Source organism: Marinobacterium halophilum, assembly GCF_003014615.1.
Lineage (GTDB): Bacteria > Pseudomonadota > Gammaproteobacteria > Pseudomonadales > Balneatricaceae > Marinobacterium > Marinobacterium halophilum.
Genome location: NZ_PYGI01000003.1, coordinates 56,209 through 113,879, shown reverse-complemented (window position 1 = coordinate 113,879; position 57,671 = coordinate 56,209). Strand labels below are relative to the sequence as shown.

Annotated in this window: 51 protein-coding genes and 1 pseudogene (2 of these 52 only partly in view); 42 read left to right on the top strand and 10 right to left on the bottom strand. The window is 54.7% G+C overall.

All coding sequences use genetic code 11. The annotated features are described in order from the left end of the window. Positions 1 to 348, bottom strand: the 5' portion of a protein-coding gene (locus tag CLV44_RS03110; protein WP_106590650.1) for a YecA/YgfB family protein. 231 nt of this gene lie to the left of the window's left edge; 348 of the gene's 579 nt are visible here — the first part of the coding sequence; it begins with the start codon at positions 346 to 348; its stop codon lies off the left edge, out of view. 107 nt (positions 349 to 455) lie between these two features. Between CLV44_RS03110 and recQ the strand changes: the two genes are divergently transcribed. The 5 genes from recQ to CLV44_RS03085 all read left to right on the top strand — a co-directional run bounded on the left by recQ (position 456) and on the right by CLV44_RS03085 (position 6,668). Continuing rightward, positions 456 to 2,594: a DNA helicase RecQ gene (gene recQ / locus CLV44_RS03105; protein ID WP_106590730.1), complete on the top strand. Its 2,139-nt coding sequence runs from the start codon at positions 456 to 458 to the stop codon at positions 2,592 to 2,594. Continuing rightward, positions 2,591 to 3,016, top strand: a complete 426-nt coding sequence (locus CLV44_RS03100) for a YqaA family protein (RefSeq protein WP_106590649.1) — start codon at positions 2,591 to 2,593, stop codon at positions 3,014 to 3,016. Before recQ ends, CLV44_RS03100 begins: the two co-directional genes overlap by 4 nt. Before the next feature lie 6 nt (positions 3,017 to 3,022). Beyond that, positions 3,023 to 3,817: a hypothetical protein gene (locus CLV44_RS03095; RefSeq protein WP_106590648.1), complete on the top strand. Its 795-nt coding sequence runs from the start codon at positions 3,023 to 3,025 to the stop codon at positions 3,815 to 3,817. Between the two features lie 94 nt (positions 3,818 to 3,911). Beyond that, positions 3,912 to 4,493, top strand: a complete 582-nt coding sequence (locus CLV44_RS03090; protein WP_106590647.1) for a PhnA domain-containing protein — start codon at positions 3,912 to 3,914, stop codon at positions 4,491 to 4,493. Positions 4,494 to 4,673: 180 nt separating this feature from the next. Next, positions 4,674 to 6,668, top strand: coding sequence for a methyl-accepting chemotaxis protein (locus tag CLV44_RS03085; RefSeq protein WP_106590646.1), 1,995 nt, complete (start codon positions 4,674 to 4,676; stop codon positions 6,666 to 6,668). 57 nt (positions 6,669 to 6,725) lie between these two features. Here CLV44_RS03085 and CLV44_RS03080 read toward each other — a convergent pair whose 3' ends face one another. Beyond that, positions 6,726 to 8,306 carry a methyl-accepting chemotaxis protein gene (locus CLV44_RS03080; RefSeq protein ID WP_170069247.1) on the bottom strand — a complete coding sequence of 527 codons (1,581 nt, stop codon included), beginning with the start codon at positions 8,304 to 8,306 and terminating at the stop codon, positions 6,726 to 6,728. Positions 8,307 to 8,449: 143 nt separating this feature from the next. Further along, positions 8,450 to 10,705: an arginine/lysine/ornithine decarboxylase gene (locus CLV44_RS03075; protein WP_106590644.1), complete on the bottom strand. Its 2,256-nt coding sequence runs from the start codon at positions 10,703 to 10,705 to the stop codon at positions 8,450 to 8,452. Positions 10,706 to 10,954: 249 nt separating this feature from the next. Between CLV44_RS03075 and CLV44_RS03070 the strand changes: the two genes are divergently transcribed. The 8 genes from CLV44_RS03070 (at position 10,955) to CLV44_RS03035 (ending at position 20,036) form a co-directional block, all read left to right on the top strand. After that, positions 10,955 to 11,677, top strand: coding sequence for a UTRA domain-containing protein (locus tag CLV44_RS03070; RefSeq protein ID WP_106590643.1), 723 nt, complete (start codon positions 10,955 to 10,957; stop codon positions 11,675 to 11,677). 87 nt (positions 11,678 to 11,764) lie between these two features. Next, entirely contained in the window at positions 11,765 to 12,997 is a 1,233-nt protein-coding gene (locus tag CLV44_RS03065) for an NAD(P)/FAD-dependent oxidoreductase (RefSeq protein WP_106590642.1), read from the top strand. Between the two features lie 115 nt (positions 12,998 to 13,112). After that, positions 13,113 to 14,135 carry a putative 2-aminoethylphosphonate ABC transporter substrate-binding protein gene (locus tag CLV44_RS03060; RefSeq protein ID WP_106590641.1) on the top strand — a complete coding sequence of 341 codons (1,023 nt, stop codon included), beginning with the start codon at positions 13,113 to 13,115 and terminating at the stop codon, positions 14,133 to 14,135. 65 nt (positions 14,136 to 14,200) lie between these two features. Further along, positions 14,201 to 15,370, top strand: a complete 1,170-nt coding sequence (locus CLV44_RS03055; protein ID WP_106590640.1) for a putative 2-aminoethylphosphonate ABC transporter ATP-binding protein — start codon at positions 14,201 to 14,203, stop codon at positions 15,368 to 15,370. Beyond that, positions 15,370 to 17,064 carry a putative 2-aminoethylphosphonate ABC transporter permease subunit gene (locus CLV44_RS03050; RefSeq protein WP_106590639.1) on the top strand — a complete coding sequence of 565 codons (1,695 nt, stop codon included), beginning with the start codon at positions 15,370 to 15,372 and terminating at the stop codon, positions 17,062 to 17,064. Before CLV44_RS03055 ends, CLV44_RS03050 begins: the two co-directional genes overlap by 1 nt. A 54-nt stretch (positions 17,065 to 17,118) precedes the next feature. Continuing rightward, complete coding sequence (locus CLV44_RS03045; RefSeq protein WP_106590638.1) at positions 17,119 to 18,264, top strand: 2-aminoethylphosphonate--pyruvate transaminase; 1,146 nt, start codon at positions 17,119 to 17,121, stop codon at positions 18,262 to 18,264. A gap of 45 nt (positions 18,265 to 18,309) precedes the next feature. After that, complete coding sequence (gene phnX / locus CLV44_RS03040; protein ID WP_106590637.1) at positions 18,310 to 19,155, top strand: phosphonoacetaldehyde hydrolase; 846 nt, start codon at positions 18,310 to 18,312, stop codon at positions 19,153 to 19,155. Then, positions 19,152 to 20,036, top strand: coding sequence for an EamA family transporter (locus CLV44_RS03035; RefSeq protein WP_106590636.1), 885 nt, complete (start codon positions 19,152 to 19,154; stop codon positions 20,034 to 20,036). Before phnX (CLV44_RS03040) ends, CLV44_RS03035 begins: the two co-directional genes overlap by 4 nt. A 20-nt stretch (positions 20,037 to 20,056) precedes the next feature. On the opposite strand, the gene CLV44_RS03030 is transcribed toward CLV44_RS03035, so the two are convergent. From CLV44_RS03030 to CLV44_RS03020, 3 genes are read right to left on the bottom strand one after another with little or no spacing between them, the layout of a single operon-like run. After that, a complete protein-coding gene (locus CLV44_RS03030) occupies positions 20,057 to 20,725 on the bottom strand; it encodes a glutathione S-transferase family protein (RefSeq protein WP_106590635.1) in 669 nt (222 codons plus the stop codon). Positions 20,726 to 20,727: 2 nt separating this feature from the next. After that, positions 20,728 to 21,342 carry a glutathione S-transferase gene (locus CLV44_RS03025; protein WP_106590634.1) on the bottom strand — a complete coding sequence of 205 codons (615 nt, stop codon included), beginning with the start codon at positions 21,340 to 21,342 and terminating at the stop codon, positions 20,728 to 20,730. A 50-nt stretch (positions 21,343 to 21,392) separates the two neighbouring features. After that, positions 21,393 to 21,608 (bottom strand): DUF2798 domain-containing protein, encoded by a 216-nt coding sequence (locus tag CLV44_RS03020; RefSeq protein ID WP_106590633.1) that lies wholly within the window; start codon positions 21,606 to 21,608, stop codon positions 21,393 to 21,395. A 95-nt stretch (positions 21,609 to 21,703) separates the two neighbouring features. Between CLV44_RS03020 and CLV44_RS03015 the strand changes: the two genes are divergently transcribed. The 7 genes from CLV44_RS03015 (at position 21,704) to phnX (CLV44_RS02985) (ending at position 28,251) form a co-directional block, all read left to right on the top strand. Continuing rightward, complete coding sequence (locus CLV44_RS03015; RefSeq protein ID WP_106590632.1) at positions 21,704 to 22,615, top strand: LysR family transcriptional regulator; 912 nt, start codon at positions 21,704 to 21,706, stop codon at positions 22,613 to 22,615. A gap of 192 nt (positions 22,616 to 22,807) precedes the next feature. Further along, positions 22,808 to 23,941 carry an iron-containing alcohol dehydrogenase PsrA gene (gene psrA / locus CLV44_RS03010; RefSeq protein ID WP_170069246.1) on the top strand — a complete coding sequence of 378 codons (1,134 nt, stop codon included), beginning with the start codon at positions 22,808 to 22,810 and terminating at the stop codon, positions 23,939 to 23,941. Between the two features lie 19 nt (positions 23,942 to 23,960). After that, on the top strand, positions 23,961 to 24,893 hold the full coding sequence (locus CLV44_RS03005; protein ID WP_106590631.1) for a phosphate/phosphite/phosphonate ABC transporter substrate-binding protein: 933 nt from the start codon (positions 23,961 to 23,963) through the stop codon (positions 24,891 to 24,893). Between the two features lie 65 nt (positions 24,894 to 24,958). Continuing rightward, a complete protein-coding gene (gene phnC, locus CLV44_RS03000) occupies positions 24,959 to 25,711 on the top strand; it encodes a phosphonate ABC transporter ATP-binding protein (protein WP_106590630.1) in 753 nt (250 codons plus the stop codon). A 7-nt stretch (positions 25,712 to 25,718) separates the two neighbouring features. After that, a complete protein-coding gene (gene phnE / locus CLV44_RS02995; protein ID WP_106590629.1) occupies positions 25,719 to 26,531 on the top strand; it encodes a phosphonate ABC transporter, permease protein PhnE in 813 nt (270 codons plus the stop codon). Between the two features lie 9 nt (positions 26,532 to 26,540). Beyond that, positions 26,541 to 27,416, top strand: coding sequence for a phosphonate ABC transporter, permease protein PhnE (gene phnE, locus CLV44_RS02990; protein WP_106590628.1), 876 nt, complete (start codon positions 26,541 to 26,543; stop codon positions 27,414 to 27,416). 25 nt (positions 27,417 to 27,441) lie between these two features. Further along, a complete protein-coding gene (phnX, locus tag CLV44_RS02985; protein ID WP_106590627.1) occupies positions 27,442 to 28,251 on the top strand; it encodes a phosphonoacetaldehyde hydrolase in 810 nt (269 codons plus the stop codon). Between the two features lie 34 nt (positions 28,252 to 28,285). Here the strand turns inward: phnX (CLV44_RS02985) and CLV44_RS02980 are convergent, their stop codons facing one another. Together CLV44_RS02980 and rfaH are read right to left on the bottom strand one after the other, a co-directional pair. Further along, complete coding sequence (locus CLV44_RS02980) at positions 28,286 to 29,170, bottom strand: LysR substrate-binding domain-containing protein (protein ID WP_106590626.1); 885 nt, start codon at positions 29,168 to 29,170, stop codon at positions 28,286 to 28,288. A 63-nt stretch (positions 29,171 to 29,233) separates the two neighbouring features. After that, positions 29,234 to 29,725 carry a transcription/translation regulatory transformer protein RfaH gene (rfaH, locus tag CLV44_RS02975; RefSeq protein WP_106590625.1) on the bottom strand — a complete coding sequence of 164 codons (492 nt, stop codon included), beginning with the start codon at positions 29,723 to 29,725 and terminating at the stop codon, positions 29,234 to 29,236. Between the two features lie 355 nt (positions 29,726 to 30,080). Here rfaH and CLV44_RS02970 point away from each other — a divergent pair, with 355 nt between their 5' ends. The 16 genes and pseudogenes from CLV44_RS02970 (at position 30,081) to CLV44_RS02895 (ending at position 48,258) form a co-directional block, all read left to right on the top strand. Continuing rightward, positions 30,081 to 31,466, top strand: coding sequence for an undecaprenyl-phosphate glucose phosphotransferase (locus CLV44_RS02970; protein WP_106590624.1), 1,386 nt, complete (start codon positions 30,081 to 30,083; stop codon positions 31,464 to 31,466). Positions 31,467 to 31,583: 117 nt separating this feature from the next. After that, positions 31,584 to 33,056 carry an MBL fold metallo-hydrolase RNA specificity domain-containing protein gene (locus CLV44_RS02965; protein ID WP_106590623.1) on the top strand — a complete coding sequence of 491 codons (1,473 nt, stop codon included), beginning with the start codon at positions 31,584 to 31,586 and terminating at the stop codon, positions 33,054 to 33,056. A 146-nt stretch (positions 33,057 to 33,202) separates the two neighbouring features. Beyond that, the gene (wecB, locus tag CLV44_RS02960; protein WP_106590622.1) at positions 33,203 to 34,321 is read left to right on the top strand and encodes a non-hydrolyzing UDP-N-acetylglucosamine 2-epimerase; all 1,119 of its coding nucleotides are present in this window, start codon (positions 33,203 to 33,205) and stop codon (positions 34,319 to 34,321) included. Positions 34,322 to 34,395: 74 nt separating this feature from the next. Next, positions 34,396 to 35,733: a UDP-N-acetyl-D-mannosamine dehydrogenase gene (wecC, locus tag CLV44_RS02955; RefSeq protein ID WP_106590621.1), complete on the top strand. Its 1,338-nt coding sequence runs from the start codon at positions 34,396 to 34,398 to the stop codon at positions 35,731 to 35,733. A gap of 59 nt (positions 35,734 to 35,792) precedes the next feature. Further along, a complete protein-coding gene (locus CLV44_RS02950; RefSeq protein ID WP_106590620.1) occupies positions 35,793 to 37,076 on the top strand; it encodes a polysaccharide pyruvyl transferase family protein in 1,284 nt (427 codons plus the stop codon). A 47-nt stretch (positions 37,077 to 37,123) separates the two neighbouring features. Beyond that, positions 37,124 to 38,431 carry an oligosaccharide flippase family protein gene (locus tag CLV44_RS02945; protein ID WP_106590619.1) on the top strand — a complete coding sequence of 436 codons (1,308 nt, stop codon included), beginning with the start codon at positions 37,124 to 37,126 and terminating at the stop codon, positions 38,429 to 38,431. After that, the gene (locus CLV44_RS02940; RefSeq protein WP_106590618.1) at positions 38,428 to 39,831 is read left to right on the top strand and encodes a Coenzyme F420 hydrogenase/dehydrogenase, beta subunit C-terminal domain; all 1,404 of its coding nucleotides are present in this window, start codon (positions 38,428 to 38,430) and stop codon (positions 39,829 to 39,831) included. Before CLV44_RS02945 ends, CLV44_RS02940 begins: the two co-directional genes overlap by 4 nt. 37 nt (positions 39,832 to 39,868) lie before the next feature. Further along, positions 39,869 to 41,059 carry a hypothetical protein gene (locus tag CLV44_RS02935; RefSeq protein ID WP_106590617.1) on the top strand — a complete coding sequence of 397 codons (1,191 nt, stop codon included), beginning with the start codon at positions 39,869 to 39,871 and terminating at the stop codon, positions 41,057 to 41,059. Then, a complete protein-coding gene (locus tag CLV44_RS02930) occupies positions 41,056 to 42,144 on the top strand; it encodes a glycosyltransferase family 4 protein (RefSeq protein ID WP_106590616.1) in 1,089 nt (362 codons plus the stop codon). Before CLV44_RS02935 ends, CLV44_RS02930 begins: the two co-directional genes overlap by 4 nt. 359 nt (positions 42,145 to 42,503) lie before the next feature. Then, positions 42,504 to 42,665 (top strand): annotated as a pseudogene (locus CLV44_RS17690) (DapH/DapD/GlmU-related protein); the annotation flags it as partial. A gap of 11 nt (positions 42,666 to 42,676) precedes the next feature. Beyond that, positions 42,677 to 43,780 (top strand): hypothetical protein, encoded by a 1,104-nt coding sequence (locus tag CLV44_RS02920; protein WP_106590615.1) that lies wholly within the window; start codon positions 42,677 to 42,679, stop codon positions 43,778 to 43,780. Then, positions 43,780 to 45,630 carry an asparagine synthase (glutamine-hydrolyzing) gene (gene asnB / locus CLV44_RS02915; RefSeq protein WP_106590614.1) on the top strand — a complete coding sequence of 617 codons (1,851 nt, stop codon included), beginning with the start codon at positions 43,780 to 43,782 and terminating at the stop codon, positions 45,628 to 45,630. Before CLV44_RS02920 ends, asnB begins: the two co-directional genes overlap by 1 nt. 11 nt (positions 45,631 to 45,641) lie before the next feature. Then, positions 45,642 to 46,385: a WecB/TagA/CpsF family glycosyltransferase gene (locus tag CLV44_RS02910; protein WP_106590613.1), complete on the top strand. Its 744-nt coding sequence runs from the start codon at positions 45,642 to 45,644 to the stop codon at positions 46,383 to 46,385. 197 nt (positions 46,386 to 46,582) lie between these two features. Next, the gene (locus tag CLV44_RS02905; RefSeq protein WP_106590612.1) at positions 46,583 to 46,810 is read left to right on the top strand and encodes a hypothetical protein; all 228 of its coding nucleotides are present in this window, start codon (positions 46,583 to 46,585) and stop codon (positions 46,808 to 46,810) included. Positions 46,811 to 46,982: 172 nt separating this feature from the next. After that, complete coding sequence (locus CLV44_RS02900) at positions 46,983 to 47,372, top strand: VanZ family protein (protein WP_106590611.1); 390 nt, start codon at positions 46,983 to 46,985, stop codon at positions 47,370 to 47,372. Between the two features lie 10 nt (positions 47,373 to 47,382). Further along, positions 47,383 to 48,258: an SPOR domain-containing protein gene (locus CLV44_RS02895; RefSeq protein ID WP_106590610.1), complete on the top strand. Its 876-nt coding sequence runs from the start codon at positions 47,383 to 47,385 to the stop codon at positions 48,256 to 48,258. 9 nt (positions 48,259 to 48,267) lie between these two features. On the opposite strand, the gene CLV44_RS02890 is transcribed toward CLV44_RS02895, so the two are convergent. Further along, complete coding sequence (locus CLV44_RS02890; RefSeq protein WP_106590609.1) at positions 48,268 to 49,614, bottom strand: O-antigen ligase family protein; 1,347 nt, start codon at positions 49,612 to 49,614, stop codon at positions 48,268 to 48,270. Positions 49,615 to 49,903: 289 nt separating this feature from the next. Between CLV44_RS02890 and CLV44_RS02885 the strand changes: the two genes are divergently transcribed. From CLV44_RS02885 to CLV44_RS02860, 6 genes are all read left to right on the top strand, one after another. Next, complete coding sequence (locus CLV44_RS02885) at positions 49,904 to 50,383, top strand: hypothetical protein (RefSeq protein ID WP_106590608.1); 480 nt, start codon at positions 49,904 to 49,906, stop codon at positions 50,381 to 50,383. 78 nt (positions 50,384 to 50,461) lie between these two features. After that, positions 50,462 to 51,622: an outer membrane beta-barrel protein gene (locus tag CLV44_RS02880; RefSeq protein ID WP_211298067.1), complete on the top strand. Its 1,161-nt coding sequence runs from the start codon at positions 50,462 to 50,464 to the stop codon at positions 51,620 to 51,622. Between the two features lie 80 nt (positions 51,623 to 51,702). Continuing rightward, positions 51,703 to 52,245: a polysaccharide biosynthesis/export family protein gene (locus tag CLV44_RS02875; protein WP_106590607.1), complete on the top strand. Its 543-nt coding sequence runs from the start codon at positions 51,703 to 51,705 to the stop codon at positions 52,243 to 52,245. A gap of 38 nt (positions 52,246 to 52,283) precedes the next feature. Continuing rightward, positions 52,284 to 54,482, top strand: coding sequence for a GumC family protein (locus CLV44_RS02870; protein ID WP_245912585.1), 2,199 nt, complete (start codon positions 52,284 to 52,286; stop codon positions 54,480 to 54,482). A gap of 5 nt (positions 54,483 to 54,487) precedes the next feature. Further along, positions 54,488 to 55,219: a tyrosine-protein phosphatase gene (locus tag CLV44_RS02865; protein ID WP_245912584.1), complete on the top strand. Its 732-nt coding sequence runs from the start codon at positions 54,488 to 54,490 to the stop codon at positions 55,217 to 55,219. Then, positions 55,216 to 55,935 carry a hypothetical protein gene (locus CLV44_RS02860; protein ID WP_106590605.1) on the top strand — a complete coding sequence of 240 codons (720 nt, stop codon included), beginning with the start codon at positions 55,216 to 55,218 and terminating at the stop codon, positions 55,933 to 55,935. Before CLV44_RS02865 ends, CLV44_RS02860 begins: the two co-directional genes overlap by 4 nt. Before the next feature lie 130 nt (positions 55,936 to 56,065). Here CLV44_RS02860 and gcvP read toward each other — a convergent pair whose 3' ends face one another. Further along, positions 56,066 to 57,671 carry the 3' portion of an aminomethyl-transferring glycine dehydrogenase gene (gene gcvP / locus CLV44_RS02855; protein WP_106590604.1) on the bottom strand. 1,337 nt of this gene lie beyond the right edge of the window, so the window shows 1,606 of its 2,943 coding nt (coding positions 1,338-2,943); the start codon falls outside the window, past its right edge; the stop codon is at positions 56,066 to 56,068.

Here is a 57,671-nt window from a genome sequence, read left to right as displayed (position 1 = left end):
GGTGGTCAGTTCGGTGAGCTCTTCGTCTTCTTCCGGCTCCAGGCTCAGCTCGCAGGGCAGCAGGATTTCCTGATCGTTGTAGAGATCGTTACCGATAGTGCGGTAAAGCTTGCGCAGCAGCTCAAGGATCTCGTTCTTCTCGGTGTCAGATGCCCACTTGGGCTCGCCATCAAACAACTGCTCCAGCCACTCGGCTTCAGCAACCGGCTTGGGGCTGATGTTCAGGGCGCACATGAAACCATGGGCACCGATCAGGTCCAGGGCTTCATCAGAAACCGCCGGCGAGAACAGAAACTCTTCCAGGCGATCCAGTTCGTCTTCAGTGATCAGGGCAATATTCATAGTCATGGTCAGTGTATCCGCAACAAAATGGCAGCCATGATTCTACCCCGAAGCGCAGGTAAGGGATATGGTTGCAGGATGACTTCATGCGGGCGATCACGGATAATGCGCGCATGATTGAACACGCCCGACAAATACTGGCCGATGTATTCGGCTTCGAGTCCTTCCGCTATCCTCAAGACGAGGTTGTGGCCACCCTTATCGGCGGGCAAGATGCGCTGGTGGTGATGCCGACCGGCGGTGGCAAATCGCTCTGTTATCAGCTGCCCGCACTGGTGCGTGAAGGCTGCGGCATTGTGGTATCGCCGCTGATCGCCTTGATGCAGGATCAGGTTAGCGCACTGTCGCAGCTGGGCATTCGTGCCGGTTGTCTGAACTCATCGCTGACGCTGGATGAGCTGCAGGACACTGAACGTCGCCTGCGGGCTGGCGAGCTGGATCTGCTGTATGTGGCGCCTGAGCGATTGCAGCAGCCTCGTACTCAGCAGCTGTTGAACCAGTGCAAGCTGGCGCTGTTCGCCATTGATGAGGCCCATTGCGTATCCCAGTGGGGGCATGATTTCCGGCCCGAGTACATGCAGCTCAACCAGTTGCGCCACCTGTACCCCGGTGTGCCCCGTATCGCCCTGACCGCAACGGCGGATGAACGCACCCGGCAGGAGATTCTTGATCGGCTGGAGCTGGTTGATGCCCGTGCATTTATATGCGGCTTCGATCGGCCCAATATCCGCTACCGCATCGGCCAGAAGAACCGTGCACGCGAGCAGCTGTTGCGCTTTATCCGTGAAGAACACGCGCAGGATGTTGGCGTAGTGTACTGCCTGTCACGCAAACGGGTGGAAGAGACGGCGGCCTGGCTGTGCGAACGCGGCTTTAATGCCTTGCCCTACCATGCCGGTCTGGATTCAGCTTTACGTACGCATCATCAACACCGTTTCCTGACCGAAGAGTCGATCATCATGGTGGCGACGGTGGCGTTCGGCATGGGGATCGACAAGCCCAACGTGCGCTTCGTGGCCCACCTGGACCTGCCGCGCTCCATTGAAGCCTATTATCAGGAAACCGGCCGTGCCGGTCGTGATGGTCAGGCGGCTGATGCCTGGATGGTATATGGCCTGCAGGATGTGATCTTTCTGCGGCAGATGCTGGAAGGGTCGCAAGCGGAAGACGCGCAGAAACAGATCGAGCGGCAGAAGCTGGAAGCGATGCTGGGGTTGTGTGAAATCACCAGTTGTCGCCGTCAGGCCTTGCTGGAGTACTTCGGCGAGCCCGAGCATGCGCCCTGTGGCAATTGTGATACCTGCCTGGAACCGGTACCGGTATGGGACGGGACCGATGCAGCACGCAAGGCGTTGTCGACGGTGTACCGCAGCGGCCAGCAGTACGGGGTCAATTACGTCATCGACATTCTGCGTGGGCAGTCCAATGACAAGACCCGCGAGCGCGGCCATGAGCAACTGTCTACCTGGGGCATCGGCAAGGATCTGGATGCCCAGCAGTGGCGTTCGGTATTCCGCCAGCTGGTTGCACGCGGTTACCTCAGCGTCGACCCTCAGGGGTTTGGTGTGTTGCATCTGAGTGAACGCTGCCGACCGTTGCTCAAGGGGGAGGAGACCCTGCAGCTGCGTCGTGACCAGCGTCCGCAGTCCAAGGGCGGTGGCAGTGCCGGCAAGAGCCGTAACTCGGCCGCACAGCAGCGTCTGGATGCGGATGAAAACCGCCTGTGGGAAGCGCTCAGAGCCCTGCGCAAACAGCTGGCGCAGGATCAGGATGTACCTCCCTATGTCATCTTCCACGATGCCACGTTGATGGAAATGGTGTTGTACCGGCCGTTGACCGCCGAACAGCTGCGTCGTCTCAGCGGTGTCGGCGAACGCAAGCTGGAGCAGTATGGCCAGCCGTTCCTGGACCTGATTGCCGAACATGACACCACCGCAGCCGCTGATGTCAGTGATCAGGCCGAGCAGACCGTCCTGCTTTACCGTTCCGGCATGAGTGTGGAACAAGTGGGCCGTCAACAACGCCTGTCGGCCAATGTGATCTATGGTCATCTGGCACAGGCGATCGGGCAGGGGCAGATCAGCGTGGACGAGGTGGTTGAGTTGCCGGCCGCCGAGCGTGAAGAGATCGAGAAAACCATCCATTTCTGTCGCCAGCAGTTTGGCGACTCACTCAAGTCGGTGCATGAAACGTTGTCCGGTCGCTACGAGTACGGCTTGCTGCGCTGTATCCGTCAGGGAATGGATATGTGAGTACGCTGCTGCAGGGGCCGGTGGGGCTGTTTTTCAGCGCGTTGATCTCGTCCACACTGCTGCCCGGTGGCTCAGAAGCATTACTCGCCTGGCTGGTGGCGCAGGCGTCGCACCCTTTGTGGCTGCTGTGGCTCAGTGCTACGGCCGGTAATGTGCTGGGCAGTGTGCTGACCTGGGGACTGGGTTATTGGCTGGCGCGGCGCTATCCGTTGCAGGCGTTGGATAAACCGCAACATCAGCGCGCCAAACGCTGGCTCGAACGGTATGGCCCGGCAGGGCTTTTGCTGGCCTGGTTGCCACTGATCGGTGATCCTTTATGTCTGATGGCCGGATGGCTGCGGCTGGGGTTTATGGCCAGCCTGGTGGCAATTACGCTGGGCAAGGCACTGCGCTATGCTGTAGTGATCGGTGTCTTCGGTTGAGGCGGCATGACCAGGCTTATTCTACTCAGAACCATTCAATTTCTGCTGCTGATCATTCTGATCCTGCTATTGGCGAATCGCTGGTTTGGTCGTGCCAATGAAGTCTGGTGGCAGCAGCCTGTGCAGCTGGCGATCTATCCGGTCAACGCCGACGGGCAAGCGCTGACGCAGGCGTATATTGAGCAGCTGCAACCGGAGCACTTTACCGATATCGAGGCCTTTTTCCGTCGCGAGGCCGCCCGCTATCGCATGGCATTGGAGCAACCGGTCGTCGTCCATCTGGCCCCGCAGGTAGATGCCGTACCGCCTCAGGTACCGGATGATCCCAGTATCGTGGATGCGGTCTGGTGGTCGCTGAAAATGCGTATCTGGGTCTGGCGTCATGATCGCTACAGTGGTGACGCCGATGCTCGTATCTTCATGAATTACCACTTGCCGAACAGTCCGGTGGCGATGCCGACGCATTCACTGGGGCTGCAGCGCGGTCAGATCGGCCTGGTCAACGGCTATGCCGGTGTCGACTATCAGGGACAGAATAACCTGATTGCCGTGCATGAATTTCTGCATACGCTGGGTGCCAGTGACAAATATGATCGTGCGACCAACCAGCCGCTGTGGCCCGACGGCTTTGCCGAGCCAACCCGAATCCCGCTGTATCCACAGACCCGTGCCGAAATTATGGGGGGACGGGTGCAGATCAGTCCGGCTTGGGCGCTGTTGCCTCCGGGGCTGGATCATGTGGTGATTGGTGCGGCGACCGCCATCGAAATCAACTGGCTGGCGGTTCCGCCTGACGCCTGAGTTCAAGGTCTGGTGACTCTGCCTATCGGAAAAGGCCACAAAAAGACCGAGGGTTCTGGCATAATGCGCGGCTTCATTCTAAGGAGGGTCGATCATGACTATCGAACAGGCTCTGCATACCCGCAGCGAATCAAAATGTGAACTCTGTGGCGCGACCGACGATCTGGCGGTGTTCCCGGTACCGCCGTCAGCGGATGACAGCGTTGATCAGTCGGTTCTGCTGTGTGGCAATTGCCGAACTCAGATCGACAACCCGGACCAGGTTGACCCCAATCACTGGCGCTGCCTGAATGACAGCATGTGGAGCCAGGTGCCTGCGGTACAGGTGCTGGCCTGGCGTATGCTCAACCGTCTGCGCGGCGAAGGCTGGCCGCAGGACCTGCTGGACATGATGTACCTGGACGACGAGACCCTGAGTTGGGCACAGGCGACCGGGGATCATTTGGCTGATGACGAAGTTGTGCGCCATCTGGACAGCAACGGCGTTGTGTTGGAAGCGGGCGATACAGTCACTCTGATCAAGGATCTTAACGTCAAGGGCTCCAGTCTGACGGCTAAGCGCGGCACGGCTGTGCGCAATATTTCACTGGTACTGGACAACCCGGAGCAGATTGAAGGGCGTGTCGAAGGGCAGCAGATCGTGATCCTGACCCAGTTCGTGAAAAAACAGAAGTAAGCCGATTGTTCACCGGCCGGGGATCGCTGCCCGGCCGGGTATCCCGTCCCTGTTCCCCTGCGTATTCAAACCTCATCCTGCAGCAGCAAACCCCATAAGAAGTATGGCTTTCAGGGAGCGCTGGCATTATGCTCCCAATTACATACACATTGTGCTTACTTCAACTGATCAGGATGCCTCATGTTCAAGTATTCGATGGACCGTGCGTCTATACGTTTTCGCATTGGCAACGCATTGGAACGGCTGCTGGAGCAGGTTGGGCTGCGTTCGCTGGATGCGCAGTTCATGTTCTCCTATGTTCTTATTTTCATTCTGACAGCCGTGATCGGTGCTTCCGTGTGGCTGGCGGACAGCAGTGATGCGACCGCGATCAATGTTGCTGGTAAGCAGCGGATGCTTAGCCAGCGTTTGGCCAAAGAGACCCTGTTGCAGCAACATGGTGTACTCGACGCGAATGTATCGCAAGCGACGATTCGCAGCTTTGAACAGGCGCATCGGGCATTGTTGAATGGTGATGACAGCATGGGTATCAAGGCCCGCACTGATGCCGCCATTCGTGCTCAGCTGGAGCAGGTCGGTACGTTGTGGCAGAGCTACAAACAAACCGTCCTGCAGGCTCAGCAATCCGATGCCGATCCCGCGCAACTGGCGCGGCTGCAGCAGCAGTCTCTGGATGTGCTCAAGTCGATGAATCAGGCGGTTGGCCTGATGGAACAACGGGCGCTGACCGAGCAGAAATGGCTGCTGAATCTGGCGTTGGGTGTCACGTTGCTGGTGTTGGTGCTGCTGGTCATGGGGCGCATGTTCGGCCTGACCGTGATGTTTAATCAGATCAAGAACCTGCGTGACCACCTGCGGGTGCTGGCCAAGGGGAATTTCTCGGTTCCGATTGAAATCGATAACCCCGAGAACGAAATCGGACAAAACTACACCGCGTATAACGGCATCATCAAGGAAGTGGGGGAATTGCTGCACAAGGTCACCCAAACGTCCAGCCGTATCAGTACCGGCATCGCTCAGGTCAATTCCGACCTGAATGACACCGACCGTGGTGTGTCTACGCAGCAGGCCCAGATCGAAATGGTGGCGGCTGCTGTTGCCGAGATGGCCGCTACCGTACAGGAAGTGGCGCAAAGTGCGGCCAATGCCGCTGTTGCTGCCGAGTCGGCCAATGATTCCGCCAAGGGCGGTCAGCAACTGGTGGCCGAAGTCAGTGACCAGATTGGTGCCGTTGCCGACCAGGTGCGTGAGTCTGGGAGTGTGGTGCATCAACTGGCGAAAGACAGTGAAGAGGTCAGCCAGATTCTGGATGTGATCACCGCCGTGGCCGACCAGACCAATCTGCTGGCCTTGAATGCCGCAATTGAAGCTGCACGTGCCGGTGATCAGGGCCGTGGTTTTGCCGTGGTCGCCGATGAAGTGCGAACACTGGCGCAACGAACCCGACAATCAGCGGAGAGCATCGCCCGTATCGTGGAGCGCCTGCAGCAACAATCGACCTCGGCCGTACGCTCCATCGGCACCAGTCAGCAGCTGGCCGAGGAAAGTGTTGCCAATGCCGAGGAAGCACGCAGCGTCATCCTGCGTATTGTTGATGCTGTTGGTGTCATCTCCGACATGAATACCCAGATCGCGACCGCATCTGAAGAGCAAAGCCAGGTGGCTCAGGACATGGATCGCCATATTACCGGTATTGCCGACGAGTCCAGACGGACGGCGGTGTACTCGCAGCAATCGGTTGCGGCGACTCAGGGCATCAGTGGATACATTGAGGAATTGATGCAGGAAGTGGCACGCTTTGAAACCAGTAATGAAGGCATCGACCTCAGTACCGCCAAAACGGCACACCTGTCATGGAAAACGCGCTTGCGCAGTTTTCTGGATGGTCAGTCGACGTTGAGCGAGAAGGAAGCGGTATCACATTTTGATTGTGCTTTTGGCAAGTGGTACTACGCGGAAGGCAAGCAGAACTATGGCCGTCTGTCGGAATTCAGCAGCATCGAGACACCACATGAGCAGTTGCATGCACTGGTGAAGGAAGCTATTAAACACAAGGCGGCGCGGGAACAAGACAAGGCGGAAGCCTGTTATGACCGGGTATCGGTTATCTCGACAGATATCGTTGCCAAGCTGACAGCACTTGAAGACCGGGTGCAGAGCCAGCTGACGCGTTAACCGTTTCAGGTGCGCCCGACCGGGGCGCCCTGCTGTTGTGTTTGATCCAATCCGTAATCAGGTTCGCAGTGACCAGAAATGGGTCGACAGCTGCTGCAGATTCAGAGAAAGCCCGGCCATCTGTGCGACCGATGCCTCGGTTTCACGGCCTTGCTCCAGATTGTTGCCCGCTACATCCTTGATCAATTCGACATTACGTTCTACTTCACTGCTTACGCTCAACTGCTGCTCGACAGCCGAGGCGATCTGGGTGTTCATGTCGCTGATCTGGGTGATGCCGGAGGCGATCTGCTGCAGCGCTTCTGCGGCTTCCAATGCCCGCCCCACCGTCGTTTCCGCTTTTGTTTGACTGGCACGCATGGCTGTCGTGGCTTGGCGTGATCCTTGATGCAGGGTATCCAGCAACTGCTGGATTTCACCGACCGAGGCCTGACTCTGCAGTGCCAGATTGCGCACCTCATCTGCCACCACTGCAAAGCCGCGGCCCTGCTCACCGGCACGTGCCGCTTCAATCGCTGCATTCAGGGCCAGCAGGTTGGTACGTTCGGAAATGGCCGTAATCACGTCGAGAATGCCATGAATATTGTCGCTACTCTCGGCCAGCCGATTAATCACACCGGTGGTTTCCTCAATGTCTTCGCTTAAAGCATTCAGGGCCTCGCGGGCGTCGCTCATCAGCGTATGGCCATCATGTGCCACCTGGCTGGAGCTTTCGGCACTGACGGCACTGGCCTGTGCGTGGCGGGCAACATCGCTGATGCTGGCAACCATTTCGGCCATGGCGGAGGCAATGGAGGTAGTTTCAGCCTGCTGGTGACGTAGTCCGTCACTGCTGCGCTGGGCTGCGTCGGCGAGGCGGGTGGCATTTTGGCTCAGCTGATCGGCAGAATCGTTGATGCGACCAGCGATCGCTTTTGCCTCTGACCTCAACTTGAACAGGGCGTACTCCAACTGACCGGCATCATCGTCGCGCCCGGTATAAATATGACGCGCGATGGGGTCGTTGGAGATCTGTTGACGGGTGCGTTCGATGATTTTGTGCACCGGATTGACAATCAGCATGCACAGAAGGCTGGTCAGCAGGGCGGTTACCAGTACCGGCAGCAGGGTGGCGGTGGCGAACAGGCCACTGTACGCAAGACCGGCGGCGATCATGCCGACCAATCCGCCTGTGGCCAGCAGTTTGGTTGGCAGCTTCACACGGGCAGCCAGTGCCGGTGAAAACGCCTTGCCGCTGTTCAAACGGGCATAAAGCTGTTCAGCCCGGGCAACCTGTTCCGGTTCCGGTCGGGTACGCACTGATTGATACTCGACTGTCGTCCCCTGTGCCTGAATCGGGGTGACATAGGCACTGACCCAGTAGTGGTCACCATTCTTGCAGCGATTCTTGACCAGTCCCATCCAGGACTGGCCCGTTTGGACGGTACTCCAGAGCGCCTTGAATGCGGGCGGTGGCATGTCGGGGTGACGCACCACATTGTGGTTATGATTGAGCAGTTCGCCTTCCTCAAAGCCCGAGATGTCGATAAATGAGCGGTTGATGTAGGTTATTTTGCCTTTCAAATCAGTGGTGGAAAGAATGTTGGTCGCGTCCGAAAAATCAACGGCGTGTCCCGTTACCGGCAGGTTCTTTTTCATGGGCATTTTTGTCCTTTTTGTCGCCATGGGAAAATAATCCTTGGCCCAATATAGACTACCCACAAAAAATGTGGAAATTATTACATGTATAAAAAAAGCGACTATCATAAGTCGCTTTTTTGTATGTTTGTCAGTTGTTGATATCAGTCTTTGACTACATCAACGAAGTACGCATCCTTGCCGTTGATTTTTTCGCGCACCAGACCATGAACATCGGTCTCGAAACCCGGGAATCGTGAGTTGAAGTCACGGGCAAACTGCAGGTAACGCACGATGGTCTTGTTGAAGCGTTCGCCCGGTACCAGCAGCGGGATGCCTGGCGGGTAAGGGGTAACCAGCATGGCGGTTACACGATCTTCCAGCGCATCAATGGATACACGCTCAACCTCGCGGTGCGCCATCTTGGCCCAGGCATCGGCCGGGGTCATTGCCGGTTCGATGTTGGACAGGTACATCTCGGTGGTGATGCGCGCCACATCATACTGCTTGTAGACGTTGTGGATCTCGGTACAGAGATCACGCAGGCCGGTGCGCTCGTACTGCGGATAGCGCTTGGCAAATTCCGGCATCACGCGCCACATCGGCAGGTTCTGGTCGTAGTCGTCCTTGAACTGCTGCAGTTCGGTCACCATCGAGTTCCAGCGGCCCTTGGTGATGCCGATGGTGAACATGATAAAGAACGAGTACAGCCCGCTCTTTTCGATGATGATGCCGTGTTCGGCGAGGTACTTGCTGACAATGGCCGCCGGAATGCCGACATCATCAAATTTGCCTTCCAGGTTGATCCCCGGGGTGATTATGGTGGACTTGATCGGGTCCAGCATGTTGAAGCCGGAGTCGATCTTGCCGAAGCCGTGCCATTCGTCATCTTCGTGGATGATCCAGTTGTCGCGGTCGCCCAGGCCTTCCTCGGCCTGTACGTCCGGTCCCCAGACCTTGAACCACCAGTCGTCATCGCCAAACTCCTTGTCGACCTTGAGCATGGCGCGACGGAAGTCGATCGCTTCCAGCAGCGACTCTTCGACCAGGGCCTTGCCGCCCGGCGGTTCCATCATGGCAGCGGCCACGTCGCAGGATGCGATGATCGCGTACTGCGGGCTGGTGGAGGAGTGCATCAGGTAGGACTCGTTGAAACGATGGGTGTCCAGTTTGCGGTTGGTGCCATCCTGTACCAGGATCTGTGACGCCTGCGACAGGCCTGCCAGCAGCTTGTGCGTTGACTGGGTGGCAAACACCAGCGTTTCGTCAGAGCGCGGGCGGTCGGCACCGATCGCATGCATGTTGTGATAGAACTCGTGGAACGAGGCATGCGGCAGCCAGGCTTCATCGAAGTGCAGGGTATCGATGGTGTTGCCCAGCATATCCTTGATGGTTTCGACGTTGTAGACGATGCCGTCGTAGGTGCTCTGAGTGATGGTCAGAATGCGTGGTTTCTTGTTCTTCGCTTCGCGGGCGAAGGGGTTGGCCTCGATCTTCTTGCGGATCGTTTCCGGGTCGAATTCGCTCTTCGGAATCGGGCCGATAATGCCGTAATGGTTACGTGTCGGCATCAGGAACACAGGAATGGCCCCGGTCATGATGATCGAGTGCAGGATCGACTTGTGGCAGTTGCGGTCGACTACAACAATATCGCCCGGTGCTACGGTTGAATGCCACACGACCTTGTTGGAGGTGGAGGTGCCATTAGTGACGAAGAACAGATGGTCGGCGTTGAAGATACGCGCCGCATTGGCTTCACTGGCCGAGACCGGTCCGGTATGGTCCAGCAGCTGGCCCAGTTCGTCTACGGCGTTGCAGACATCGGCACGCAGCATGTTTTCGCCGAAGAACTGGTGGAACATCTGGCCGACCGGGCTTTTCAGAAACGCCACGCCGCCGGAGTGGCCCGGGCAGTGCCATGAGTAGGAACTGTCGCTGGCGTAATCCATCAGTGCGCTGAAGAACGGCGGGGCCAGGCAATCCAGATACTTGGTTGCTTCGCGGATGATATGGCGAGCAACGAATTCCGGGGTATCCTCGAACATGTGGATGAAGCCGTGCAGCTCGCGCAGGATGTCATTGGAAATATGCCGCGAGGTGCGCGTTTCGCCGTACAGGAATATCGGGATGTCGGCGTTGCGTTTGCGCACTTCACCGATGAAGGCGCGAATCGATTCCAAAGCCTTGTCGACGTCTTCATCGGAACCGGAGCCGAACTCCTCGTCGTCAATCGACAGAATGAAACAGGACGCACGACTGGCTTGCTGTGCGAACGAGGTCAGATCACCGTAACTGGTGAAGCCGATGACCTCCATCCCTTCGCGGCTGATCGCCTCGGACAGGTCACGAATACCTGAGCCCGAGATGTTTTCGGAGCGAAAATCTTCGTCGATGACGACGATCGGAAAACGAAACTTCATTCACACATCCTGCAGTTGAGGGCGGATTACCAATGCTATAACCGTCCGCAATTGTAGCAGTGGCGGGGTGGGTGTAAAGCAGGAGTAGTGTCATGATGTCGTCATCAAGAAGGATTAGGATAGCGGGTGGGCTTTTCACCTCTCTGCGTCGGTGCATGTGCGTGCTTTCGTGGGCGCAGATTGCCTGTTTCAGAGTGTCCCTGCTGATATTCCTTCTCGACCGTCTGTATCCGTTTCAGAGTGAATTAGATGTCTCGCATTGATTACCCCGTCTATCTCCAGCTTCGTGACCGTCTCTGGACGTGGATCGAAGATGAGCAACTGGGCAGCCAGCAGCGCCTGCCCTCTGAACGTGAATTGTCCGAACGTTTTCATACCACGCGGGTGACCATTCGCCAGGCGCTGTCCCAGCTGGAAGCCGAGGGCCTTATTTTCCGCTCCAACCGTCGCGGCTGGTATATCACGCCGGAGCGGCTGCGCTATGACCCGAGCCGGGATGTGGGTTTCAATCGCTATGTTACCGAGCAGGGCTTTCGGCCACGCACTGAAACCCTGTCCAAGGTGCTGACGGAGACGCCGCCCTGGCTGAGTGAGATCACTGGACTGGCCATCGGCGCACCGATCTATCATGTGTTCCGCCGCCGTTATGTCGATGAGCGCGGGTTGCTGGTGGAGCACAACTACATCAACCCCGCGCACTGTCCGGGGCTGCTGAGTGAAAGCACCGACGTGTCGATCTGGCAGATGCTGCGTGACCAGTACGATCTGTGCCCCGAACACCGTGACATTGAAATTTACCCGTTGGCCCTTAAGGGGCTTGAAGCCGAAGCGCTGGGCGTGAATCAGGGCACGGCGGGGCTGTACATTCAGCGTCTGAGTTTCGATCAGCGTGGCGAATTTCTGGAGCTGGACCGCGAATACTGGCTGCATGATGCGCTCAAGATCTCCGTGCGGATCGGCGACCGTCACTAGTCCGAATATCCTGCTGCAATAATTTGGTCACCGCATTGTCATGTTTGGTTTTCATAATCTGGTCTATACCAGATTGGAGCACGGAACATGCAGTACCCCGCAACAGACTTTCTTATCATTGGCGGCGGCATTCTCGGTGCCGCCACGGCCTGGTCGCTGGCCCAGCGGGCACCGGTTGGCAGCCGCATCCGTGTGGTCGAGGCCGGCATGCTGGCGACCGCCACCACCAGTCAGGCCGCAGCCCTGTTGACTCGTGTCCGGCCCGATCCGGCCATGGCTGCGTTGGTGGCGGAGACTTTTCACGCCATCGATCAATTGAATCAGGTTTTGGACGAGCCGCTGCCGTTACGGCAGGTAGGCAGCCTGCATCTGGCGACTCGTGAGGCAGGCAAGGCCTATTTGCGCGATACGGCGGCCAGTGCACAGACGCTGGGTTTGCGGGCGGAATGGCTGGATGCCAGCGCCGTCAATGCGCATGCGCCTTGGTTGGTGTCGACGTCATCAGCGGAAGCTCTGTTTGTCGCGGACGATGGCTACATGGACCCGGTGCAGCTGGCGCAGGGGTATATCACCGCTGCCCGTCGCCTGGGTGTCGAAATTGTTCAGCAGTGCCGCGTTGAGGCACTGATTCAGGAACAGGGCCGCATTACCGGCGTTCAGACATCCAGGGGCGTGATGGCGGCGACCACGGTCATCTGTTGTGCGGGTCCCTGGTCTACCCGGTTACTGGCGGAACAGGGCGTGTCGCTGGCGATGGCACCGGTGCGCAGTCATTACTGGATCAGCGCTGACAATCACGACCTGTTTCCCGTTGATTCGCCCATGGTGATCCTGCCGGATGCCAACGCTTATGCACGTCCTGAAGTGGGCGGTCTGCTGTTCGGCCTGCGAGACCAGCAGCCGGTCTACGGTGATCCGGCAACATTGCCCGCCGATATTCACGGCTATCTGTTCAATTGCGACCCTGATGGCTGGGAATGTCTGGAGTCCGGTTACGCCGGGCTGGCCGAGGTTTTCCCGGCCATCGAACAGCTCGGCATTGCGCATTATTTGAGTGGGATATCCAGCTATACCCCCGACGGCAAGCCTTTGCTGGGCCAGACTGCTATCCCCGGTCTGCTGGTCGCCAGCGGCTGCTCCGGCGGTGGCATCGCGCTGTCCGGCGGTGTCGGTCGGCTGCTGGCCGAACAGGCGCTGGAGCAGACACCGTTCTGTGATCACGCCCCCTTTGCACTTGATCGTTTTGGCGCGGTAGACCCGTTCAGTGAGGCCTTTCGCATTCGCTGTGCGCTGGCACGCAGTAATAAACGGTCCGGTTAAACAACTTGCAACCTTTCGTTCATCGTTCTGCAACAGAGTGCTGTAAGAATTGGTTGGTATAGACCAGTTGCAAGCACTCACTAAACCCTGCTTAACCGGATATGAGGAACGCACCATGACATCGATTCTGAAGAAGACCTTGTTGGCTGCCGCGGTTGCCCTGACTGCCAGTGGTGCTCAGGCCGCCACTGAACTGACGGTGTATACCGCACTGGAAGCCGACCAGCTCAAGTCTTACGCCAAGGCATTCGAGAGTACTAATCCTGATGTAAAAATTCGTTGGGTGCGTGATTCCACCGGCATCATCACCGCGCGTCTGCTGGCCGAAAAGGAAAACCCCCAGGCAGATGCCATTCTGGGTGTGGCCGCGACCAGCCTGCTGGTGCTGAAGAAGCAGGACATGCTGCAGCCGTACAAGCCGGTGGGGGTGGAAGCCCTGAGCGGCCAGTTCGTAGACAAGGATGAAACCCCTTCATGGGTGGGCATGGACGCTTGGGTTGCGTCTATCTGCTACAACCGCATCGAAGCGGAAAAGCATGGTCTGCCGATGCCGACCAGCTGGAAAGACCTGACCAAGCCGGTCTATCAGGGCCATGTGGTGATGCCGAACCCGAACTCTTCCGGCACCGGTTACCTGGATGTAGCCAGCTGGCTGCAGACCTTCGGTGAAGACCAGGGTTGGGCGTTCATGGATGACCTGCACCAGAACATCGACCGTTACACCCACTCCGGCTCCAAGCCCTGCAAGATGGCGGCTTCCGGTGAAACCCCGATCGGTATCTCCTTCGCGTATCGAGGTGCCAAGCTGATCAACAAGGGTGCGCCGATCGATCTGGGCTTCCCGTCTGAAGGGCTGGGCTGGGATATGGAAGCGGCCGCCATCGTCAACGGTACCGACAAGCTGGAAGCAGCACAGAAACTGATGGACTGGGCCGTGACGCGTGAAGCCAACGCACTCTACAACGACAACTATGCCGTGGTTGCCATGCCGGGAGTGGCCAAGCCGGTCCCCAATTATCCGACCGATATCGCCGAACGCATGATCGACAATGACTTTGAATGGGCCGCCGTGAACCGTGCGCGCATCCTCAAGGAATGGCAGCAGCGCTACGACGGCAAGAGCGAAGCGAAGAAGTAAGCGCGGGTCGTCTGATTACGAGGATGGCACCAGCCGTCCTCGCGGGTTTTTTACGGAGACTGAACATGAATACCTCAACCCCCTATCTGCAGATTGAACATCTGCGCAAATCCTTCGGCAGCTTTACCGCGCTGGACGATATCTCACTGGACATCCAGGAAGGTGAATTCGTTTGCTTTCTCGGTCCGTCCGGTTGCGGCAAAACCACACTGTTGCGCGCCATTGCCGGTCTTGAGCAGCAGGAGGAGGGCGCGATTGTGCAGGCAGGGCAAGATGTCTCGGTGTTGCCGCCACAGCAGCGCGACTTCGGTATCGTGTTTCAGTCCTATGCCCTGTTTCCCAACCTGACCGTGAACGACAACATCGCTTACGGTCTGGCCAATATGAAAATCCCGCGCCGTGAGCGTCAGCAGCGCGTGCAGGGGTTGCTGGATCAGATCCACCTGCCGGATATCGGCGACAAGTTCCCCGGTCAGCTGTCCGGCGGCCAGCAGCAGCGCGTCGCCCTGGCCCGTGCGCTGGCGACCGAGCCCGGCCTGCTGTTGCTGGATGAGCCGCTGTCGGCACTGGACGCCCGCGTACGCCTGCATCTGCGCAATGAAATCTGCGCCCTGCAGCGCAAGCTGGGCATCACCACCATCATGGTGACCCATGACCAGGACGAGGCGCTGACCATGGCCGACCGTATCGTGGTGATGGATCACGGCCGTATCGCTCAGATCGGCACCCCGGAAGAGATCTACCAGCAACCGGCCACCGAATTCGTTGCCCGTTTTGTCGGCAGCATGAATCTGTTGCCCGCCCGTGTGCTGGACCATCGCAACCTGATGCTGGGCCGCAAGGAAGTGCAGACTCCGCTGATTCTGCCGGTCTGTGCGGAAGGCACGCTTGGCTTCCGCCCCGAATGCGTACAGTTGCAGGATGGCCCCTGGGGGCTGGATCGTGACGAGCATCTGGTGCTGCAGGCACAGCTGGATCAGGTCTATTTCATGGGCGCATTTGCCCGTCTGGAGATGACGCTGGATGCCGAGCTGCCGCTGGTGCAGGTAGATCTGCCGGTGGAGCAGATGCAGAATCTGGAAGCCGGTGTCGGTCAGTCGTTGTGGCTGAGCATTCCCAAGGCGGCACTCAAGTTCTATCCGCAGGCACAACAGGGCGGTGAACGCTATCAGCCCCATGCGCAGCCTGCCGAAATGAGCATGGGCGTCGCGGCGATGCAGGTAGCAGGAGCCTGATGATGTCCGCGACCCTGACATTCGCGCGTAAGCGCGGCCTTGATACCGAAACCTGGCTGCAGCGCCTGATCGTGGCGGCCGGGGTGCTGTTCCTGCTGATTGCACTGTTGATGCCGCTGACCACGATGCTGGTCAAAAGCTTGCAGAATACGGCGGGCGAGTTTATTGGCCTGAGCAACTTCGTGGCCTATTTCAGCAATGCGGCCCTGACTCAGTCGATCCTCAACTCGCTCAATATCGCCATCTGGACCACGGTCATCGTGGTCTCGACGGCGTTTGTGTTTGCCTATGCACTGACCCGCAGCGGCATGGTGGGTAAAAAAGGCTTCCGTATACTGACCATGTTGCCACTGTTCGCGCCGTCACTGCTGCCGGCGCTGAGCATGATCTACCTGTTCGGCAACCAGGGCATCCTCAAGGATTGGCTACCGGTAGACAGCATCTACGGTCCGGTCGGCATCGTCATGGGCTTGAGTTTCTGGGCCTTTCCGCACGCCTTGATGATTCTGATCACCGCGTTCAGCAACAGTGATGCACGCCTGTACGAAGCGGCCAAATCGATGAAGACACCGCCCTGGCGCGTATTCCTCACCGTGACGCTGCCGTCGGTACGTTACGGTCTGATCAACACCATCTTCGTGATCTTTACCCTGACCATCACCGATTTCGGCGTCGCCAAGGTGATTGGTGGGCAATACAACGTGCTGGCCACCGACATCTATAAGCAGGTGGTGGGGCAGCAAAACTTCCAGATGGGGGCGGTGGTCAGTGTGATCCTGCTGCTGCCGGCACTGGTCTCCTTTATTGTCGAACGCCGGGTACAGCGTCACCAGTCGGCACAGCTGTCGTCACGTGCCGTCCCGTTGCAGCCGCAAAAATCGCCGCTGCGTGATGCCCTGCTGGCCCTGTTCTGTACCCTGGTATGCGGCTTCCTGCTGCTGGTGGTCGGGATGGCAGTGTACGCCTCGTTCATCACCTTCTGGCCCTACAACATGGAGCTGTCGCTTAATAACTACCGCTTCGACATGATGGATGGCGGTGGCTGGGCGTCCTACTTCAATTCCCTGCAGATGTCGGCCTGGACCGCCGTGATTGGTACCGCCGTGATCTTTCTGGTGGCGTACATGAGCGAGAAGATCAAACCGATGCCGACCGCACGCAAACTGCTGCAACTGCTGGCGATGCTGCCGATGGCGGTGCCGGGGATCGTGCTGGGTCTGGCCTACATCTTCTTTTTCAACCACCCGCAAAACCCGTTCAATGCGATCTACGGCACCATGGCGATTCTGGTCCTCAACACGCTGGTACATTTCTACACCGTGTGTCACCTGACCGCCGTGACCAGCCTGAAGCAGATCGACGGTGAATTCGAAGCGGTCTCGGCCTCATTGAAAGTGCCGTTCTACACCACTTTGCGCCGTGTCACCTTGCCGCTGGCACTGCCGTCGGTACTGGATATTTCGGTTTACCTGTTCGTCAACGCCATGACTACGGTCTCGGCGGTGGTATTCCTGTACTCGGCCGACACCACGCTGGCGTCAGTAGCCGTGCTGCATATGGATGAAGCGGGCGATATAGCACCGGCGGCCGCGATGGCGGTGTTGCTGATGCTGACCTCACTGGCAGCGAAAACACTGCATTGGCTGATTAGCCACCAGATTCTGCAACGCACCCAGCGCTGGCGTCAGTGCTAACTGAAAAAAAATTTGCACCGAAACACTGGTATAGACCAGATAAGAGAGACTGAGATGAACACAGAACAGCCCTATCTGCTGACTCCCGGCCCAATCACCACCACCCTGAGCGTCAAGCAGGCGATGCTGCAGGACTGGGGTTCCTGGGATGGCGACTTCCGCGCCAAGACCGCCGAGCTGTGCCGCCATTTGATCGCGTTGATCGACGGCGAGGACAGTCACGTCTGCGTACCGTTGCAAGGCTCCGGCACCTTTGCCGTGGAAGCCACGCTGGCCACGTTGGTGCCGAAAGCAGGCAAACTGCTGGTCTTGATGAATGGTGCCTACGGTCAGCGCATGGGCAAGATCATGGACTATCTGGGCCGTGACTATGTGGCGCTGGACAAGGGCGACTATGCGCCGCCGCGTGCGGAAGAGGTTGAAGCCGTTCTGGTTGCGGATCCGGCGATTACCCATGTGGCGGTGGTGCACTGCGAAACCAGCTCCGGCATTCTCAACCCGATTGAAGAGATCGCCGAGGTCGTGGCGCGTCACCAACGGGGCCTGATCATCGACTCCATGAGCGCCTTCGGTGCGGTGGCGATCAGTGCCAAAACGGTTCAGTTCGATGCGCTGATCTCTTCGGCCAACAAGTGCTTTGAAGGCGTGCCCGGTTTTGGCTTCAGCTTGATTCGCCAGAGAGCGCTGGAGGCGTCCAAGGGCAATGCGCATTCGTTGAGTATGGACCTGCTCGATCAGTGGCAGTATCTGGCCAAAACCGGCCAGTGGCGTTACACCCCGCCAACCCACGTGGTCGCGGCGTTCCTGCAGGCGTTGAAGGAACATGGGGAGGAGGGCGGAGTTGCCGGTCGTCACGCCCGTTACCAGCGCAACCAGCAGCGCCTAGTCGCCGGCATGCGTCAGCTGGGGTTCGAGACGCTGCTCAGTGATGAATGGCTGTCGCCGATCATCATCACCTTCTTCTCGCCGGGGCATGAACATTTCGACTTCCAGACCTTCTACGACCGCATGAAGGCGCAGGGCTTCATTATCTATCCAGGCAAGCTGACCGCAGCGGAAAGTTTCCGTCTGGGCTGTATCGGCCAGCTGCATGATCCGCAGATCGACGCGGTACTGGCTGCGGTAGCCACTGTGCTGAACGAGATGAATATCCCTGATGGCACACCGGCACATGCCCTGAACGCGGCCGCCAGTGCCTGATCTTTTGAACGTAACCGACGTGATTGAATTGACCGGAGAGACCCAATGACTGCACATGCTCAGACGTACCAGTTCGAACGCCGCTACACCGGCCCCATTGAAGCCGTGATCATGGATTGGGCGGGCACCACCGTGGATTTTGGCTCCATGGCCCCGATTCGTGCGTTCCAGCGCCTGTTCGCCGATGAAGGCGTACCGATCAGCGAAGCGGAAGCCCGTGGCCCGATGGGAACCGAGAAGCGTGAACACATTCGCCAGCTGTGCGCACATCCGCGCATTCAGGATGCCTGGCTGGAAGAGAAGGGCGTACTGCCAACACTGGCCGATATCGACCGCATGTATGACGACTTCGTACCGCTACAGATCAATGCCATTGCCCAGACGGGTGAGCTGATTCCGGGTCTGACCGAAGCGCTGGCGTGGATGCGTGACAACGACATTCGTGTCGGTGCCAATACCGGCTATGCAGGCAGCATGATCGAAGGCCTGCTGGCGCGAGCGGCCGAGCAGGGCTACACCCCTGACAGCAACGTCTGCGCCACTGAAGTGCCCAAGGGCCGTCCTTACCCGTACATGAGCCTGAAAAACGCCATGGACCTGGGCGTGAAGCACCTTTGCGCCTGCGTCAAAATCGATGACACCCTGACCGGTATCGAAGAGGGCTTGAATGCTGGCATGTGGACCATCGGTGTAGCGGTCAGCGGCAACGAGGTGGGCATGAGTCTGGAGGATTGGCAGGCACTGGGTGATGCGGAACAGGCTCAGCGTCGTGCAGCCGCCTACCAGCGTATGACCGGCAGCGGTGCGCATTATGTGATCGACAGCATCGCCGATGTGATTCCCTGTCTGGAAGAGATCTCGGCTCGTTTGGCCATGGGCGAGAAGCCGTGACACCCACGGCCATTGGCTTGATTCTGGTTTCAGCCCTGCTGCACGCGGGCTGGAACCTGATCGGCAAGCGCACCGCTCAGACGGTGCGTTTTTATGCCTGGGCGATGGGCTTTGGCATGCTGCTGTTCAGCCCATTACTGATCCGGGCCTGGCCGCAGGTGTCCGCACTGCCCGTTGAATTCTGGTGGCTGCTGCTGGCGTCGGGTCTGTGCCAAACGCTGTATATGAGCGGCCTGGCCAAGGCGTACAGCCACGGCAACCTGAATATCGTCTATCCGCTGGCACGGGCGCTGCCGGTGCTGGTGGTGCCGGTGGTGATTGTGCTGGTCTATGGCCAAAGCCAGCTGCTGCCGCGTGATGTGATCGGTATGGGCCTGATCATGCTGGGCTCGCTGGCATTGCCGTTGGTGCGCTGGCGCGACTGGCATTGGCGCAACTACTGCACGCCTGCCATCGGCTGGGTGTTGCTGGCCGCCGGGGCTACGGCCGGGTATTCGGTACTCGACAGTGCGGCCATTCTGATCATGAAGCGGGAGGGCATGAGTGCCTTTGATGCGGGCAGCAGCTTTGTTGTGCTGCAAGCGATCAGCTGTCTGTTGTGGATGCTGCCCCTGATCCGCTGGGGTTTTGGCGAATCACTGCGGCAGTTGCCGGACCTAGGCTGGACGATGTTGGCGGGCAGTTTCATTATCGGCACCTATCTGCTGATACTGGTCAGCATGTCGATGGTCAGTGAAGTCAGTTACGTCGTGGCGCTGCGCCAGATCAGCATTCCGCTGGGGGTTGTGATCGGTGTGTTCTGGCTGCGAGAGTCAATGAGCCCGCCACGGTTGCAGGGGCTCGGTGTGATGTTGCTGGGGCTGGTGTTGGTGTCCGTCTAAACCTGGCGTTTTCGCCGGACTCAGCGGATAACCATCTGGTTGATTTCCTTGGCCAGGTCGGCATCACTCTGTTCCCGGCGGGGTGGAATCTCAATCCCTTTCTGGCAGGCTGGTCGTGCGGCCAACTCATCGAGCCAACGTTGTAAATGCTCCAACCCGTCGACTGAGACGCCACTCCAGTCATGGATACGTACCCAAGGCCAGGTAGCGATATCGGCGATGCTGTACTCATCGCCACTCAGATAACGGTGATGGGATAGTTGTGTATTCAACACTTCAAAAAGGCGTCGTCCCTCATGCTGATAGCGTTCAATCGCGGCCGGGATTTTCTCTGGAAAATAACGGTAGAACACGTTGGCTTGGCCCAGCATCGGGCCGACACCGCCCATCTGGAACATTAGCCACTGCAAGGTACGGGAACGTGCCTTAAGATCCGTTGGCAGCAGTCGACCGGTTTTTTCGGCCAAATAGATCAGAATGGCACCGGACTCAAAGACGGCAACATCATCGTTGTCACGGTCGATAATTGCCGGAATACGGCCATTGGGGTTGATCGCCAGGAACTCGGCTGTTTTCTGTTCCTGCGCCGACAGGTCCAGCGCATGTACCCGGTATTCAAGGCCGAGTTCTTCCAGTGCAATGGAAATTTTGTGTCCATTGGGGGTCGCGGCGGTATAAAGCTCGATCATCTTCAAGCACCTTGAATGGATGGACGCTGACTGACCTGTTGATGCCAGCGTTGCAGGTTGGGCAGGGTGTTATTCAGTTCGATCTCCAGACGGCCGAGAAAGCTACAGAGGACATAGGCTGTTATGTCCGCAATCGAAAAAGATGCCCCGGCAACATAAGGAGCTTTGCTCAGTTGTGTGTCGAGTATCGGCAGAAAGTTGATCAGCCGTGTACGTGATTCTTCTCCCCACGCCTTGATACAGGTTTCACGATCACTGAAAAAGCCAGAGATATTACGGAATGCCTGAAAGGCTGGCACAACGCCCTGAAGTTCAATAATGCGTTGCCACATCTCAATCTGTGCCTGTTCTAGTGGTGTGCGACCGAACAGGGCCTTGTCGTTGGGTGTGGTGGCATCGAAATAACGGCAAATGGCCACGCTTTCGCAGATATGAGTGCCATCATCCAGCTCCAGTACAGGAATTAACCCATTGGGTGCCTTGTTCATAAAGGCTTCAGTCCGGTTTTCGGCGGCACGAATATCAACATCGCTCCGTTCTACGTCGATTTCCAATTCTCGAAGAAAAATGGCGACGCGCTCGGCACTGGGAGTGCCCGTTTTTTCGTGGATAATCATGATGGCCTCTTATGGTTGTTATCGGATCGAAGTATTACAGCTAAGTATATTCAAATAATTCCAGTCAGACGGTGCGCCCAGCGTTGAGCAATGGGCCCGAATGTGAACGCAATCAGCCCTGCTGCTGGCCAGGCCATGCAAAAGGCTCGCAACCACTGTGCGAGATACAGCTCACTGAACCCCAAATTGAGCCAGGTGACGTAACCGGTCATGAAAAAACTCAGGAAAAAAGACATGAACATGGTAAACCAGAGCCGCTGCTTCATAGACGTACCTGAGGTTGAGCGTGAATGATGAGCAGGAGTGTATATACTTGCTGAAACATTAAATACAAGATGAAATGCAATCATTAATTACAAATATGAAACCATCATTTGATGATTTGGCGTTGTTTATTCATATCGCCCGACTACGCAGTTTGGCTGCTGCAGCCGACTCTCTCAAATTGCCGGCTGCAACTGTTACACGCCGGCTTAAGCGGCTGGAACAAGCCTTTGGTTATCAGTTGATTCGTCGCTCGGCACGTCACTTCAGTCTGACAGGAGAGGGTGAAGCCTGTTATCAGACTTACGCCGGCCTAATCGATGAGTTGGAGCAGGTAACTCAACGGCTTAACCGCGATAGTCGGGAGATGAGCGGGCAGCTTCGTGTATCGGCACCGACCAATCTGGCGGCGGGGTTTTTGCGGCCGATGTGGACCGCCTTCATGAAGGCGTATCCAGACGTGCGCCTGGAGTTGATGCTGAGCAATCGCACCGAAGATATGTTGGAGCAGCGGATCGACATCGCACTGCGCATCGGTCCCCAACCAGACTCGGGTCTATATCAGAAAAGGCTGGGGCGAGTCTGCACCCGGATGGTGGCGTCACCGGAGTATCTGCGAGAGGCGGGTGAACCGGTTGAACTTGAACAGCTGCAAGATCATCGTATAGCCGTCTTCAAGCCACTGTCCTGTTGGACCCTTCAACACGCGCCAACCGGTCGTAGTTTAAGCATGCATCCGACACCTTCCGCATTGATGGATGATCTTTCTCTGGTGACGCAGTTTGCCTGTGATGGTTTGGGTATAACCTTGCTACCCGACAATGAGATTCAGCGGCCGTTGAAAGATGGGCAGCTCAAGATTGTTCTGCCTGAATGGTCCGGCCCGCGCCGGGAAATTTTCGCTGTCTGGCCTGATGGCAGGCTGCTCAATGCCCGTGCTCGTTGCTTGCGCGATTTCATGGAAGAGTATATTGGTCGCCAGCCTGTTTTCCAGAGAGAGACGGGCTGATTTCACACAACAGTAATTCAATTTTACGAAACTACGTTTAGCCGTAGTTGAGCCCCGCGACACCTTGGTGTCACGCCCGAATTCAATAATGCCTACCCATTGAAGCACCGGCCCTGAAGGCCTCCGGTCATCCGGACCCGATAACGGTCGAGTGTTCTTTGCAATCTGTTAATACAGCTAAGGCTAATTTGAATGTGGGCTTTTCATAATCCGGTCAATATCCATTTCGGTGCAGGTGTTCTGGAAACGCTGGCGGACTCCTTGCAGGGGCGACCCTATGCGCTGGTGACTTATAGCGATTCCGTGTTCCAAAGTTTGTCCGAGCGCGTTGTTGCGTTGGTGGGAGAACCGGCACTGGTAATCGACAATATCCAACCCAATCCGGACTTCACCGAACTTGAGGCGTCCTGTGCCCGCTGGATGACAGCTGACCAGGCACCGGAGGTGATCATTGCCCTAGGTGGCGGTTCCGTTATTGATACCGCCAAAGTGCTGGCGGGTGCCAATGGCGACTTTAACCGGGTGCGTCGGTTTTTACAGCAGGGGGACGGGCGCGAAGAGCTGGTAGCGGTGCCGATCATTGCCATTCCGACCACCGCCGGGACCGGCAGTGAAGTAACCTGCTGGGCGACGGTCTGGCACAGTGAAGCCCAGCGCAAGTATTCGCTGTCTCTGCCCGAACTCTACCCGGAAGTGGCGCTGGTAGATCCGGAGCTAACGCTGGAATTGCCGCTGTCATTGACAGTGAGCACGGCGCTGGATGCGCTCAGCCATGCGCTGGAAAGTCTGTGGAACGTCAACCGCAACCCGATTTCCAGTGCCGCAGCGGTCAGTGCCGCACGTGAAATCATCGAGTGGCTGCCGGTGCTGGTGGAGGAGCCTGAAAATCTGATGCTGCGTACCCGTATTGCGGGGGCGGCACTCATGGCCGGGGTGGCGTTCTCTAACACCAAAACGGCGATTGCGCACAACCTCTCTTACCCGATCACGTTGAGGCATGGCACGGCCCATGGCGAAGCCTGCTCTTTTACGCTGCCTACCATTTTGCGTGCCGTGAGCGGGGAAAACACCGAGCTGGACAGCTTGCTGGCGCAGATTTTCGGGACGCCGGTTGATCCCGGTATCGAACGGCTGGAGCAGATGCTGCAGCAGCTTGGTGTCTCGACGGACTATCAGGATTACGGCATCAGTGATGAGGAGTGGGACGAAATCGTCGACGCGGCCTTTGCTGGTGAACGTGGCGCCAACTTCATTGGCGACAAGGACCGCTTTCTGGCGGTCAGCGACAACCTCCATCCACGGGCATCCGCCCAAAACCTACAGTGAATCGACCCGAGGTCTGATCATGAACAAGCAACTGCGTACCCGGCTGAGCAAGTCCTTGCAACGCCATGTTACCACCCTGGCCATGACGGCGGCGGCCGTTATGGGAAGCACTCAGCTGCAGGCGGCGGAGTGTGAAAACCCCGACACTCTCAGATTCTCGATGATCCCGACCGAGGAGAGCGTACAGGAGTTGACCCTGTACAAACCGGTGATTGACTATCTGGCGGAGGTCACCGGCAAAGAAGTCGAGTTCTACATGCCGACTTCCTATGCCTCCGTGATGGAAGCGATGATCGGCGGCTGGGTCGACATCAGTGTACAGGGTGCCAACTCCTATGTGATCGCCAATGAAAAAGACGCGTCCATCCAGGTGTTCGCCACCTACGCCAAGCGTCCGGGTCACCTGCAGCCTGAAGGTCCGGGGTACGAAGCGGTACTGATCAGCCGCAAGGGCGGCAAATTCGATTCCATTGATACGCTGGACAACTCCGTGCTGGGTCTGGGCGATCCGGCCAGCACCTCAGGCAACCTAGTGCCGCGCGTCGCCTTCACCAAGGTGCTGGGCGAAAAACTGGATGATCACTTCTCCAAGGTGGTCTACACAGGCGGTCATGACCTGACCACCATGGCGGTCTACGAAGGCAAGGTCGATGCCGGCTTCGTGGCCAGCCACCGTTTCGACAACGTGGTTGATCGCGGCATGGTCAAGCTGGAAGACTTCAACGTACTCTGGCGCTCTCCACCCATCCCGCAGGACCCGTTCACCTATCGTGGCGCACTCTGTGACGATCTTAAAGAGAAGATCCGTCACACCTTCCTCACACTGCACGAAAAGCCCGAGATGAAGCAATTCCTCGATAACGTGAACTCCAACCGCTTCGTTGCCATGACCGATGCCGACTACGACATCGTGCGTGAACTGCGCGAAGCACGAAAAAAAGCCCAGCAGTAATAGCCGAGACCGGAGCTGCGGGGCGGCTCCGGTCCGGTCGTTAGAACAATGAAAGCGAGAACCGCATGTCCATTCTCCAAGTGCAGAACCTGAAAGCCCGCTATGCCCAGACCGGCGACGATATCCTCAAGGGGATCAGCTTCGATGTGGCGGAAGGAGACTTCTACGCCATCATCGGCCCCAGCGGGGCGGGCAAATCCACCCTGATCCGTTGCATCAACCGGCTGGTCGAACCCAGCGAGGGCAGTGTCTCCCTGTTTGGTCAGGAGCTGACCACGCTGTCGGCTCGTGAGCTGCGCAAAACCCGTCGCCATATCGGCATGATCTTCCAGGAGTTCAACCTGGTGAACCGGATGTCGGTGATGGACAACGTGCTGTCTGGACGTCTCGGCTACGTGGGTACGACAAGAAGCCTGTTCAAACTGTTCCCGCGCAGCGATATCCAGCGGGCACTGGAACTGCTGGACCGGGTGGGCCTGATCGACCATGTCGACAAGCGTGCCGATCAGCTCAGTGGTGGCCAGCGTCAGCGCGTCGGCATCGCCCGAGCTCTGATGCAAGACCCGCAACTGCTGCTGCTTGACGAGCCCACCGCCAGTCTGGATCCGAAGATCTCCCGCGATGTGATGCAGCTGATCCGTGATACCGCACGTGACTTGGGTATTCCGGTGCTGTGCAATATCCATGATGTGGCGCTGGCCAAAGAGTTCTGTAACCGCATTCTGGGGCTGCAGAGTGGGCGCATGATGTTCGATGGCAAGACCGCCGACCTAGCGGACAGCGACCTCGAACGCATCTATGAACTGGAAGTGCTCTGAGGACACCATGACCCATCTCATTACTTTACAGGCTGAGCTGGAGCGCAGTCGGCGACGCCGCCAGTGGGTACAGCTGCTGATGCTGGCGCTGGTGCTGGTCACTGTGCTCGGCAGTGTCCAGGTGATCATCATCGAGGATACCGACTGGGCGCGCGTCGGCACGTTTGGCCAAATCATGGAATCGGTCGGGCGCTTCATGGCGCTGGACTGGAGTCTGATTCCACATCTGGGCATCCCGATGCTGGAGACCTTCCTGATGGCGTGTCTCGGCACCATTTTGGGGCTGTTTTTCTCGTTGCCGGTGGCCTGGTTCGGCGCCCTCAACGTGACCCCGTCGAAACGGATTCTGTATCCGTTCGGGCGTTTCCTGATGACCCTGAGCCGTTCCATCCATGAGATGGTCTGGGCGCTGATCTTCGTCGCCGCCGTCGGGTTGGGGGCTTTGCCGGGCATCCTGGCGATCGCCATGCGTTCGGTGGGCTTCATCTCAAAGATCACCGCCGAGGCGATCGAAAACATCGACCCCAAGCCGGTGGAAGCGATCCGGGCCGTTGGCGGCAACAACTTTCAGGTGATGACTTACGGTATTCTGCCGCAGATCAAGACCGTGGTGCTGGGCACGATCATTTTCGAGTGGGACATCAATATCCGCCGCTCGGCGATCATGGGGCTGGTGGGTGCCGGTGGCTTGGGCCTGACCTTCTTCCGCCAGATGGCGATGTACAACTACGGTGGCGTGACCGTGGTGATTCTGGCGATCCTCAGCCTGATTCTGCTCGGCGAGATCCTGTCCCACTACACCCGCAAGGCGATTGTCTAGGAGCATGCCATGAATGCATACACCACGATTCAGTTGAAAACGTCTACGCGGGAGTGGAGCCGCTACCGTTATCCACGAGACCTGTTCCGCTTCGCAGCTCTGCTGGCCACGCTACTGGGGCTGATGTTCGCCATTGATTTTCTCGGCATCGATCTGGCCCGGCTGCTGACCCTGTTTGGTCGCGTCGGCGAGGTGCTCAGCGAGCGCTATTTCCCACCGGATGTGGACTACGTGCTGCAGGGCGACTATCTGGCTTCGGTCGTGGAAACGGTGCAGATGGCCTACCTGGGCGCTTTGATCGGCATGCTGGTTGCCGCGCCCCTGGCCTGGTTTGCGTCCTGGAACATCACTCTGTCCCGTAGGGTGCTCTATCCGCTGGCGCGGTTGTTTATCATGGCCAGCCGCTCGGTACACGAGATGATCTGGACCATCCTGTTCGTTACCGTCCTCGGTTTCGGCATGCTGCCCGGTGTCTGTGCGCTGGTGATGTTCTGCATCGGTTTCGCCGGCAAGCTGTTCGCCGAAGAGATCGAGGTGATCGACATGGGGCCGGTAGAGGCGATGCGCTCGGCCGGGGCCAGCCCGCTGCAGACCTTCTGCTACGCCGTCTGGCCACAGATCCAGACCGCTTGGACCGGGATTGCCATCTACACCTGGGACGTGGCCTTCCGTGCCGCCACCGTGGTCGGATTCTTCGGTGCCGGCGGCATGGGCTGGTACCTGAAGCGCAATGTGCAGCAGCTGGAAACCGAACGCGTCGCCGCCATCCTGCTGTCGATCGTGGTGCTGGTGGTGATCTCCGAGCTGATTTCGGCCTGGGCCCGTCACCGTCTGAACCGAAAGCGAGTTGTGAATCGAATTGAAACTGAAGCCGAGGCGGCCTGAATGGCCGCCCCTGAGGAGAACAACTATGTCATCTATTGAAGCGGTCATTTTCGACTGGGCCGGTACCACCGTGGATTTCGGTTCCTTCGCGCCGACCACCATTTTTGTCGAGGCGTTCCGCACGGCTTTCGATTTCGATATCAGCCTGGCGGAAGCGCGTGGCCCCATGGGCATGGGCAAGTGGGACCATATCCGCGCCCTGGGTAATAATCCGGCGATATCCGCTCGTTGGCAGGCGCAGTTCGGTCGCGCCATGAGCGATGAGGATGTGGACCTGATTTATGACACCTTCATGCCGCTGCAGATCGCCAAGGTGGGCCAGCATGCGGATCTGATTCCGGGCACGCTGGACACGGTCGAGTGGCTGCGCGGGCAGGGGATCAAAATCGGTTCCTGTTCCGGCTATCCGCGCCCGGTGATGGAAGTGCTGCAGCAGGCAGCGGCTGAGCGTGGCTATGCGCCTGACTGCGTGATCGCCACCGGTGATCTAAAAGCAGGCAGCCGTCCGGGGCCTTGGATGGCATTGCAGAATGTGCAGGAGCTGGGCGTCAATGCGGTATTCCGCTGCATCAAGGTGGACGACTCTGCGCCGGGTGTCCATGAAGGTCATAATGCGGGCATGTGGACCGTTGGCCTGAGCCTATCCGGTAACGAATCCGGCTTGACGCTGGCGGAGTTTCTGGCGGCGGATGATGGAGCCAAGGCTGACGCGCGTGGCAAGGCGTCGGGCAATCTGGCAGCGGCTGGTGCGCACTACATCATTGATACCATTGCCGATCTGCCGGCGGTGGTGGAAGTGATACAGCAGCGTATCGCCAACGGCGAGCGTCCGTAGATACACCTGTTCGAAACAGGCAGCCGCTGGAGGCTTAGTTCTCCAGCGGCTGTTTGACCACCCCGATCAGCGCCTGCGTCAGCGGCGTTGATACTCGGTCATTACGCACCACCAGGCTGCTGCGCGCGGTCAATCCCTCACCGACAATCCGCTTGGCGATAATATTATCGTGTGGCACATGCTCATCATCAGCCACCACTGAAATGCCCAGCCCTTGGGCGACGGCTTCTCGAATCGATTCCCGACTGCCCAGTTCATACACTACGTTAATGTTAACGGCTTCACGCTCAATAGCACGCTCAAACAGCTGACGGGTCAGTGAACCGGGCTCGCGGCGAATTACGTTTTGATTTTCGAAATCTTGTATATACAGGCGCTCGCGTTGAGCCAGTAGGTGGTCGGCAGGCAGAATCGCGACCAATTCGTATTCATAAAAGAAAAATGCCTGCTGACCGGGCGTGTTACCTTCGGGCACGTAGAAACCGGCATCGACTTCGCCCCGAGTGATCATCTGTCCGACCAGTTCAGAGGCGGCGAAGCTGACCCGGATACGAATATTGGGGTAGAGGGCATTGAATTGTCTGATTAACAGAGATACCCGGTAAGGCGAAACGGCGGCAATATGAATCTCGCCGGTTTCGACCTTACTGTGCGCCAGCAGGATAAATTCCGCTTCACGCAGGCTGTTGAGGCAGCTGCGAAATTTGGGCAGCAGCGCCAGACCAAGATCTGTCAGCCTATTGTTACTGCGCTGGCGCAAGAACAGCTTGGCGTTGTAACTCTCTTCAATGCTGGCAATCCGGTTGACCAGCGTGGGCTGGGCAATATCGAGATAGCGGGCTGCATCCCTGAAACTTTTGTATTGAGCCAGGGCGCAGAAAGCCTCGATCTGGGCCAGTGACAGGTTGGACTTGGACATGAATGCTCGTGTGGATCGGAGTAGTTGCAATCCAGCATACAGCGTTCATGTGACAAGGCAGGGTCAACCAGGGTTGATCGCATTCAGCGGCAATGACAACCGTTGCCACTGTCCCAGCAGCTCCAGCATCAGGAAAGCGCGCTTTTCACCGTCGTATTCGACAAAGACCGCATTCAAATTATTGAAGGGGCCAGACGCGATGCGCACGGTCTGGTTTGGCTCCAGTGATGGTTGATCGGCTGCGTGCTTGAGGCTGTCGCGCAGCAGTTCGATCACATCATCCGGTACGATCGCCGGTTTATCGCCGAAGGTCAGAATGCGTGCCACACCACGGGTAGAACGAATGGGCCGCCAGTTGCTGGCCAACTCTGACAGTTCAATAAACAGATACCCGGGAAACAGCGGTTCAATTTTTTCGACCCGTTTGCCGCGCTGCAGTTTTTCCACCGTGATCAGTGGCAGAAAAACCTCGAAACCCTGGTTGCGTAGTTCCTGCTCAGCCCGTTCAGCCTGTCCGGGCTTGGATTGCACAGCGTACCATTTGTAGTCAGGCATAGATGAATCACGTGTTGAAACAATTGATACTTATTATATCAGGTCAGGCTGATATTGGCCTGCTTGCAGGGCGTCGCATGTGATCAGGGCGTCGCATGTGATTGAATTGCATCGCCTCTGTAATCGGGTAACATACTGCGCTCAATATGCCGGGCGGGGTGCTGTCAGTTTTCGAGCTGCGCACTTTATTGGATACCGCTACGGCTAAGCCCTTATAAAAAGGCATGGATACTGGGCCAGAGGATTGCCCTACATATAATCTCTGGGCGGTAGCGTGCCCGAACGCGACTCAAGGATGCAGCGTATATGCCATGCCAGGCGTTATCCATTTTTGTCATCCAGGCACAGGCCCATCATGACACTCAGTAAACCCGCCCAATCGGCAAGAGGCCTGACATTTTGGGGCCAGTGGGCACTTGGCAATATGCTGGTACTGGGACTATTGGGGCTGTTGGCCTACCTCAAAACCGGCGAAGTAGCCCCCCATTATCGTACCCTCGGCGTACTGGCACTGTTGGGGTCTATCCCGGTGTATACCCTGCTGGGTGTTTACAACCGCCATACCGGTTACCTCACCGGTGCTGCCCGTTTACTCGCGGGCTGGTTGCTGCTGTTGTCCGTGCTGGCTGTGTTGGCCTTTATCACCAAAACCAGTGAGCTGTATTCCCGTGAAGTCCTGTTGCAATGGACGCTTATCGGCTATGGCGTACAACTGCTGGCCTTCATCCCGCTACACAGCCTGTCTTGTCGCTATCACAACCAACTGCGTGAGGCGTGTCGCGCCGCAATTCTGGGCACCGGTGATTTGGCACTGCAGCTGGCGGATAAAATCAGCCGCAAGCGTAACGAACCTCTGCTCGGCCTGATTCGCACGGATGATCTCCCAAGCCTGGATGACGCGCTGTATCCTGAACTGGGCGCATCCAGCTATCTGCGTGAATTGATTGAACAGCACGACATTCGTCGTCTGTACATCGCCTTGCCTGCCCACGAGATGGAGCAGGTCAAAGATCTGTACATTGATCTGCTGGATGCTGGTGTGGATGTCGTCTGGATACCCGACCTGGCCAGCCTGGTGATGCTGAATCATTCCGTTACCGATATCGAAGGCCTGCCGGCCATCCACCTTAATGAAAGCCCGCTGACCAGCTATCCGACCAGTGCCGTGCTTAAGGCCGTACTGGACCGTGTGGCGGCGGCACTTGGCATTATCGTCATCAGCCCGGTACTGATCGGCACCGCCATTGCTGTCAAGCTTTCCTCCCCCGGCCCCGTGCTGTTTCGGCAACCGCGACATGGCATGAACGGTGAAGTGTTTCAGGTGCTCAAGTTCCGCTCCATGAAGGTTCATGACGACCAAATGGTGAAGCAAGCCAAGCGCAACGATTCGCGCATTACCGCTGTGGGCCAGTTCATCCGCAAGACATCCATTGATGAGTTGCCACAGTTGTTCAACGTCCTCAAAGGCGACATGTCACTGGTTGGGCCGCGTCCTCATGCGGTGGCACACAATGACTACTACTCGGATAAAATTACCGCGTACATGGCTCGGCACAGGATCAAACCGGGGATTACCGGGTTAGCACAAGTCAGTGGCTGTCGTGGCGAAACCGAAACCCTGGACAAGATGCAAAAACGGGTTGAACTGGACCTGCAATACATCAATAACTGGTCCGTGTGGCTGGATATCAAGATCTTGATCAAAACACCCTTTACGCTGATCTCGAAGGACATCTATTAAGCGTGTAAGGACACCGCCAGTTGCACTGGCGTATCGCCTGCAGGCAGGCTCCTACTACATACCCGTAGGAGCTTGCCTTGCAAGCGAACAGGCTCACACATAGGCAAAGGATCTGCCATGAACATTGAACACCACGGTGCCCGTTATGGCGTCACAGGCTCATGCCACCAGCTTCACATTGACGCCCATACTAGCCTGCTTATCGACTGCGGCCTGTTTCAAGGCAGCGAAGCGGGCAACGGTAACAGCAGCGAACGCCACAACATCGATTTCGATATCAGCAGCGTCAGGGCGCTGGTTGCTACCCATGTACACATCGACCATGTTGGCCGCATTCCCTGGTTGCTGGCCGCAGGCTTTAACGGGCCGATCATCTGCTCGCAGCCCTCGGCCAAACTGCTGCCGCTGGTGCTGGAAGATGCCTTCAAACTGGGCATTAGCCGTGACAAGGCGTTGGTTGAGCGTTACCTGAAGCAGATTGACGCGCGCATGATTGCGCTGCCGTACAAGCAGTGGTTCACCTTGATCGATACGCCCGAACAGCGGGTGCGCATCAAGTTGCAACGCGCCGGGCATATCCTCGGCTCGGCCTATGTTGAAGTGGATGTTGAACAATCGCCTGCGGGGCAGGCTGCCACGAATACATCTAACGATATGGATAGACTTAGGAGCGTGCCGCGCACGCGATCAAGCACCCGCATCGTATTCTCGGGTGACTTGGGAGCCAGCCACACCCCGTTGCTGCCCGCGCCCAAACCGCCCTACAAGGCCGACATACTGGTATTGGAAAGCACTTACGGTGATCGCAACCACGAAAGCCGTGCCACCCGTAAACAGCGGCTCAAGGCCGCCATCGACCGGGCACTGCGCAACAACGGCACCGTGCTGATTCCAGCCTTCAGCATTGGCCGCACCCAAGAACTGCTGTACGAACTGGAAGAGCTGATAGGGCAACCCTCTGATGGTAGGAGCCTGCCCTGCAAGCGATCAGGCACTGGCACCGAGGCCCCAATCCCGGTAATTCTGGACTCGCCGCTGGCATCAAAATTCACTGCCACCTACCGCGAGCTGAAACCCTTTTGGGACGAAGAAGCCCACACCCGGCTGAAACAGGGCCGCAAGCCCTTGGCATTCGACACCTTGCTTACCGTCGATAGCCACCACGAACACCTGAAAATGGTCCACCACCTGGCCCAATCCGGCCGTCCGGCCATCGTCATTGCCGGTAGCGGTATGTGTAACGCCGGGCGCATCGTCAACTATCTCAAGGCGATGCTGGGTGATGAACGCCACGATGTACTGTTCGTCGGTTACCAGGCCGAAGGCACACCGGGGCGGGATATCCAGCAATACGGGCCAAACGGCGGTTACGTCATGCTGGATGACGAACGTATCGACATACGCTCCCGCGTTGAAACCATTGGCGGCTATTCCGCCCATGCTGATCAGCAGGGGCTGGTCAACTTCGTGAAGGGCATGAAGCACAAGCCGAGCGCGATACGGCTGGTGCACGGGGACAGCGGGGCGAAACAGGTGCTGAGGCAAAAACTACAAACGATATGCACAACCGATACAGTGTTTCACCTTTAAGTAGCTTCCTGCATAAAGATCGGATGGCACCACGCATTATATGTCTACCTGTAGACGCTTGCTTTGTAGGAGCTTGCCTGCAAGCGATAGCCCAACACGGAATCAACCCCTAAAAAGGAACGCGCCCTGGCGCATGAAGTGACTCAATGACCAAAAAAATCCTGACAGTATTTGGTACCCGCCCTGAAGCGATCAAAATGGCACCGCTGGTACATGCCTTGGCCGCCGATGAACGCTTCGATGCCAGCGTTTGCGTGACGGCCCAGCACCGCGAGATGTTGGATCAGGTCTTGAGTCTGTTCGAGATCACGCCTGATTATGATCTGAACATCATGACGCCGGGCCAAAGCCTGAACGATGTAACTACCGCTATTCTGACCGGCATGAAGCCGGTATTAGAGGATTTCAAGCCAGATGTAGTGCTGGTGCACGGTGATACGGCAACCACATTTGCTACCGCACTGGCGGCTTATTACCAGCAAATCCCGGTAGGGCATGTTGAAGCGGGGCTACGCACCGGTAACATCTACTCTCCTTGGCCAGAAGAGGCCAACCGCAAGCTGACAAGTGCAATTACGCGCTATCACTTTGCGCCTACGGCCACGTCAAAAAGTAACCTGCTGACAGAAAACGTATCAGCCGATTTGATTAGCGTGACCGGCAACACCGTTATCGACGCCTTGCTTTGGGTGCGTGACAAGATCGACCAAGACGTAACACTTAAAACCGAGCTGGCTGCGGGCTATCCGATGCTTGATCCTGACAAGAAGCTGGTGTTGGTTACCGGACACCGACGCGAAAGCTTCGGCGGCGGGTTTGAGCGCATCTGTGAGTCATTGCGCAGGATTGCGCAGCAGCACCCGGATAGCCAGATTCTGTACCCGGTTCACCTGAACCCCAATGTGCAGGAGCCCGTCAACCGGCTGCTGAAAGGCGTGGATAATATCCACCTTATCGCCCCTCAGGATTACCTGCCATTTGTATACCTGATGACACAGGCGACCCTGATCCTGACTGACTCGGGTGGTATTCAGGAGGAAGCGCCCTCACTGGGTAAGCCGGTGCTGGTGATGCGTGAAACCACCGAGCGCCCTGAAGCGGTAGAGGCGGGTACCGTAAAACTGGTGGGTACCGATATCCATACGATTGTTACCGAGGTCAATAGCCTGCTAACAGACGCGACTTCCTACCAGCGCATGAGCCAGGCACATAACCCCTATGGCGACGGCCAAGCCTGCCAGCGCATCCTCAACGCCCTGATGTAAGCCTGTAGGAGCCTGCCTGCAGGTTATATTCAACTTACTCGACACCCGTGCATATAGCTTTCCAAGGACACCCCATGCAATTCAACACCATATCCGTTATTGGCCTGGGCTACATCGGCCTACCCACCGCTGCAGTATTCGCATCACGCAAAATCAAGGTGGTAGGCGTAGATGTTAACCAGCATGCCGTTGATACCATTAACCGGGGTGAAATTCACATTGTCGAACCCGACCTGGATATGGTGGTGCATGCGGCCGTGACCGAAGGCTACCTTCGTGCCACTACAATCCCTGAAGCTGCTGATGCCTTCCTGATCGCCGTACCTACTCCATTCAAAGAGTGCCCAGCAGGAACTCACCCTGTAGGAGCCAGCCCCGCTGGCGAACCACGCCATCCCGAACCCGACCTCTCCTACATCGAAGCCGCTGCCCGCGCGATTGCGCCAGTCCTGAAGCCCGGAAATCTGGTCATTCTGGAATCGACATCCCCCGTCGGCGCGACCGAAAAAGTGGCTGACTGGCTAGCCGAAGCACGGCCTGACCTGACCTTCCCGCAGACCCACGGTGAAGTGTCTGATATCCGTATTGCCCATTGCCCCGAGCGGGTATTACCGGGGCATGTATTACGTGAGCTGGTACAGAATGACCGAGTAGTGGGTGGCATGACAGCCAAGTGTTCTGAACAGGCCTGCGCTTTGTACAAAAGCTTTGTGCAAGGGGAGTGCGTTGTCACCAACGCCCGTACTGCAGAAATGGCCAAACTGACCGAGAATAGCTTCCGTGATGTGAACATCGCATTTGCCAACGAGCTGTCGATGATCTGCGATAAGCTGGATATCAACGTATGGGAACTGATTCGTTTGGCCAACCGCCATCCACGGGTCAATATCCTCCAGCCCGGCCCCGGCGTTGGCGGCCACTGCATCGCTGTAGACCCGTGGTTTATTGTCAGTAAAACCCCGGAAGAAGCCCGTTTGATTCGTACCGCCCGTGAGGTGAACGATAGCAAGCCGGAATGGGTGATCAATAAGGTAAAACTGGCAGTGGCGGAATATCTGCAGGAGAATCCAGATAAAACAGCCAGAGACGTAACGATTGCCTGTTATGGGTTGGCGTTTAAGGCAGATATTGATGATTTGAGGGAAAGTCCGGCGTTGGCGATTACGCAGAGGATTGCAGCCCAGCATCCGGGATCAGTGCTGGCGGTGGAGCCAAATATTAAAGAGTTACCACTAACTGCAGGCAAAAACTTGTCGCTTGAAACAATAGCCAATGCAACAGAGCGAGCGGTCATCGCTGTACTTTTGGTAGATCACAAATTATTTAAAGAGGGTGGAGTGCAAAAAATTGCCGAAAAATACGTGATTGATACGCGAGGTTTATATAACGACCTGACACATAAAAATTGGTAACGCAGCTATCAATTAAACCCCAATAGTCGTATATCAGGTAAGTTGCTGGAGAAGTTAAGTTGAAAAGCAAAAAAAAAGCCCTATTCATCGACGCTTATAGCTCATCTCATGTTGGCAATGATGTATTGCTTGATAGTAGTGCGCAACTGCTTTATCGCATATGGCCAGAAATCGAACTCCACGTACAAGCACAAGTTCCAGAGTCTTTTGGTGAAACAGTAAAAATACCGGGTATCACGAAGACTATGCTGTCAGATATCCCTCAGGGTGGATCGACTATAAGTAAGATTTTCTGGCTTCTGCGCATTACTGTGTTCATGTTGGTTCAGTGTCTTAATGCAGTTACATTTAAACTTCCCCCGCACTGGTTGGCACTTCCCGGTATACGTCGGAACGCAATGAAGGATATTCATAATGCCGATTTGGTCATATCCATTGGCGGGGAAATGATCAATGACTCCTTCCGTAAAACGCTACCCATGTATATGTTCATGTTTTGGTTAGCTTCACGTTTCGGGAAAAAAGTCATAATTTTTCCGCAAAGCATAGGTCCCCTTCGCAGACGTTGGGCCCGCTGGCTGGTCGCTAAGGTATTGTCTCGTTGCACAGTGGTGATTGCGCGGGATAAACCATCACATGATGAACTGCTCTCGTTAGGGTTGAGCGGTGCGCAAGCATGTTTTTGTCCTGATGTAGGTGTAGCGCAACCACAAGCTAGCCGCGAAGAAGCTGAACAAGCCCTGCGTGAATTAGGTGTAAACCTTGACGATAAAAAAGTCTGGATTGGGGTGATAGTTTCATCATGGGTTGAGGAAGGTATCGCAAGCAGGAACTACCTTGATGTTCTGGCAGACAGTTTACTTGAAATGGCAGAACAGAATGACCTGGGTGTCGTTTTTATGCCAGCGAACATGCCAGTATACGGGAACGATTCCTCCGATTATGATGCAGCAAAAAGAGTAATCAGCGCCGTGGAATGTAAGGTTGCGTGTTATATCCTTAAACCCGCTGTTTATTCGGCACGCCGCTACAAGGCTATGACCGCACGCATGGATATGGTGATATCGACACGAATGCATGCATCCATATTGTCTACAATGGCCGGTACGCCCACAATTACAATTAACACACAGCGCAAGTTACTAGGCTATATGAGTAATATTGGCCAAGCAGACTTATCTATTGATATTGCCGATCTAACTGCAGAAAAGTTGGTCGGCTGCCAAAAGCGCTGCATTAATGATGCGGAGGCCATTCGTCAACAATTGTTTGATGTGCGGGACAGCATCGAAGAACAGTTGTTTAAGTTTGGTGAAGAGTTAAAAAGTATCACGGGAAAATGATTTTTCTTTTGCAATACTCTCTCACTAGAGAAAGTGAGTTCTGACCAATGCGAGCGCAGCTTAAATCAATAATGGCACTTTGGATTGGCCTGTTGGGTGGCGCGGGGTTCGTCTTCTTGACTCAGTTAATACTGGCTCGAAGCCTGCCATTAGCCGATCTTGGTATGTTGGTTGGGGTTATATCTTTGGTTACCTTGCTGGTACCACTAGCTGACTTTGGTATATCCGCCTTATGGTTGAAGCTGTTTGGCCAAGGCCAGGAAATTGGAATGCGCTGGGTCTGGCCAGGCTTCAACACCGTTTGGGTCAGTAGCATATGCATGATGACCTTGCTGCTATCCATAGGCTATCTTAGTTGGGAATCACAAGAAACCAGAGTCCTGATTTGGTGGGCTTTACCCATTCTGCCGATGGAAGCACTGGTTATTTTGGCTGGCTCTAGATTGCAGTTGGAAAGTCGTTTTCTACTGCTTTCCCTGTGGCGTGCCTTGCCTAAAGCAGCGCGATTGCTTGTAGTGTTGGCAGTATGGCTCTCTGGCTATGGTGTCAATGAAGTAATTAAAGGGTATTTCTTTGCTTCGATAGGTATTCTGATTTTTTCAGTTTGGCATTTACGCCCAATGCTTAAAGGCCATATCAAATTAAAGATCGGAAGGTCGATCGATACAGTTAATGCCCAAAAGGCTATAACAATTAGTACCATATATAAATCCGCACTGCCTTTCGCTATGGGTAATTTTTTCAGCTTAATATATTTGCAAAGTGATCTATTCATGCTTTCTGCTTTGGCTGGCGCAGAGGAAGCCGCTTTGTATAGTGTGGGTTACACATTGATAGCACTTACTTATTTGCTGCCTACAGCTATATTCAATCAATACCTACTGCCTCGATACCACCATTGGGCAGCGCATGATCCGGATAGGATGTTAACCGCGTACCGTCTAGGAAATGCTAGTATGATACTTATTGGCCTTGCTGTAATGCTTGCTGTTATTATGCTAAGTCCTTTTTTTCTTGCTTTTTTATTTGGTGAGAAATTTACTGCGGCAGCTTTAGTAACCCAGATGTTGGCAATAACAATACCTTTTCGCTATCTGGCTTCAAGTGTCGGAAATTGTCTGTCAACTAATGATAATATGCGACATAAAATGCGTTATCAAATGTTAGTTGCAGCTACAAATGTCGCCTTAAACATAATTATGATTCCACAATACGGCATGCATGGGGCTGCTGTTTCAACTATATTCAGCGAAGTGCTTCTGTGTGCTATCTATTTAAAAGGTGTTCACAAATACGTATTCGGGGCTGAAGCTCTGAAAGGCTGGACGCTAAACTACAGTAAGTTATATAAATGAAAAAACATGTTGTTAATGAAATTGTTGCAAATGATATCTGTTCTGGTTGCGGAGTATGCGCAGGTGTCTGTCCATCAAAAATATTGGATATGAATGTGCAAGCCAATGGTGATTTGGCACCAGATATTACTGCTGAGTGCCCACCAAGGTGTGTACTCTGTTTAGATGTTTGCCCCTTTTCAAGTAACTCGATTAGTATCACACAGCTAACTGATGAAAAGTTCACAGATCCGGAAGTTAAACAGCATGAAGCTGTTGGTAAATATACGGATAATATTGTTGGGTACTCGCCAACACATAGAAGTACAGGTGCCTCAGGTGGCATGTTGAGCTGGTTACTTGAAGCTATGTTGCGAGAAAATCTTGTGGATGCAGTTATTACAGTCTCAAGTAGCAGTGATAACCGTCCATCAGATGGATTATTGTTCCAGATGACTGAATTTACCTGCGCAGAACAAGTCCGTGCTGCGTCTGGATCTTTTTATTATCCTATTTCAGCTGGTGCTCGTCTAAGAAGCATTCAAGACTTAAAGGAGGGCAAGCGTTATGCAGTGGTGGGCCTGCCTTGTACTTTGAAAGGTATAGCTTTGGCCATGAGGAAGTTACCCGTACTGCGACGGTCTATTGCCTATACGTTCGGGTTGGTTTGCGGCCATCTGCCAAACGTTTTTTATACCGAGTACCTCTCAAAAGTTAGCGGTTGTGAGCCAGATAATATTGGTAGTGTTTCCTACCGAGGTGAAAATCCAGGTAGGCCTGCCAATAATTACCTGTTTCGTGCCGTTGATAAATCAGGTAAGTCAGGGCGGCCTGTCCCATTTTATGGGGCAATATCAAATGCTTGGGTTAGTCGGCAGTTCCAGCTGAATGCTTGTAATTTCTGTGATGATTTGTTTGCTGAAGTAGCAGATGCCTCCTTTATGGATGCTTGGCTACCAGAATACATGGCAGATCATCGTGGTCATTCTATCGTCACTGTACGCAACCCAGAAATAATGACCGTATTTGAGCGAGGTCGGAAAGGCAACAGTTGCAGTTTTGAGCCGATAGATATCGATAAGGTTGCGGACAGCCAAGCATCGCAGTGGGAAGGTAAAAGCAGCCGGCTACAGGTGCAGATGGCCCTCGCTGTTAAGCAAGGCAAAAAAATACCGCCTTTACGACAGGTGCCCAAGTTGGGCTGCAACTATATCGCAGTGCTCAAAATATGCTTACAGAATAAATTGCAGCATTTGAGCAAGAATCGGTGGGCTATGCAACGCAGTGAACCTCTCGAAAACTACGATGCTGGAACAAAGCGATATGTTTTTTCACTTAAAGTGATAAGTAGCATAGAGCGTATGATAAGGGTTGTCAAGAATCCGAGTAAGGTTTATAAAAAGATAGCGGGACGTTTTTAATGTTTAAAATAACATTTGCTAATTTGGCCAACAAATAATGACCATTGAATTTAAAAAAATAGGTGGCTTTTTTTTATGCGTTGCCATGCTTTTGTTTTTCATAAGCGAAACGCTGCTAGCTATAGGTAACCCTTTTTCATTTCAAATGAAAATTATTGCCACTGTATTGAGTGTCATTGCATTTACTACATCTCGGAAAGTTTCCGTTGAGCTGGTAATTATACCTGTAATCTTTATTTTTTTTATTATGAATTATTTCAGGGCCGACAGAGAGGCTGCTGCAATAGAAGAGCTCTTTAGGTTTTTGCTTCCAATGTTGGTTTTAATGGCATTGTACTCTAACAAGGGGGTGATCGATTCAATTTCAAAATTATTTATATGGGTTGTTATATCTAATAATGTATATCAGATTTATGTTTATATGGCATACTATTTTGGCTTTCCTGTCTTAATTCCGATCAGATTCGAGGCTGGTAGTATAATTCGTGCAGAAGGGTGGGTGGGTTTTTTCTCTCTTTATGGCTTTATGAATTTTTGTGCGTTAATGCTGGTTAGGTATGCAGGGATTTATGAAAACCATAAAAAAATGCTAAGTTTTGTTTTTTTTATATTTGCAGTTCTATCAACATCGTTAAAATTGTTGGCGGCATTTATAATTTATGCAGCTTTCAATATGAAAAAAAAATCAGCACCTTTGGTTGCTATTTTTTTGATTGCCGCAATAGCCGTTTTTGCTCACACGCAAAAGAATTTAATTGGCACAATGCTATCAGCCATAGACAGTAAATTCGCTTTTTATATTACCCAAGGTAACTCGGCTAGGAGTGACTCATATCGAGTGATGTTTGAGTCGTTGGTCAAGCCAAATCTGATTGGTGAAGGTCTTGGAATGTTTGGTGGGCCTGCATCAGTGAAGTACGGTTCGCCATTGTATAGAGAGTATAACTTTAATTGGCATAATACAGCTACACTCTCAACAACTGATACATTCTACCCGCATTTGTTTGTTGAACTCGGCTTGCTGGGTGGGATAACCTATCTTTTCTTTATCTTTCGTTACGGGCAGAAAAATATAACCAAACCTTGGGTTATTATAGTGACTTCATTTCTTATTGATGCAGCATTCTCTTTCTCAATATTATCAATACCATATTTTTTGTCTGCTGCAATTTGCATGTTGATTTTTTCTGAAGGAAAAAATGTTAACAATAAGAAGGTTCCGTTATGAATTCAGCTGCTGGGAAGAGAATTTTAGTTTTGGGTACCGATACCCTGAGAAAGAGTGGTGGCATCGCCTTTGCTATTCCTGGGCATCTGGCAGCATACGAGGCTATTGGTTTTGAGACATTGTATATCTCCTCCCACTCTTCAGTAGGTTGGCATGGTAAATTTATACCTTGGCTCAAAGCTATCCATAGTCTACTTGAGCAGTTAATAAATGCCCGTCGAGAACATTATAAGCCCATTGTTATCTGCCATGTGGGTGGTGGTGCTTTGTCCATGCTGCGAAAATTCACCTTGGGCGGGTTGGCGAAATTGCTTGGCGGGCACGTTGTAATGCACCTACATGGCCCTGAAGTTAATAGCTATCTGGGTGGTGGTCTAAAACAGCGTTTTTTCACGATGATGCTGTGTCCAGTCGATGCAATAGCGGTTTTGACCCCTTGGTGGAAGTCCCGCTTGTCTGAAGCTGGCATCGGTAAACCCGTGTATGTAGTACCCAATCCTATGCCACTTGAGTGGCAAAAAAAAGCAGAAGAGCTATTTGTTCAAAAAGATGCGAACGAGACGATCAAAATTTTGGCTATGTCGCGATTGGAGCAAGGGAAAGGTGTTGATGACCTGATTGAAGCTATGGCCTTGCTGCCGGATAACTATCACCTTTCTATCGCCGGCAGTGGGCGACAACAGGACGAACTGGTTGACAGAGTAAGAAGCCTGAAGTTGGAGGGCCGTGTGCAATTTCGTGGCTGGGTATCGGGAACAGAAAAACAGAAGCTGTTTGACCAGGCTGATATTTTTTGTCTCCCTAGTCGTTATGACTCTTTTGGAATGGGGTATCTGGAAGCTATGGCGAATGGGCTACCAGTAGTTGCATATAAATGGGGTCCAATTGCTGATGTAGTTGCTGACAACCGGTGTGGCTATTTGTCGGAGGAATATACACCTACTGCGCTGGCTGAATCCATAAAACGTTTAGAAACTTATTCCGTTCGGAAAAAGATGGGTAGGGAAGCCAAAAAGTGGGTGCTGGAGCAGTTTTCTGTTTCCAGTATAGCAAAAGATATAAGAAAACTTCTGGAGTCATTTTAATAGTGAAGAACATTCTTCATTTTATTTTTTTACTGATATATCGTTTGGTAGCTAAGCATCTACCGCATAGCTTTTGGCCGGGTGGCTTAATTTTTAGTGAGATAAGGCGTTACTCTCTAATTGGTATGGGGTGTAGAGTAGGTAATTCCTGTGAGCTGGAGCCTGGTATCGATGTTGGATTTCGGCCGGACCTTTTTATAGGGACTCGCTGTCAGATAAATCAGAATACGACTATAAAATCTGCGCGTATTGGTAATGACGTTATGATTGCACCCGGTGTCGTATTGCTTGATCGGCAGCATGGTTTTACTAGCACAGACATACCTATGGCGCAGCAAGGATCATCCCCTCGTCAGCTTACAGTAATTTGTGATGATGTTTGGCTCGGCCAAAATGTCATTGTGATGCCTGGTATTACCATTGGCACAGGTGTAATAGTTGGTGCGGGGTCTGTTGTAACCAAGGATCTACCCGATTGGAGTATTGCTGTAGGTGTTCCAGCTAAGATCATACGTTATCGAAAGGGCACTTAATGAAGTCATATGATCCTTACGATATTTGGTCCATTCCCGTTTTAGGGAAATTAAAAAGTAAATGGACTAGTGGACAAAAAGCAAAAGCTTTTTTGGTGCCGATGATAGGCGTTATGGAGTTGCTGGCACCTAATCTTTTGCGTCAAATACTGAGGGTAAAACCGAATACATTCCCTCATGTTGAGGCTATGCGTTACCAGTTCAATGACCTATCACCCAGTGGCGCACTTCATGAGTTCACCGAAGCAAGAGTACGCGAAAGTGCATGGGGCTTACCATTTTCCTGGTTTTCAAAAAATGGAGTGTATTCAGCTAAGACACCGTACATTACTAATACACCTTATGTAATGGAAGCACTGGTTTCAATTGCGGATCGGTCTGAATTAAAACCTCAAGCAAAGAAGTTATTCCAGCAAACATGGTCTTTCCTTGAAGTTTTGGAGGTCATGCACTCGACTGAATCAGAATTGGCACTTTCTTACGCGCCTGTTCTAGAGCCCAGAAGGGTAATAAATGCGAATAGCTATGCTGCATTGGCTTATACGCTGCATGCAGTATATGGTGAGGAAGATAACAATAAAATTGCACAGGATCGAGTTCGGCGCTTGGTTAATTGGGTGTTGTCGAAGCAGCAATCAAATGGAAGCTGGTACTATTATGCAGACAATGAAGACGGAAACTTTATTGATTGTTTTCATTCCTGCTTTATTATAAAAAACCTGATAAAAATCAAAAAACTACTCCCTGATCTAAGCTTAGTAATACAGCCCGCAATTGACAAGGGTTGGGCATATATCAGAAGTGATTTGTATGACCCCAAACGGGGTCTTTGTAAACGCTTCAGTCATCGTTCTCATCGTGATCCATTTCGTTGGGACTTGTATGATCAAGCAGAATACTTGGGGTTGCTGGTTGATTTTTCACTTTATGCTGAAGCAACAGAGTTTGCTCAGCGCGTCGAAAGCAAGTTCTCTAAGAATAGTCATTGGTACTGCAGGATAGATATTCTTGGCCGACGCTGGGGTAAAGATTTCCTTCGTTGGGGTATTGCCCCCTACCACTATCACAAACATCGTCTTCAACTTGCCATAGGAATGCTTTAATGTGTGGTGTATTGGGTGCTGTTGATATCAGCATCAGCGAAGCTGTTTTATCTGTTTTACAGCATCGTGGACCTGATGGGCATGGCCTTGAAGTTATAAAATGCTATGAACGTGATGTGTGGCTAGCTCATACGCGTTTGTCTATTCTTGATCTTTCACTTGCCGGCCACCAACCCATGAAAAGCCAAGACGGGCGTTGGTGGGTAACGTTCAATGGTGAAATTTATAATCACCTTGAATTACGTAAGGAGCTAGCAGGGCCATTTCGTGGGCATTCGGACACTGAAACGCTCGTTGAGTTGATAGCAGCCCAAGGACTTGAGTCCGTTTTAGCGAGATTGAACGGCATGTTCGCCTTTGCCGCATTGGATACGGTGTCAGGGAAATTGTATTTGGCGCGTGATCCTTTCGGTATAAAGCCGTTGTATTTTATGAATAATGGCAATCGTTTGGTCTTTTCCTCAGAAGTCCGGGCAATTAACTCTGCCTTGAAATCTTCTGGCCTTCCCGTTCCAGGTGTTGATCAAGCGGCGTTGCAGCAATTCCTTACACTGCGTTACACACCATCACCGTCTACGCTATGGCAGGGTGTGCAACGGCTGGCACCGGGACACTTTCTGAGTTTTGATCTGGCTACAGGAGCCAGTAACCAAACCTGCTTTGTGCAGGCAACTGAAAAACGTTTCACTGGTAGTCTTGATGAAGCTATTGAATGCTACCAGGACAAGCTTGCACAAGCTGTTTCGCGGCAATTGCTGTCAGATGTGCCAGTGGGGGTTTTACTTTCGGGTGGTATCGATTCAGCATTGGTCGCCGCCATGGTGAAAGATTCAGGTGTGTTGGCACCGTGCTACACCGTTGGTTTTGGCAGCGGCCACCAAGAGTGTGAGATTTCTGATGCCGCTCACACAGCGAATACCCTCGGCTTGCCATTCCACTCAGTGCTGATTTCACCGGAACAACTTAGATCCGCACTTCCATCCATTGCACGTAGTATTGAAGAACCCTTGGGTACAACATCGGTGATGCCTATGTGGGAATTGGTCAAGCGTGCAGCTGAAGATGTGACCGTAGTTCTAACGGGGCAAGGCACCGATGAACCTTGGGGTGGATATTATCGCTACCAGGTTGAACTTTTGCGTAATATTGCAGGATCCCCCGCTCTCTGGGGAGGCGCAGCGAAATTGGCTTCATTATGGAAAGGCAAGCCGGATGCATTTGAAAGGGGGCTAAGGTCATTATCTCAGGCTAAGCCAGTCAACCAGATCATCGAAGCTGCCTGCCTTTTTACAGCGGGAGAAAGGGAAAGCTTAACAGGCTTTAGCAGTGATGGCGGTGCATCTGGACAGTTGGCGCATTGGTTGCAGTGGTTGTCCCCAGTTGCTCATTTGAGCAGTGCTGAGCGAATGATGCGGGCCGACACTCGTATGAATTTGGCCGATGACCTGCTGTTATATGCGGATAAGATATCCATGGCGTCATCATTGGAAACTCGTGTGCCAATGTTGGATATCGAGCTGGTGCAGTTTGTTGAATCATTACCTATTGACTATCGTTTGCGCTGGCGCAAAGGCAAAATTGCGCATAAAGCCATGGCTGAACGCTATCTGCCCCGTGAGATTGTTCATCGCCCCAAGAAAGGGTTCCAAGTCCCATTTGGAGCTTGGTCCCGTAATGAATGGAAGAGCTGGTTGGAGCCGCTGCTGTTGGATGGTCTAGATGGGTTACTGCGACGAGAAGGTGTAGAGCAGATTTGGCAACAGCATCTGGCCTGTAAGCCAGACCGCAGTCGACAAGTTTTTGCTTTGATGATGCTTGCATTGTGGCATCAGGAACACAGTTTTGGGTGACGGACCGACAAATGAACCGAATTGAACTGCTTAACTGCCCCATGGATGTAGCTAGCATGGGCGAGACCGTCGATCTGATCGATACAGCTGTAGCGGATGGGCGCTTTACCCAGCATGTAGTGGTCAATGTCGCCAAAATTGTAAACATGCAGTCAGACCCGCAACTGGATGCTTCAGTACGCGAATGCGACATCATTAATATTGATGGCATGGGGGTTGTGTTGGGCGCGCGCATGTTGGGCCATGATGTGCCCGAACGTGTCGCCGGGGTGGATCTGTTCCATGAACTGTTGGCGATGAGTGCCCGAAAAGGATATTCGGTATTTCTGCTGGGTGCCCAGGATGAGGTAGTGGGTGAAACGGCCCGTCGGGTACAGCAGCTGTATCCGGGCCTTAAACTGGCGGGCTATCACCATGGCTATTTTTGGGACGACGAAGAAGCTATGGTGAACAAGGTGCGTGAATCTGGTGCTCAGTTGCTGTTTGTTGCCATTACGTCCCCGAAAAAAGAGAACTTCATCAATCGCTGGCGTGAGCAGTTGGGTGTGACGTTTGTGATGGGGGTGGGGGGCACATTTGATGTAGTGGCGGGTAAGGTCAAGCGCGCACCCTTGTGGATGCAAAAATGGGGGCTTGAGTGGTTCTACCGAGTTATTCAGGAGCCACGCCGCATGTGGAAGCGGTACCTGGTTACCAATAGCAAATTTGCCTGGATGTTGGCGAAGGCTAAATTCCGGCAGTTGTTGCAAAAATGACAGGGCTGCTCTGTCATCAAGCTGTATCCAGTACTCTATGACGAGCTGTTTCATCCCGAGCGTTCAGGGCATAAGGCCCCGCGTTATCCCTGTCTGTTTTCCGTATTTCTGGATACGCGGCGGATGGAGTCGGGCAAAACGTTGGTGTTTGTACTGGATCTGGCGGTACTGAGTACCGATTTTTCCATTGATGGGCAGTGGTTCAGTCGGCACGTATTCCCGATGAACACCTGTTCCGCGATAAACTAGTTATCCGCGCCACGCGCAAAGGTGATGGCTGGCAGCTGCGCTACGTATTGGCTGACCAATACTGGGGCGAGTCGCGTGGACGCTTGGTGCAGCCGAGTGATGAAGGCTGGCAAATTCCGTTGCAGACGCCAAAGGGATTCAAGGCGCAGTTACAGCTGGAGTTTGTGGGGCGCTAGCGTCAATCGCTGATAGGCTTGTTATATCGCCTGCAGGCAGGCTCCTACAGGTTTGGTGCTTCGCCTGCAGGCAGGTTCCCACAGGTTTGGCGTATTTTTTACTCGTGGGGTTGCCGTGTTTTCGTGTAAGGGCTTGCTTGCAAGCGATTGATTTTATGTTGGTAGGAGTTATGTGCTGCACCTTCTGTTGAGCTGGCCCGTGCGCCTGTTGGTATTCCTGACCTGTCTGGCGGGCTTGTCTTATGGTTTGTTTCGCCCCCAGCCACCGCCGGACCTGTTTGGCCACTCCGACAAGTGGATGCATCTGTGCGCATTTCTGGTGTTTGCCTGCTGTGCGCGGTTGGCGTTTTTGCGTTGTACGTCGGCATGGCTGTGGGGGCTGCTCTTGTGCAGTGGCCCCTTGTTGGAATATCTTCAGCAGCTGTTGCAGCCGGCGCGCGTTTTCAGCTCGGCAGATGCCGTGGCTAATGTGGCCGGTGTGTTGTTGGCCTGGCTGTTATGGTTCTGGGTTGATCGCCCTCTGCGTGTAAAGGTTTTCGGAGGAAAAGTCATTGACGGTTAAAAGCATACCCATGTTCACGGTAACGCTGTTGTTGGCACTTGCTGCCATGCCTGCCGTTGCGGCAGATGCGGATGCACCGCGTAAGCTGAGTGCCCAATTGGTTGAACAGGTAGCGCATTGGCAAGAGCAGGCCCGCAGCGGTGATGTAAATGCGATGTTCAACCTTGGCCAGTACTTTCGCCGTGGTATCGGTATGGAGCCGGATCTACAGCAGGCACGCCTGTACTATGAGCAGGCGGCCAATAAGGGGCATGCCGGTGCTCAGTTGAATCTGGGTACTCTGTATTACTTTGGCCCCGACAAACCCAATCTGGAACGGGTGGCCTACTGGTGGGAAAAGGCGGCGCTGCAGGGTGAGGCCAAGGCGCAGTATCAGTTGGCGGTGCTGTATTTGAAGCTGCCCGAGCCGCGTGAGCAGGATGCATTGGCGTGGATGACGCTGGCTGAGCGTAACGGTGATGATCGAGCCAAACGTGCCCTGGTGCAGTTGCAGACGTCGTTGCCCGCACAGGTACAGGCCGGACTGTCGTCACGGATAGTGCAGCTACAAGCGGCACCGATGGTTGAGCCTGTTTCGCTGCCTGTTGCGGAGCCTGAACCTGCCCCCGTTGCGGCACCCGTGGTGGCACATGATCAATATGCCTATACGGCGCAGTTAGCCTCTTTGTCCAATGAAGACGGGGCTCGCAGACTGGCAGCTACGCTGGCGCAGCGCCATGCGGCGCTTTTGGGGGCGCATGAAATTCATGTGCAGGATGCCAGTCTTGATGGCCAGGCGGTTTATCGCCTGCATGCGGGTGCCTTTGCTGAACGTGAACATGTGCAAGCGTTGTGTGAGGCATTGGCGGCGGCCGGGCAGGGGTGTTTCCCCGCCGCACGCCGCTAAGCGCCGGAGCTAGTCCCGGCTACGTGTTTTGCGGTGGTGCCCGGCCAGCACTGCAATGGCACACAGGGTTACGAAAGTGGCCGCGTTGGCCGGAATTTGCAGGTTGAAGTCGGTGGACGAGTGGATCAGTATCCCCAGAATGCCCATGGCGGCACCGAAGCCCATGCCACTGCGGTACCAGGACTCGCGCCGCCAAAGTGCTCTGAGTGCGTGGTAAAGTGACAGCAGTACAAAGGCGGCCAGCGGGATAAAGCCGATCAGGCCGTACTCGATGGCAAATTGCAGATAGTCGTTGTGGGTGTGATCATAATGCAACGGGATTTCTGGCCCCGGATACTGCTGGAAGCTGGTTTCAAAACTACCGGCACCAAAACCGGTCAGCGGCCGCTCGTTGAACTGTTCCCATGCATAGTCGAACACATCCAGGCGCAGTTCGTTCTTGCGTGCAATCACCTGTTCACCGTCCACAACATTTTCCACGCGGGTGTTGATCAGTCGATCCTTGAGCTTGTCGAGCCCGAAGAACTGGCTGATCACCAACACATCGATAACGACCAGGCTCGCCAAAATGAGACTGTTACGCAGGCGGTGTTCCTTGTTGAGCAGCACGAACAGGCTGCCGATGATCATCAGCGATGCGAAAAAAGCGGTGTTGCCCATGCGTGAGCGGGTCATCACCAGTGCAATGACCATGATCACCAGGCCGAGCCGCAATCGTGCCTTCGGTCCCATCAGCAGTTCCAGCAAATGACTCCATTTGAATGATGATGGGCCCTCGCGCAGGGCCAGCAGCAAGCCGATGCCCAGTCCAAGCGTCATCACCAGATAGCCGGCAAGATGGTTGCGGTTGACATAGGTGCCGGTCGCGACGCCGAAGTAGCTGTCTTTGGGAACGAAGAATAGCCATTCAATACCGGATAATGTCATCAATGTGCCATAGAAGGCCTGCAAGGTGGCACTGATGATGAGTACGCTGACCAGGAGCGTCAGCCGTCGACGGGTGTGGAACAGGCCAATGATCAACAGGAACAGCAGGCTGTACCCCAGGCCAAGCATAAAGTAATGCAGCGTGCGGCCGCTATCGGTACTGATGCCGGTGAGCCACTGCAGCAGTGCCCAGGCCTGTACCGCCAATAACAGGCCGAACAAGGGGAGTGCCGGGCGTAGTGCTCGGTTGGCCGATGCGCCTTTGCTCAGTTGTAGCCATGACCAGCCGGCACACAAAAGTGCTGTCAGCAGGCAGAATAATGCGGCGGACCAGTCTCGGTTGCTGCCCAGTGGCAGTGGCAGCCAAACTAACAGGGTTAGAGTGGCGGCAATCAGGCTGGATTCCAGGCGCGAGCGGGTCTGGCTCATGAGCGTCGTCCTTGTGAGACTGGTTGTGGAAGCGACAAAGGCGCTCATAGTAATGAGTTGCGATTACGCTGGCCAGTCCCTTACGATAGCACCGAACTATATGTCAATGATTTGTCAGCTTTAGTCAGCATTGGCCTAGTAAAACATATGTTAAAACCCTAGAATTGCGAGCTTAAACAGGCGTGAATAGCAGGCATCAGGTCTTATGTAGCGTGCACGCTTTAGATGATGGAATAAATCCGGGGCCAACCATACGAGCTTCGATACATACATTAACGAGGACGTTAACATGCGTAAGACACTGACAGCTCTTTCACTGGCAATCGCGCTGGCCTCGGGCCATGCAATGGCAGATGAGGCGGCACTGGCTGCAATCCAGGGCACTGGTGTTCAATTGACTCAGGAGCAGGCAGACGCAATCGCCGACGCAACCGAGTCTGAAGTGGCATCTGCAATTGCAGCAGTCGTGGCTTCTTTGAATGGTGATGTTGCTGCTATTCAAGCGGTTGTGAATGCAGCGGTTAGCGCGGTTCCGGCTCAGGCAGCGGCTATCGCTCAGGCAGCGGCTCAGGCGGCACCTGCTTTAGCCTCCAGCATCTCGGCGGCAGCTTCTGCAGCGGCTCCGGAACAGGCAGCCAGCATCGAGGGTGCAGTACAGGCCGCGACAGAATCATCCACTGTTAATGGTGATGGCGGTACTACGACAGTTAATACCAGCACTCAGCCGACTGGTGGCAGCAGCTCTGGCAGCAGCGCGAGCCCGAGCTAACCCGTTACGTATTGTATGGCGTCCGCAGGTGAAGGTATCTGCGGGCTTTTTTGTTTTTCTGGATATAAAGGCCCTCAAATGCGTAAGACATTTGTATTGAATTCACTGACTGCCGCTGTGATGCTGGCAAGTAGCACCAGCGCTCTGGCAATTGAAGCGGCTTCCATGCAGTTGGGCAGCATGTCCCTTACGCCGACGCTGGAATTGTCTGAAGCCTATGATGACAACTTCCGTGAAAGCGCGAATGAAGAGTCTTCATGGGTAACGACTATTAGCCCGACCTTTGTGTTGGCGGCTCAGGATCGCTTGAATATCTACAAGCTGACCTATAACTTCAATAGCGATATTTTCCACTCCAGCCATGAAGATAACAACACGGATCATTATCTGGATGCAGATGCGCACATGGAGTTCAACGCGCGCAACCGCCTGGACCTGAATGCTGGCTTCGATAAGGTTGAGGATGTAGCCGGTACTGAAACTACGGGCATCAACGATAAGTACCACACCTACAACATTGGTGGTGTATACGGCTTTGGTGCCAAGTCTGCGACCATGAACTTCGAGCTGGGCGCTAACCACGAATGGAAGCGTTACGACAATGAAGGCAATATCAACAAGGATCTGGAGCGTGATACCGCAAGTCTGACGGGTACGGCTTTCTACCGCATCGGCGCGAAAACTCGCGCGCTGGTTGAAGTACGTTACACGGATTACGACTACAAAATGGCAACTTCCACGCTTAACAGCGATGCGATGGCCTACTTGGTCGGTGTAACCTGGGATGCGACTGCTAAAACCAGTGGTACAGCCAAGATTGGTTACGAAGAGAAAGACTTCGACAGTGCTACCCGTAAAGATGTGGATAATACCATGTGGGAAGTGGGTGTTACTTGGGAGCCGCGCAGCTACTCAAGCTTCACTCTGGATACCCGTCGCGGTACCGATGAAGGCTCTCAGGGTGCTGAAGATTACATCGATACGACGCGTACCAGTCTTGGTTGGAACCACGATTGGAGCTCTTATGTCTCCACTGATGCCAGCTATGCCTTCATTGATGAAGAGTACGAGAATGGCCGTGAAGACGAAACCAACGAGTTTGCCGTGGGCGTCAACTACGAGCTGCGCCGTTGGGTGAGTGTCGGCGTTGGCTACAAGTACAAGGATATCGATTCCACTCTCGCGAGTGAAACGCTGGATCGCAATATCTATCAGGTGAAACTGACCATGGGCCTGTGATTTCTACGATCACCGGTCTGATGCAAGGGGGAGTGTAACTCCCCCTTTTGCTGTAACGCTGTAAGGAGGCTCCGAAAAGGATGTTTCAGTCTATCTTCTCGCGCACTCTGCTGTTGATCGCTCTCCTGTTTTCTTCTCTGACTGCCTGGTCTGCCGGTAATAGCCAGTACACACTGGGATCGGGTGATGTCATCAGTATCAATGTATTTGGTGAAGAAGATCTCACGTTTGAGCAAATCCGCCTCAACGATGCCGGTATTTTTTCGTACCCGTTTTTGGGTGAGGTGCGGGCAAACGGTCGCACTGCCATCGAAATTGAAAGCATTATTATTCGTGGTTTGAAGGGCGACTACCTGATTGACCCGAAGGTATCGGTCAGTATTCTTGAATATCGCGACTTCTTCGTAAATGGTGAGGTTAAGGCTCCGGGTGGGTATCCGTTCAAACCGGGGTTGACGCTGCGTAAGGCTGTTGCGTTAGCTGGCGGTTTGAGTGAGCGGGCGTCGGAAAGCAAAATCTCGATCATTCGTGAAGAGGGTGCCAACAAGCGCACGTTCAAGGCGACGATGGATACGCCGGTAATGCCGGGCGATATTATTACAATTGACCAGAGTTTCTTCTGATTATGGAAAATAGTCACACTCGCCCGGATCGGGGTGCGATGGCACAGCAGTTGGATGATGAAATTGACCTGCTGCAGCTATGGCGGACTATCTGGCGTCGTAAATGGAGCATATTGACGCTGATGCTGGTAGTGATGATGCTGGCCGCTTTGGTTGTGCTCAGTATGACACCTATTTATCGGGCATCATCGACGCTGCTGATCGAGCAACAAGCGGCCAAGGTGGTTTCAATTGAAGAAGTGTATGGCCTGGAGGGCAATAGCAACGAGTACCTGCAGACGCAGTTCGAGTTGCTCAAGTCCCGAGGCCTGGCCGAACGTGTGGTCCGTCAGTTGAATTTGACCACGCATCCGGAGTTTGATCCGCGTCAGCAGCCAGAGCCTTTGATTGACCTGAAAGGGTTGTTTGATTCGATGGATGTGAGCCGCTGGCTGCCGATGACAACACCGGATGATCTGGTTGAGTCTGAAGTGATGACAGAGGCGCTGATCTTCGATGCTGTGGTCAAGGCGTTCATGGAGCGCACCTCTATATCGCCGATAATGAAGACTCAGCTGGTCCGGGTCCAGATAGAGATGGCCGATGCTCGTCTGGCGGCACAGGCAGCGAATGCGTTGGCTAATGCTTACATTGAGAGCCAGTTGGAAGCCCGGCTTGCGATGACGCAGACGGCAACCACCTGGATGAATGACCGCCTGAGCGGACTGAAAGGCAAGCTTCAAGAGTCCGAGCGTCGGTTGCAGGAATTCCGTGAATCCGAGAATCTGGTTGACCTTGAAGGGGTAACCACCGTTGCCGGTGGTGAGCTGTCACAGACCGGTGACCGCTTGATCGATGCGCGTCGTAACCGTGCCGAAGCCGAGAGTCAGTACCGTCAGGTTGCATCCATGCGCAACGGTGGCTGGCAGCGACTGGCATCGGTACCGGCGGTGTTGAGTAATCAGCTGGTACAGCAGCTCAAGGCAGAAGAGGGGCGTGCGCGTTCTAAAGTGCAGGAGTTGTCGCGTCGCTATGGTCCCAAGCACCCGAGCATGATCTCTGCCCAGTCCGAGCTCAGCGCGGCAACCACTAACCTGCGCTCCCAGGTGGATCAGGTGGTAGCGTCGATCGAGCGTGAATATCAGCTCGCCACGGCGAACGAGCGTTCCCTGCAAGGCTCTTTCAATGAAAACAAGGAGCAGATTCAGGATATCAAGCGCAAGGAGTTCAAGCTGCGCGAACTGCAGCGTGAAGTGGATGGTAACCGCTCGTTGTATGACACCTTCATGACCCGCTTGAAGGAAACCTCTGCCACGTCTGACTTTGAATCTGTCAACGCCCGCATCGTGGACCCGGCGGTCGTGCCTGATGAACCGGTTAAGCCGAAGAAGTCACTGGTAGTGGCCATTGCAGGTCTGTTGGCGCTGATGGCAGGCATCGGCATGGTGCTGTTGCTGGAGTTCCTCAACAATACCTTCAAGAGCACGGAAGATGTCGAGACCAAGCTGAACCTGCCGGTACTGGGCATCTTGCCCATGCTCAAGGGCAAAGAACGGCGCGACATTGCCACCATGTTCACCCGGGACGAAGACAAGTCGTTCACCGAATCGATTCGTACCATCCGCACGGGCGTGGTGTTGTCCGGACTGGATAACCCGCACAAGGTGTTGGTGGTGACATCATCCATACCGGGTGAGGGTAAGAGTTCCGTGGCCGCGAACCTGGCTTTTGCCATGGGGCAAATGGAGAAGGTGTTGTTGATCGATGCAGATATGCGTCGTCCGACTGTGGCCAAGAGCTTCGATTTTCCGGTGGGTACACCGGGGCTGGCCAACCTGGTAGCAGGTACAGCCCGTTTGGAGGATTGCATCAAGGAGCTGGATGAAAATCTAAGCGTGATACCGGCCGGTACAGTGCCGCCGAACCCGCTGGAACTGCTCTCATCCCAGCGTTTTGCCAAGGTGTTGCGGGTGTTGGAAGACCGCTACGACCGTATCATTATCGATTCGCCGCCGACCCAGGCGGTGAGTGATGCACTGGTATTGTCGACGCACGCCAATGCCCTGATCTATGTGATCAAGTCCGAATCGACCGCGATCCCGTTGGCCAAACGTGGTGTCGGCCAGTTGTTGCAGAACAATGCACCGGTGACCGGTGTGGTGCTTAACCAGGTGGATATCAAAAAGGCCAAGAAGCAGGGCTATAGCTACGGTGGTTATTATGACTACTATGGCTACAGCGAAACCAGGAAGGCGTAAGTCCAATGGGCATGATTGACCTGCACAACCATTTGCTGCCCGGCATTGATGATGGTGCCGAAGATGTGGCGACTTCGGTCGAGCTGGCACGTATGGCGGTGGCGGACGGGATTTCGCATCTCGTGTGTACACCGCACATCCATCACGGGCGCTACGACAATACGCCAGCCACCATTGATCCGGCGTTGGCAGTATTTCGAGCCGCGCTGGTTGAGGCAGGTGTTGCGTTGCAGGTTTCATCGGCAGCCGAAGTGCGTTTTGGTCTTGAGCTGATGGAAGGGATTGCGCGAGGCGTTATCCCGTTCCTGGGTGAGTGGGAAGGCCAAAAGGTGTTGTTGCTGGAGTTTCCGCACAGCGAGGTACCCTTTGGTGCCGAGAAGCTGACCCAGTGGATGATTCAGCGCGGCATTCTGCCAATGATTGCCCATCCTGAACGTAACAAGGGCATCATGAAGTCGCCAGCCAAGCTGAAGCCGTTTCTTCAACAGGGTTGCCTGCTGCAGGTAACGGCGGCGTCGGTGACGGGCGGGTTTGGTGAAACGGCCCGTGCGTTGGCGTCCGAGCTGTTGACCGAAGGTAAGGTCACTGTCCTGGCGTCTGATGCACACAACAGCACTCACCGGCCGCCGTTATTGCGTGAGAGCGTTCATGCGGCGGCTCAGCTGCTGGGTGAGCGTCGAGCGGCAGAACTGGTGACCACCCATCCGTGGAAGTTGGCGCAGGTGCATTTCAGATGAGTACGCATGCATCCGCGTTGCCTCCGGCAGGGCTGAAAGTGCTCAGTGTTTTACTGCTGCTTCTTGCGTTGCCGTTGGGATATCTTGGTTTCACCACGTTTGTGGCCGCCCTGTCACACCAGCAGGCTAAGCTGTTTCTGGATCACTGGGGCGACAAAAAGACGGAACCCTCTGTTCAGGCGTGGCAAGTGGCTGTTGATGCTTCCGAGCATGCCCTCAGCTGGTCGCCGGGCAGTAATGGGGCCTACGCTGATACGCAGGGGCGGGTATACGAGTGGTATCAGGTGCAGAGTGCGCCCTTCGGCGACAGTGCTGCCGAACTGGCCCGCCGCAAAGCGTTGGCGGCATATCGTCAGTCTGTCGAAAGTCGTCCGCTGTGGCCCTATACCAGGGTACAAGTAGCCTATGCCAAACTGCGCTTGCTGGAATTTGATGCCGAGTTCGATACCGCGCTGGTGCGTGCGCGCACATTGGGTGAAGGTCGGGTGCGGGTACATGCGCCATTGGTTGAAATCGGCATGATTGCCTGGCCATCTCTGGATGCCGAGCAACGCGCCGCCACATGGGAGTCATTGGCTCTGTTGTTGCGTTATGCGCCGCGCAAGGCCAAGTCCTTGCAGGTTCTGGCGCAGAAAGCGGGCCTGTATCCTCAGTTGTGTGTCAGCCTTGACCCCGATTTGCTGAAGCAGCGCGGCTGGTGCCAGCCCGCGCCGTAGAAAACGCCTGCAAGCGACAAGTTTAGTGTTCAAGCCGTCGCTTACAAGATATCCATCGCAGGTACCCATCGCTTATAAGACAAACTCCCACAAGGTGATGTGTACACTGTGGGAGCCTGTCTACAGGCGATTAATCCTCCGCGTATGCATCTATCGGCAGACAGCTGCACATCAGGTTGCGGTCGCCGTAGACGTTATCGATACGGTTAACCGTCGGCCACAGTTTGGACTGTTTCAGCCAGCTTGCCGGGAAGGCGGCTTGCTCACGGCTGTAAGGACGGTTCCATTCGGCATCGATGATGTCGGCCTGGGTGTGCGGTGCGTTCTTCAGCGGGTTGTTGTCTGCATCCAGCTCACCGGCTTCCACCAGCGCAATCTCCTCGCGAATCTTCACCATCGCTTCAATGAAGCGGTCCAGTTCAGCTTTGGATTCGGATTCGGTCGGCTCGATCATCAGTGTGCCCGGTACCGGGAACGACATGGTCGGCGCATGGAAGCCGAAGTCCATCAAGCGCTTGGCCACATCTTCTTCGCTGATGCCTGACGCTTCTTTCAGTGGTCGCAAGTCGATGATGCATTCGTGTGCCACGCGGCCATTACGGCCGGCATAGAGTACCGGGTAATGTGCGCCCAGTTTCTTGGCCAGATAGTTGGCATTGAGAATGGCCGTTTCCGTTGCCTGACGCAGACCTTCACCGCCCATCAGGGCGATGTAGACCCAGCTGATCGGCAGGATGCTGGCGCTGCCCCAGGGCGCAGCGGAGACTGCACCGTTCTCGGCGTTAGGGCCTTCAATGCCGATAACCGGGTGGTTGGCGACAAAGGGTGCCAGGTGCGATTTGACGCCGATCGGGCCCATGCCAGGGCCGCCGCCGCCATGCGGGATGCAGAAGGTCTTGTGCAGGTTCATGTGTGACACGTCGGCACCGATGTCCGCCGGACGCGTGACCGCCACCTGTGCGTTCAGGTTGGCACCATCCATGTACACCTGGCCACCGTGGGCGTGGGTGATATCACAAATTTCGCGGATGCCTTCTTCATATACGCCGTGGGTGGACGGGTAGGTGACCATCAGGCAGGAGAGATCATCGGCATGTGCTTCGGCCTTGCTGCGCAGATCAGCGATATCGACGTTGCCTTGATCATCACAGCCGACCAGCACCACTTTCATGCCTGCCAGCGCGGCCGATGCCGGGTTGGTACCGTGGGCGGAGGTCGGGATCAGGCAGATATTGCGGTGGTCTTCACCACGGGACTGATGATAGTGGCGAATCGCCAGCAGACCGGCGTACTCGCCCTGAGCGCCGGAGTTGGGCTGCATGCAGATCGCATCGAAGCCGGTGATCGCTTTGAGCATGCTCTCCAGCGAGTCGATCATCACCTTGTAACCCTGCGCCTGTTCCAGCGGTGCGAAGGGATGCAGCGCACCGAATTCGGGCCAGGTCACCGGAATCATCTCGGCGGTGGCGTTGAGCTTCATGGTGCAGGAGCCGAGCGCGATCATGCTGTGAGCCAGCGACAGGTCCTTGTTTTCCAGACGCTTGAGATAGCGCAGCATCTCGGTTTCGCTGTGGTATTCATTGAACACCGGATGGGTCAGGAAATCGGAGGTGCGTTTCAGGTCAGCAGGGATGCTATCGTGTACGGAGGGCGTTCCGGTAGTCTCGTGGGAGCTTGCCTCGCAAGCGATCATCTCGGCATCTAGTGCGGCGATATCCAGGCTGTGATCGGCACCC

What these genes read in the sequence shown, in the direction of transcription:
- phnC (WP_106590630.1), top strand. Translation starts at nt 24,959, where the DNA reads ATGTCCATTCTCCAAGTGCAGAACCTGAAAGCCCGCTATGCCCAGACC.
- CLV44_RS02940 (WP_106590618.1), top strand. Translation starts at nt 38,428, where the DNA reads ATGAAAAAACATGTTGTTAATGAAATTGTTGCAAATGATATCTGTTCT.
- wecC (WP_106590621.1), top strand. Translation starts at nt 34,396, where the DNA reads ATGCAATTCAACACCATATCCGTTATTGGCCTGGGCTACATCGGCCTA.
- CLV44_RS03015 (WP_106590632.1), top strand. Translation starts at nt 21,704, where the DNA reads ATGAAACCATCATTTGATGATTTGGCGTTGTTTATTCATATCGCCCGA.
- CLV44_RS02980 (WP_106590626.1), bottom strand. Translation starts at nt 29,170, where the DNA reads ATGTCCAAGTCCAACCTGTCACTGGCCCAGATCGAGGCTTTCTGCGCC.
- CLV44_RS02965 (WP_106590623.1), top strand. Translation starts at nt 31,584, where the DNA reads ATGAACATTGAACACCACGGTGCCCGTTATGGCGTCACAGGCTCATGC.
- CLV44_RS02875 (WP_106590607.1), top strand. Translation starts at nt 51,703, where the DNA reads ATGTTTCAGTCTATCTTCTCGCGCACTCTGCTGTTGATCGCTCTCCTG.
- CLV44_RS03075 (WP_106590644.1), bottom strand. Translation starts at nt 10,705, where the DNA reads ATGAAGTTTCGTTTTCCGATCGTCGTCATCGACGAAGATTTTCGCTCC.
- CLV44_RS03095 (WP_106590648.1), top strand. Translation starts at nt 3,023, where the DNA reads ATGACCAGGCTTATTCTACTCAGAACCATTCAATTTCTGCTGCTGATC.
- CLV44_RS02865 (WP_245912584.1), top strand. Translation starts at nt 54,488, where the DNA reads ATGGGCATGATTGACCTGCACAACCATTTGCTGCCCGGCATTGATGAT.
- CLV44_RS03070 (WP_106590643.1), top strand. Translation starts at nt 10,955, where the DNA reads ATGTCTCGCATTGATTACCCCGTCTATCTCCAGCTTCGTGACCGTCTC.
- CLV44_RS02880 (WP_211298067.1), top strand. Translation starts at nt 50,462, where the DNA reads ATGCGTAAGACATTTGTATTGAATTCACTGACTGCCGCTGTGATGCTG.
- CLV44_RS03005 (WP_106590631.1), top strand. Translation starts at nt 23,961, where the DNA reads ATGAACAAGCAACTGCGTACCCGGCTGAGCAAGTCCTTGCAACGCCAT.
- phnX (WP_106590627.1), top strand. Translation starts at nt 27,442, where the DNA reads ATGTCATCTATTGAAGCGGTCATTTTCGACTGGGCCGGTACCACCGTG.
- CLV44_RS02930 (WP_106590616.1), top strand. Translation starts at nt 41,056, where the DNA reads ATGAATTCAGCTGCTGGGAAGAGAATTTTAGTTTTGGGTACCGATACC.
- CLV44_RS03065 (WP_106590642.1), top strand. Translation starts at nt 11,765, where the DNA reads ATGCAGTACCCCGCAACAGACTTTCTTATCATTGGCGGCGGCATTCTC.
- CLV44_RS03025 (WP_106590634.1), bottom strand. Translation starts at nt 21,342, where the DNA reads ATGATTATCCACGAAAAAACGGGCACTCCCAGTGCCGAGCGCGTCGCC.
- CLV44_RS02920 (WP_106590615.1), top strand. Translation starts at nt 42,677, where the DNA reads ATGAAGTCATATGATCCTTACGATATTTGGTCCATTCCCGTTTTAGGG.
- CLV44_RS02870 (WP_245912585.1), top strand. Translation starts at nt 52,284, where the DNA reads ATGGCACAGCAGTTGGATGATGAAATTGACCTGCTGCAGCTATGGCGG.
- CLV44_RS03090 (WP_106590647.1), top strand. Translation starts at nt 3,912, where the DNA reads ATGACTATCGAACAGGCTCTGCATACCCGCAGCGAATCAAAATGTGAA.
- CLV44_RS03045 (WP_106590638.1), top strand. Translation starts at nt 17,119, where the DNA reads ATGAACACAGAACAGCCCTATCTGCTGACTCCCGGCCCAATCACCACC.
- asnB (WP_106590614.1), top strand. Translation starts at nt 43,780, where the DNA reads ATGTGTGGTGTATTGGGTGCTGTTGATATCAGCATCAGCGAAGCTGTT.
- CLV44_RS02935 (WP_106590617.1), top strand. Translation starts at nt 39,869, where the DNA reads ATGACCATTGAATTTAAAAAAATAGGTGGCTTTTTTTTATGCGTTGCC.
- CLV44_RS02910 (WP_106590613.1), top strand. Translation starts at nt 45,642, where the DNA reads ATGAACCGAATTGAACTGCTTAACTGCCCCATGGATGTAGCTAGCATG.
- CLV44_RS03085 (WP_106590646.1), top strand. Translation starts at nt 4,674, where the DNA reads ATGTTCAAGTATTCGATGGACCGTGCGTCTATACGTTTTCGCATTGGC.
- CLV44_RS02885 (WP_106590608.1), top strand. Translation starts at nt 49,904, where the DNA reads ATGCGTAAGACACTGACAGCTCTTTCACTGGCAATCGCGCTGGCCTCG.
- CLV44_RS02860 (WP_106590605.1), top strand. Translation starts at nt 55,216, where the DNA reads ATGAGTACGCATGCATCCGCGTTGCCTCCGGCAGGGCTGAAAGTGCTC.
- CLV44_RS02895 (WP_106590610.1), top strand. Translation starts at nt 47,383, where the DNA reads ATGTTCACGGTAACGCTGTTGTTGGCACTTGCTGCCATGCCTGCCGTT.
- CLV44_RS03080 (WP_170069247.1), bottom strand. Translation starts at nt 8,306, where the DNA reads ATGAAAAAGAACCTGCCGGTAACGGGACACGCCGTTGATTTTTCGGAC.
- CLV44_RS02890 (WP_106590609.1), bottom strand. Translation starts at nt 49,614, where the DNA reads ATGAGCCAGACCCGCTCGCGCCTGGAATCCAGCCTGATTGCCGCCACT.
- phnX (WP_106590637.1), top strand. Translation starts at nt 18,310, where the DNA reads ATGACTGCACATGCTCAGACGTACCAGTTCGAACGCCGCTACACCGGC.
- psrA (WP_170069246.1), top strand. Translation starts at nt 22,808, where the DNA reads ATGTGGGCTTTTCATAATCCGGTCAATATCCATTTCGGTGCAGGTGTT.
- CLV44_RS02945 (WP_106590619.1), top strand. Translation starts at nt 37,124, where the DNA reads ATGCGAGCGCAGCTTAAATCAATAATGGCACTTTGGATTGGCCTGTTG.
- phnE (WP_106590628.1), top strand. Translation starts at nt 26,541, where the DNA reads ATGAATGCATACACCACGATTCAGTTGAAAACGTCTACGCGGGAGTGG.
- CLV44_RS02970 (WP_106590624.1), top strand. Translation starts at nt 30,081, where the DNA reads ATGACACTCAGTAAACCCGCCCAATCGGCAAGAGGCCTGACATTTTGG.
- phnE (WP_106590629.1), top strand. Translation starts at nt 25,719, where the DNA reads ATGACCCATCTCATTACTTTACAGGCTGAGCTGGAGCGCAGTCGGCGA.
- wecB (WP_106590622.1), top strand. Translation starts at nt 33,203, where the DNA reads ATGACCAAAAAAATCCTGACAGTATTTGGTACCCGCCCTGAAGCGATC.
- CLV44_RS03050 (WP_106590639.1), top strand. Translation starts at nt 15,370, where the DNA reads ATGATGTCCGCGACCCTGACATTCGCGCGTAAGCGCGGCCTTGATACC.
- CLV44_RS03030 (WP_106590635.1), bottom strand. Translation starts at nt 20,725, where the DNA reads ATGATCGAGCTTTATACCGCCGCGACCCCCAATGGACACAAAATTTCC.
- CLV44_RS03060 (WP_106590641.1), top strand. Translation starts at nt 13,113, where the DNA reads ATGACATCGATTCTGAAGAAGACCTTGTTGGCTGCCGCGGTTGCCCTG.
- recQ (WP_106590730.1), top strand. Translation starts at nt 456, where the DNA reads ATGATTGAACACGCCCGACAAATACTGGCCGATGTATTCGGCTTCGAG.
- CLV44_RS03055 (WP_106590640.1), top strand. Translation starts at nt 14,201, where the DNA reads ATGAATACCTCAACCCCCTATCTGCAGATTGAACATCTGCGCAAATCC.
- CLV44_RS03020 (WP_106590633.1), bottom strand. Translation starts at nt 21,608, where the DNA reads ATGAAGCAGCGGCTCTGGTTTACCATGTTCATGTCTTTTTTCCTGAGT.
- rfaH (WP_106590625.1), bottom strand. Translation starts at nt 29,725, where the DNA reads ATGCCTGACTACAAATGGTACGCTGTGCAATCCAAGCCCGGACAGGCT.